The 55,565-nt window shown below is 64.4% G+C and carries 54 protein-coding genes and 2 pseudogenes (2 of these 56 only partly in view); 17 read left to right on the top strand and 39 right to left on the bottom strand.

The window, feature by feature from the left end; genetic code table 11:
* Positions 1–508: the 3' portion of a helix-turn-helix transcriptional regulator gene (locus ACJH6I_RS04545; RefSeq protein WP_212806452.1), read on the top strand. It extends 161 nt beyond the left edge of the window; 508 of the gene's 669 nt are visible here — the last part of the coding sequence; its start codon lies beyond the left edge, outside the window; its stop codon occupies positions 506–508.
* A 12-nt stretch (positions 509–520) separates the two neighbouring features.
* Here ACJH6I_RS04545 and ACJH6I_RS04540 read toward each other — a convergent pair whose 3' ends face one another.
* Positions 521–2,248, bottom strand: a complete 1,728-nt coding sequence (locus ACJH6I_RS04540) for a 3-ketosteroid-delta-1-dehydrogenase (protein WP_212806451.1) — start codon at positions 2,246–2,248, stop codon at positions 521–523.
* Between the two features lie 142 nt (positions 2,249–2,390).
* On the opposite strand from ACJH6I_RS04540, the gene ACJH6I_RS04535 reads away from it, so the two are divergent.
* Entirely contained in the window at positions 2,391–3,539 is a 1,149-nt protein-coding gene (locus ACJH6I_RS04535) for a Rieske 2Fe-2S domain-containing protein (RefSeq protein WP_053855895.1), read from the top strand.
* Entirely contained in the window at positions 3,539–3,823 is a 285-nt protein-coding gene (locus ACJH6I_RS04530; protein ID WP_053855896.1) for a hypothetical protein, read from the top strand. Before ACJH6I_RS04535 ends, ACJH6I_RS04530 begins: the two co-directional genes overlap by 1 nt.
* Positions 3,824–3,866: 43 nt before the next feature.
* On the opposite strand, the gene ACJH6I_RS04525 is transcribed toward ACJH6I_RS04530, so the two are convergent.
* Positions 3,867–4,799, bottom strand: coding sequence for a hypothetical protein (locus ACJH6I_RS04525; protein WP_212806449.1), 933 nt, complete (start codon positions 4,797–4,799; stop codon positions 3,867–3,869).
* A gap of 251 nt (positions 4,800–5,050) precedes the next feature.
* Between ACJH6I_RS04525 and ACJH6I_RS04520 the strand changes: the two genes are divergently transcribed.
* Positions 5,051–5,665, top strand: coding sequence for a TetR/AcrR family transcriptional regulator (locus tag ACJH6I_RS04520; RefSeq protein WP_212806448.1), 615 nt, complete (start codon positions 5,051–5,053; stop codon positions 5,663–5,665).
* A gap of 113 nt (positions 5,666–5,778) precedes the next feature.
* Here ACJH6I_RS04520 and ACJH6I_RS04515 read toward each other — a convergent pair whose 3' ends face one another.
* From ACJH6I_RS04515 to ACJH6I_RS04465, 11 genes are all read right to left on the bottom strand, one after another.
* A complete protein-coding gene (locus ACJH6I_RS04515) occupies positions 5,779–6,561 on the bottom strand; it encodes an SDR family NAD(P)-dependent oxidoreductase (protein ID WP_212806447.1) in 783 nt (260 codons plus the stop codon).
* Between the two features lie 20 nt (positions 6,562–6,581).
* Positions 6,582–7,658 (bottom strand): hypothetical protein, encoded by a 1,077-nt coding sequence (locus ACJH6I_RS04510; RefSeq protein WP_212806446.1) that lies wholly within the window; start codon positions 7,656–7,658, stop codon positions 6,582–6,584.
* Positions 7,645–8,682, bottom strand: coding sequence for an alpha/beta hydrolase (locus ACJH6I_RS04505; protein ID WP_212806445.1), 1,038 nt, complete (start codon positions 8,680–8,682; stop codon positions 7,645–7,647). The genes ACJH6I_RS04510 and ACJH6I_RS04505 overlap by 14 nt, the downstream gene beginning before the upstream one ends.
* 1 nt (position 8,683) lies before the next feature.
* The gene (locus tag ACJH6I_RS04500) at positions 8,684–9,487 is read right to left on the bottom strand and encodes an SDR family NAD(P)-dependent oxidoreductase (protein ID WP_406783811.1); all 804 of its coding nucleotides are present in this window, start codon (positions 9,485–9,487) and stop codon (positions 8,684–8,686) included.
* Positions 9,484–9,975, bottom strand: coding sequence for a polyketide cyclase (locus ACJH6I_RS04495; RefSeq protein ID WP_212806443.1), 492 nt, complete (start codon positions 9,973–9,975; stop codon positions 9,484–9,486). Before ACJH6I_RS04495 ends, ACJH6I_RS04500 begins: the two co-directional genes overlap by 4 nt.
* Before the next feature lie 70 nt (positions 9,976–10,045).
* A complete protein-coding gene (locus ACJH6I_RS04490; protein ID WP_212806442.1) occupies positions 10,046–11,089 on the bottom strand; it encodes an acyl-CoA dehydrogenase family protein in 1,044 nt (347 codons plus the stop codon).
* 14 nt (positions 11,090–11,103) lie between these two features.
* Complete coding sequence (locus ACJH6I_RS04485; RefSeq protein WP_212806441.1) at positions 11,104–12,261, bottom strand: acyl-CoA dehydrogenase family protein; 1,158 nt, start codon at positions 12,259–12,261, stop codon at positions 11,104–11,106.
* The gene (locus tag ACJH6I_RS04480) at positions 12,258–13,034 is read right to left on the bottom strand and encodes a crotonase/enoyl-CoA hydratase family protein (RefSeq protein ID WP_212806440.1); all 777 of its coding nucleotides are present in this window, start codon (positions 13,032–13,034) and stop codon (positions 12,258–12,260) included. The genes ACJH6I_RS04485 and ACJH6I_RS04480 overlap by 4 nt, the downstream gene beginning before the upstream one ends.
* Entirely contained in the window at positions 13,031–14,455 is a 1,425-nt protein-coding gene (locus ACJH6I_RS04475) for an aldehyde dehydrogenase family protein (RefSeq protein ID WP_212806439.1), read from the bottom strand. The genes ACJH6I_RS04480 and ACJH6I_RS04475 overlap by 4 nt, the downstream gene beginning before the upstream one ends.
* Positions 14,456–14,471: 16 nt before the next feature.
* Positions 14,472–15,578 (bottom strand): zinc-binding dehydrogenase, encoded by a 1,107-nt coding sequence (locus ACJH6I_RS04470; RefSeq protein ID WP_212806438.1) that lies wholly within the window; start codon positions 15,576–15,578, stop codon positions 14,472–14,474.
* Between the two features lie 13 nt (positions 15,579–15,591).
* A complete protein-coding gene (locus ACJH6I_RS04465; RefSeq protein WP_212806437.1) occupies positions 15,592–17,178 on the bottom strand; it encodes an acyl-CoA synthetase in 1,587 nt (528 codons plus the stop codon).
* Positions 17,179–17,281: 103 nt separating this feature from the next.
* Between ACJH6I_RS04465 and ACJH6I_RS04460 the strand changes: the two genes are divergently transcribed.
* Both ACJH6I_RS04460 and ACJH6I_RS04455 read left to right on the top strand, forming a co-directional pair.
* Positions 17,282–19,204 (top strand): NAD(P)/FAD-dependent oxidoreductase, encoded by a 1,923-nt coding sequence (locus tag ACJH6I_RS04460; protein WP_212806436.1) that lies wholly within the window; start codon positions 17,282–17,284, stop codon positions 19,202–19,204.
* Positions 19,201–20,088: an SDR family NAD(P)-dependent oxidoreductase gene (locus ACJH6I_RS04455; protein ID WP_212806435.1), complete on the top strand. Its 888-nt coding sequence runs from the start codon at positions 19,201–19,203 to the stop codon at positions 20,086–20,088. The genes ACJH6I_RS04460 and ACJH6I_RS04455 overlap by 4 nt, the downstream gene beginning before the upstream one ends.
* 8 nt (positions 20,089–20,096) lie before the next feature.
* Here the strand turns inward: ACJH6I_RS04455 and ACJH6I_RS04450 are convergent, their stop codons facing one another.
* Positions 20,097–20,702: a Dabb family protein gene (locus ACJH6I_RS04450; RefSeq protein ID WP_346416875.1), complete on the bottom strand. Its 606-nt coding sequence runs from the start codon at positions 20,700–20,702 to the stop codon at positions 20,097–20,099.
* Positions 20,703–21,185: 483 nt separating this feature from the next.
* On the opposite strand from ACJH6I_RS04450, the gene ACJH6I_RS04445 reads away from it, so the two are divergent.
* Positions 21,186–22,397 (top strand): NADH:flavin oxidoreductase, encoded by a 1,212-nt coding sequence (locus ACJH6I_RS04445; protein WP_318984221.1) that lies wholly within the window; start codon positions 21,186–21,188, stop codon positions 22,395–22,397.
* Here the strand turns inward: ACJH6I_RS04445 and ACJH6I_RS04440 are convergent.
* Positions 22,358–23,176, bottom strand: a complete 819-nt coding sequence (locus tag ACJH6I_RS04440) for an IclR family transcriptional regulator (protein WP_318984308.1) — start codon at positions 23,174–23,176, stop codon at positions 22,358–22,360. The two genes, ACJH6I_RS04445 and ACJH6I_RS04440, sit on opposite strands and share 40 nt — an antisense overlap.
* Before the next feature lie 250 nt (positions 23,177–23,426).
* Here ACJH6I_RS04440 and ACJH6I_RS04435 point away from each other — a divergent pair, with 250 nt between their 5' ends.
* Positions 23,427–23,840, top strand: coding sequence for a hypothetical protein (locus ACJH6I_RS04435; RefSeq protein ID WP_318984222.1), 414 nt, complete (start codon positions 23,427–23,429; stop codon positions 23,838–23,840).
* A gap of 11 nt (positions 23,841–23,851) precedes the next feature.
* Here ACJH6I_RS04435 and ACJH6I_RS04430 read toward each other — a convergent pair.
* The 4 genes and pseudogenes from ACJH6I_RS04430 to ACJH6I_RS04415 all read right to left on the bottom strand — a co-directional run bounded on the left by ACJH6I_RS04430 (position 23,852) and on the right by ACJH6I_RS04415 (position 28,605).
* Positions 23,852–25,317, bottom strand: a pseudogene (locus ACJH6I_RS04430) (FAD-dependent oxidoreductase).
* Positions 25,314–26,222 (bottom strand): biphenyl-2,3-diol 1,2-dioxygenase, encoded by a 909-nt coding sequence (gene bphC / locus ACJH6I_RS04425; protein WP_318984223.1) that lies wholly within the window; start codon positions 26,220–26,222, stop codon positions 25,314–25,316. Before bphC ends, ACJH6I_RS04430 begins: the two are co-directional and overlap by 4 nt.
* Positions 26,223–26,235: 13 nt before the next feature.
* Positions 26,236–27,417: an acyl-CoA dehydrogenase family protein gene (locus ACJH6I_RS04420; RefSeq protein ID WP_318984224.1), complete on the bottom strand. Its 1,182-nt coding sequence runs from the start codon at positions 27,415–27,417 to the stop codon at positions 26,236–26,238.
* Positions 27,418–27,525: 108 nt separating this feature from the next.
* On the bottom strand, positions 27,526–28,605 hold the full coding sequence (locus ACJH6I_RS04415) for a ferredoxin--NADP reductase (RefSeq protein WP_318984225.1): 1,080 nt from the start codon (positions 28,603–28,605) through the stop codon (positions 27,526–27,528).
* A 204-nt stretch (positions 28,606–28,809) separates the two neighbouring features.
* On the opposite strand from ACJH6I_RS04415, the gene ACJH6I_RS04410 reads away from it, so the two are divergent.
* The 4 genes from ACJH6I_RS04410 to ACJH6I_RS04395 are packed head-to-tail and all read left to right on the top strand — an operon-like array spanning position 28,810 to position 31,823.
* A complete protein-coding gene (locus ACJH6I_RS04410; protein WP_318984226.1) occupies positions 28,810–29,646 on the top strand; it encodes a mycofactocin-coupled SDR family oxidoreductase in 837 nt (278 codons plus the stop codon).
* Positions 29,647–29,666: 20 nt separating this feature from the next.
* Positions 29,667–30,461 carry an SDR family NAD(P)-dependent oxidoreductase gene (locus ACJH6I_RS04405; protein WP_318984227.1) on the top strand — a complete coding sequence of 265 codons (795 nt, stop codon included), beginning with the start codon at positions 29,667–29,669 and terminating at the stop codon, positions 30,459–30,461.
* 1 nt (position 30,462) lies between these two features.
* Positions 30,463–31,311: an LLM class F420-dependent oxidoreductase gene (locus ACJH6I_RS04400; protein WP_318984228.1), complete on the top strand. Its 849-nt coding sequence runs from the start codon at positions 30,463–30,465 to the stop codon at positions 31,309–31,311.
* A complete protein-coding gene (locus tag ACJH6I_RS04395; RefSeq protein ID WP_318984229.1) occupies positions 31,308–31,823 on the top strand; it encodes a nuclear transport factor 2 family protein in 516 nt (171 codons plus the stop codon). Before ACJH6I_RS04400 ends, ACJH6I_RS04395 begins: the two co-directional genes overlap by 4 nt.
* A gap of 40 nt (positions 31,824–31,863) precedes the next feature.
* Here ACJH6I_RS04395 and ACJH6I_RS04390 read toward each other — a convergent pair whose 3' ends face one another.
* Complete coding sequence (locus ACJH6I_RS04390; RefSeq protein WP_318984230.1) at positions 31,864–32,244, bottom strand: hypothetical protein; 381 nt, start codon at positions 32,242–32,244, stop codon at positions 31,864–31,866.
* A 210-nt stretch (positions 32,245–32,454) separates the two neighbouring features.
* Here ACJH6I_RS04390 and ACJH6I_RS04385 point away from each other — a divergent pair, with 210 nt between their 5' ends.
* Together ACJH6I_RS04385 and ACJH6I_RS04380 are read left to right on the top strand one after the other, a co-directional pair.
* Positions 32,455–33,294 (top strand): IclR family transcriptional regulator, encoded by an 840-nt coding sequence (locus ACJH6I_RS04385; protein ID WP_318984231.1) that lies wholly within the window; start codon positions 32,455–32,457, stop codon positions 33,292–33,294.
* The gene (locus ACJH6I_RS04380) at positions 33,291–34,214 is read left to right on the top strand and encodes an alpha/beta hydrolase (protein ID WP_318984232.1); all 924 of its coding nucleotides are present in this window, start codon (positions 33,291–33,293) and stop codon (positions 34,212–34,214) included. Before ACJH6I_RS04385 ends, ACJH6I_RS04380 begins: the two co-directional genes overlap by 4 nt.
* Positions 34,215–34,304: 90 nt before the next feature.
* Here the strand turns inward: ACJH6I_RS04380 and ACJH6I_RS04375 are convergent, their stop codons facing one another.
* The 3 genes from ACJH6I_RS04375 to ACJH6I_RS04365 all read right to left on the bottom strand — a co-directional run bounded on the left by ACJH6I_RS04375 (position 34,305) and on the right by ACJH6I_RS04365 (position 36,285).
* Entirely contained in the window at positions 34,305–34,952 is a 648-nt protein-coding gene (locus tag ACJH6I_RS04375) for a twin-arginine translocation pathway signal (protein ID WP_318984233.1), read from the bottom strand.
* Entirely contained in the window at positions 34,949–35,698 is a 750-nt protein-coding gene (locus tag ACJH6I_RS04370) for a hypothetical protein (RefSeq protein ID WP_318984234.1), read from the bottom strand. Before ACJH6I_RS04370 ends, ACJH6I_RS04375 begins: the two co-directional genes overlap by 4 nt.
* 152 nt (positions 35,699–35,850) lie before the next feature.
* Positions 35,851–36,285: a hypothetical protein gene (locus ACJH6I_RS04365; RefSeq protein WP_318984235.1), complete on the bottom strand. Its 435-nt coding sequence runs from the start codon at positions 36,283–36,285 to the stop codon at positions 35,851–35,853.
* 271 nt (positions 36,286–36,556) lie between these two features.
* Between ACJH6I_RS04365 and ACJH6I_RS04360 the strand changes: the two genes are divergently transcribed.
* A complete protein-coding gene (locus tag ACJH6I_RS04360; protein ID WP_318984309.1) occupies positions 36,557–37,033 on the top strand; it encodes a hypothetical protein in 477 nt (158 codons plus the stop codon).
* Between the two features lie 61 nt (positions 37,034–37,094).
* Here the strand turns inward: ACJH6I_RS04360 and ACJH6I_RS04355 are convergent, their stop codons facing one another.
* From ACJH6I_RS04355 to ACJH6I_RS04305, 11 genes and pseudogenes are all read right to left on the bottom strand, one after another.
* Entirely contained in the window at positions 37,095–38,651 is a 1,557-nt protein-coding gene (locus ACJH6I_RS04355; protein WP_318984236.1) for an MlaD family protein, read from the bottom strand.
* Positions 38,651–39,835, bottom strand: coding sequence for an MCE family protein (locus tag ACJH6I_RS04350; RefSeq protein WP_318984237.1), 1,185 nt, complete (start codon positions 39,833–39,835; stop codon positions 38,651–38,653). Before ACJH6I_RS04350 ends, ACJH6I_RS04355 begins: the two co-directional genes overlap by 1 nt.
* Entirely contained in the window at positions 39,832–41,286 is a 1,455-nt protein-coding gene (locus ACJH6I_RS04345; protein ID WP_318984238.1) for an MCE family protein, read from the bottom strand. The genes ACJH6I_RS04350 and ACJH6I_RS04345 overlap by 4 nt, the downstream gene beginning before the upstream one ends.
* Positions 41,286–42,365, bottom strand: a complete 1,080-nt coding sequence (locus ACJH6I_RS04340; RefSeq protein ID WP_318984239.1) for an MCE family protein — start codon at positions 42,363–42,365, stop codon at positions 41,286–41,288. Before ACJH6I_RS04340 ends, ACJH6I_RS04345 begins: the two co-directional genes overlap by 1 nt.
* The gene (locus ACJH6I_RS04335) at positions 42,365–43,396 is read right to left on the bottom strand and encodes an MCE family protein (protein ID WP_318984240.1); all 1,032 of its coding nucleotides are present in this window, start codon (positions 43,394–43,396) and stop codon (positions 42,365–42,367) included. The genes ACJH6I_RS04340 and ACJH6I_RS04335 overlap by 1 nt, the downstream gene beginning before the upstream one ends.
* Positions 43,393–44,580: an MCE family protein gene (locus tag ACJH6I_RS04330; RefSeq protein WP_406783810.1), complete on the bottom strand. Its 1,188-nt coding sequence runs from the start codon at positions 44,578–44,580 to the stop codon at positions 43,393–43,395. The genes ACJH6I_RS04335 and ACJH6I_RS04330 overlap by 4 nt, the downstream gene beginning before the upstream one ends.
* Before the next feature lie 11 nt (positions 44,581–44,591).
* Entirely contained in the window at positions 44,592–45,452 is an 861-nt protein-coding gene (locus ACJH6I_RS04325; RefSeq protein ID WP_318984242.1) for an ABC transporter permease, read from the bottom strand.
* Positions 45,449–46,219 (bottom strand): ABC transporter permease, encoded by a 771-nt coding sequence (locus ACJH6I_RS04320; RefSeq protein ID WP_212806417.1) that lies wholly within the window; start codon positions 46,217–46,219, stop codon positions 45,449–45,451. Before ACJH6I_RS04320 ends, ACJH6I_RS04325 begins: the two co-directional genes overlap by 4 nt.
* 303 nt (positions 46,220–46,522) lie before the next feature.
* Entirely contained in the window at positions 46,523–46,903 is a 381-nt protein-coding gene (locus tag ACJH6I_RS04315; RefSeq protein ID WP_212806416.1) for a hypothetical protein, read from the bottom strand.
* 66 nt (positions 46,904–46,969) lie between these two features.
* Entirely contained in the window at positions 46,970–48,022 is a 1,053-nt protein-coding gene (locus tag ACJH6I_RS04310; RefSeq protein WP_244872833.1) for a PLP-dependent aminotransferase family protein, read from the bottom strand.
* Between the two features lie 141 nt (positions 48,023–48,163).
* Positions 48,164–48,259, bottom strand: a pseudogene (locus ACJH6I_RS04305) (hypothetical protein); the annotation flags it as partial.
* Between the two features lie 234 nt (positions 48,260–48,493).
* Between ACJH6I_RS04305 and ACJH6I_RS04300 the strand changes: the two are divergent.
* Positions 48,494–49,030, top strand: a complete 537-nt coding sequence (locus ACJH6I_RS04300) for a carboxymuconolactone decarboxylase family protein (RefSeq protein ID WP_244872834.1) — start codon at positions 48,494–48,496, stop codon at positions 49,028–49,030.
* Between the two features lie 34 nt (positions 49,031–49,064).
* Here the strand turns inward: ACJH6I_RS04300 and ACJH6I_RS04295 are convergent, their stop codons facing one another.
* From ACJH6I_RS04295 to ACJH6I_RS04280, 4 genes are all read right to left on the bottom strand, one after another.
* On the bottom strand, positions 49,065–49,586 hold the full coding sequence (locus tag ACJH6I_RS04295; RefSeq protein ID WP_318984243.1) for a nitroreductase family protein: 522 nt from the start codon (positions 49,584–49,586) through the stop codon (positions 49,065–49,067).
* Between the two features lie 107 nt (positions 49,587–49,693).
* A complete protein-coding gene (locus ACJH6I_RS04290; protein ID WP_318984244.1) occupies positions 49,694–51,322 on the bottom strand; it encodes a cytochrome bc complex cytochrome b subunit in 1,629 nt (542 codons plus the stop codon).
* 134 nt (positions 51,323–51,456) lie between these two features.
* A complete protein-coding gene (locus tag ACJH6I_RS04285) occupies positions 51,457–51,951 on the bottom strand; it encodes a polyketide cyclase (protein ID WP_318984245.1) in 495 nt (164 codons plus the stop codon).
* The gene (locus ACJH6I_RS04280; protein WP_318984246.1) at positions 51,948–52,430 is read right to left on the bottom strand and encodes a hypothetical protein; all 483 of its coding nucleotides are present in this window, start codon (positions 52,428–52,430) and stop codon (positions 51,948–51,950) included. The genes ACJH6I_RS04285 and ACJH6I_RS04280 overlap by 4 nt, the downstream gene beginning before the upstream one ends.
* A gap of 507 nt (positions 52,431–52,937) precedes the next feature.
* On the opposite strand from ACJH6I_RS04280, the gene ACJH6I_RS04275 reads away from it, so the two are divergent.
* Complete coding sequence (locus ACJH6I_RS04275; RefSeq protein WP_318984247.1) at positions 52,938–54,176, top strand: DUF222 domain-containing protein; 1,239 nt, start codon at positions 52,938–52,940, stop codon at positions 54,174–54,176.
* A 94-nt stretch (positions 54,177–54,270) separates the two neighbouring features.
* On the opposite strand, the gene nuoN is transcribed toward ACJH6I_RS04275, so the two are convergent.
* Positions 54,271–55,565 carry the 3' portion of an NADH-quinone oxidoreductase subunit NuoN gene (nuoN, locus tag ACJH6I_RS04270; RefSeq protein ID WP_318984310.1) on the bottom strand. The gene runs 238 nt beyond the window's last position, so 1,295 of the gene's 1,533 nt are visible here — the last part of the coding sequence; its start codon lies off the right edge, out of view; the stop codon is at positions 54,271–54,273.

Genomic DNA, 55,565 nt, shown 5'->3' with positions numbered 1-55,565 from the left:
TTACGCAGAGCTGAAGAAGCTGGAAAAGCTCGGGCTGCTGAGTTCGCGCGTGGAGGGAAAGGGCGCTCGTTACCGGCGACTCTACAAAATTACCGACAAGGGATTGGATGCGGTTTCTCGGTGGGCCAAGGAAGCACCGATAGAGCTGCCTACGCTGAAGCATCCAGCGATTCTGCGGGTGATGTTGGGCCATTTGAGCGCTCCGGCCGCGCTCAAGAAACTCTTGCACGAACACGTTGCTCAAATCGACCAGTTGCAGCGTGAAGCCGCCAGGGAAGCCAAGTGGTCCGGCGCTGATCCCACGTGGGGTTACGCCAAACTGGCCTTGACCTGGGCCGACCGGTATTATACGTCTGAACGGGAGCTTGCCCTGAACCTCATCAAGGATTTGGACGAGGCGGAGGCAACCCTGCCGAACACGAGCAAGGGCGGCGCCATCGCCTGGCCCGATCTCTCCTTCTGGTACGAGGTCGAACGTAGGGCGGCTGCCGAAGACGCCGCCGACTGACGTCGGGGCGTCTCACCGAGCCTGTGCGGCCAGTCTGTTCTGCGCAGCGTGCTGAGCGGCAATGTGGCCGAAAACCAGACCTTGTGCGATGGTGGCGCCGGCACCCGGATACGTGCGGCCGAAGGCGTTGGCGGCGGTGTTCCCGATCGCGTACAGACCGTCGATGACCGTGCCGTCCTCCCGCAGTACGCGCGCATGACCGTCGGCGAGCAGACCACCACAGGTACCGAGATCGCTGAGCACCATTTTCACGGCATAGAACGGACCACTCAGCAGCGGACGCAGATTGGGGTTCGGCGTGATCGTCGGATCGCCGTAGTAGCGGTCGTAGGCGCTCCGGCCGCGCCCGAAATCCGGGTCCTCACCCGCGAACGCGTTCTCGTTGAACCGGTCCACTGTCGCACGGAAGGTACCCGCCGGAACGTTGATCTGTGTGGCGAGATCGGTGAGATTGTCTGCCCGAAAAGCGATTCCGGCGTCATACCAGCGCCGGGGTATCGGCATCCGGGGAAACAGCTCCGCCGCGAATACGTAGCTGTTGCGGTACTGCTGATCGAAAACGATCCACATCGACTCAACCGGGGTGGCGGCAGCTTCAAGTTCCAGTATCCGCTGACCGAAGCTCATGTAGTCCGCCGATTCATTGGCGAAACGGCGGCCCGTCTGATCGACGATGAATGATCCGGGCAGCGAGCGTTCGGCCAGCATGACCGCAGGGGCCGCGCCGGGCAGCGGTGCCACTGCGGGGAACCACCACGATTGATCCATTGAGGCGATACCGGCGCCGACCTCCTGGCCTATCCGGATGGCGTCGCCTGTGTTGGATCGTGCTCCCAAGCTGAGATTGCGTCCGAGGGATTCGGACTGGAACTTCCACCGCATGTCCATGTCGTGGTCGAATCCGCCCGCGGCGAGCACCACGCCGTGCCGGGCGGTGATCGTGAATACGGAATCCGCATGGATGACGGTCGCGGCGGTCACCCGACCATCGTCATCGGTGACGAGGCCGGTCAGCGAGGTGTCCAGCCAGATGGGAATGCCGGCGCGAATCGCGCCGGCGAACAGGCCGGCGGCCAAGGCCTGCCCGCCGGCGGCGTAGCGGCGACCCAGTGCGAGTCCGCCGAGTCCCTGCGCGAGGCGCTTGACGACCGTGGGTAACCCCTTGCGCGGCATCCGGCTCATCAGGTTCAACCAGCGGTAGTCGGCGCCCGTCGTCGGCATTGGAATGCTGACCTCCATTACTCCGGGACGCAGGTCAGCCAGGTACTCACCGAGAATCGAGGTGTTCAACGGGCGGCATTCGCAGGTGCGGCCGGCGGCTGAACCGCCGGGTGCCTCGGGGTGGTAGTCGGAGTAGTCCTTCGCCCAGAACAGCTTCATCGGAGTGGTCCGGCGCAGCATGTCGACCGTCGCCGGCAGGTTGCGCAGATAAGCGGTCGAACGGTCCTGCGGAGCTGAATCACCAACGACCGCATCGAGATAGGTGCTCGCCCGCTGTGCGGTATCGACGCCGCCGCACTCTTCGATGACGGGGCTCGCGGGCAGCCACAGGGCGCCGCCGGAACGGGCCGTTGAACCACCTACGTAGGAGGACTTTTCGATCACGAGTACCGACAAGCCCTGTTCACGTGCGGCCAGTGCGGCGCCCAGGCCGGTGCCGGACCCGACGACGAGAAGGTCGACTTCGGTATCAGCGATGGTCAGACCAGCGGGGATCGTGGTGTGCGTCGAGGCGGTCACGGTCAATGACATTAAAACCGCAGAGACACATTTCTCGCCGGGAAATTCCTGTCAGCGGGAACGCCGATCTCCCGGCAAGCGGCGCGCACAGTTCAATGATGTTGTCAGGATGGCGATTTCAGATTGAAGGACGGACCGAACAATGACAGCCGAATCCGAAACCGACGACATCCGGTTGATCGAAGCTGGCTCGGTGCCGACCAGGTTTGCCAGAGGCTGGCACTGCCTGGGTCTCATCCGTGATTTCGCTGACGGAAAACCGCACCAGATCAACGCTTTCGGGCAGAAGCTGGTGGTGTTCAGCGGCGAGGACGGCGCCATCAGTGTCCTGGACGGATACTGCCGGCACATGGGTGGCGACCTGTCCCAGGGCACGGTCAAGGGAAACGAGATCGCGTGCCCCTTCCACGATTGGCGCTGGGGTGGGGACGGCCGATGCAAGCTGGTTCCGTATGCCAAGCGCACACCGCGGCTGGCCCGCACCGCGGCTTGGCCCACATTGCAGCAAGACGGCATGCTGTTCGTGTGGAATGACCCCGAGCACAATGAGCCACCACAGGATGTGACCATCCCTCGCATCGAAGGCGCCACCAGCGATGGTTGGACCGACTGGCACTGGTACACCACGGTGGTGCACACCAACTGCCGCGAGATCATCGACAACGTGGTCGACATGGCGCACTTCTTCTACATCCATGGCTCGCTGCCCACCCACTTCAAGAACATCTTCGAAGGTCACGTCGCGACCCAATACATGAAAAGCGCGGGACGGCCTGATCTTGGCGATCCCGAGGAGGGCGTGACGATTCTGGGGACGACATCCCTGGCCGCCTACCACGGACCGTCATTCATGATCGATGAGCTGACCTACCACTACGAGGGTTTCGATCAGCACACTGTGTTGATCAACTGCCACTATCCGATCGACGAGAACTCCTTCGCGCTGCAATACGGCATCGTCGTGGAGAAGAACCCGTCCATGCCCGACGAGCTCGCCGTCGAAACAGCCATCGCACTGGGTGATTTCGTCAAGATGGGTTTCGAGCAGGACGTGGAGATCTGGCGTAACAAGACTCGCATCGACAATCCGCTTCTCGTCGAAGAAGACGGGCCGGTGTACCAGTTGCGCCGTTGGTACGAGCAGTTCTATGTCGACGTCGCCGATGTCACGCGGGACATGGTTGACCGGTTCGAATTCGAGCTGGACACGACGCGGCCCCGGGAAGCGTGGATGAAAGAGGTCGAGGCGAATCTTGCTGCCCGGGCCGCGGCGTCCAGTCCTATCGGGTGATGGCGGCACCGCACGACAACCGGCTCGACGACATGTCGATGGTGCCGGTGGATTGCCTGCGGTGCGGAGCTGCCGTACTGGTCCGCAAGAGCAGCTGGAGTCAGACCAGCGTGCAGTGGACCGGTACCGCTCTCGGTCGTTGTGAAGAGCGCTGCACCGTACAACAATTGGCGGCGTATGGAGATCGCAGCCTGTTCCTGGCGTGCTCGGCGCTCAGCGGAGCGATCGATGATGCCGTACGCGCGGGGACGCTTCCGGTCGTCGACGGCAGCTTCTCAGACTGATGAAATGGGCTGCGCCGTCAGTCACGGCGCAGCCCCACGGTTTCTAGCTGGACACCGTCACGTCCATGAGAGGGAGCCGCTCCATCGCGGTGGCCCGTGGATCCGGCGCAGCCGCCGCGGCCGCGTGGTTCTCTTCACCACGGGTGTAGGTCCACACGCAGAACGGCTCACCTTGGGCGAATTTGAAGTCCTTGGGTGGCAGGTTGATGGCCAGTTTGCAGCCAGGAAAGAACGGTGCCGAAATGCGTTGCTCGAAAGTGCAATTCATCCAGGCGCGCGCTGGCGGGTACAGGCCCTCGTCGGTGTACTTCTGCAGCACCTCGCAACGGCGCATGTTCAACACGACGTGGTCCGGGTTGTAGACGATGTATTCGCCCCCGTAGCCCAGGGTGCCGTCGATGCTCAACACCGCCAGTTTCAGGAAGTCCACCACATGCACCGGCTCGATCTTGAGGACCTTCGCCAGTTTCGGGTACTGGTAGTCGATGATGAGCTGGTACATGTCGGGCAGCCCCAGCCATACCTCCTCTTCGGGAATGATCTTCGTCCATTGGTCGATGAGGTAGTTGTGCCCCTTGAGGTACTGGTCCCAGTAGGTCTTGATCAGGCGGATCAGAGCCGGCTTCGTGAGATCCTCGGTCTGTACGTCGAACGGAATCGCTTGGTATTGCGCGTCTTTCCAGTCCCAACCGGGCGGAGCGATGAAGCGTCCCATGGGCATGACCTGACGCATGCCGGCCCGGGAGACCTGGGCGGTCACATCCATCGCGGCATTGATGCCGACCTTCTCCGAATAGATCTTCACGTGCGCATACGGCATGAAGTTCAGAACATCCTCGAACACGCGTGCCAGGCCGACCAGGAAGTCGCGGGAGAAGTCCTGGATGTTGCCGACCTTGCCCATGAAGTCGTGGGTGTAGTCGTCGTAATTCAATTCCATGGTCTCCGTGGTGATTTCTACAGATTCGGGGGTCATGTTTCCTCCTCGGTGGGCTGTGCTGCGTGAGCATCAATAGGCGCGGGACGGTTAGCGACCACTGTTACGCGGCGGGCATCCCGCTGTCAGATTCAGCATGCATGTCAGAATCTGACAGGTTCAACGGTAGTGTTCGGGAGACGTACGTCACTACCGGATTCCCTGTCATCGGGATACGGATTGCCGTGCCGGCGCCGCATTGCAAGGGAGACGAAATACTATGAGCCGCAACGCCGAAACCAGGAGGATGCATGCGGGCTGAGGGTAGGACGGCGACGCTGACGGAGCGCCGTGCCGAGGAGCTCCGACTGGATATCGCCATTGCCGCGCGTGACATCTTCCTCGCGGAGGGATCGACGTCGGCGACGGTCGAGCGCATCTGCCAGGCCGTCGGTATCGCGCCGCGGACTTTTCATCGGCATTTTCCGGTCAAAGAAGACGTCGTCATGCCGCTGTTCCGTCAGTTCGGCAGGCTCAGCGTCGAGGTATTGTCGGCCGCTCCGCCAGACGGTGATGTCGTGGACATCCTCGTGGACGCATTCAGTACCGAGGTGCCCAAACGTGGACAGGTGGAGTTCGACCGCACGTTCATGGCACTGGTGGTCGGTGCACCCCAGTATCGGCTGCGTTGGTTGGACTGGGGTCAAGAACTTGTCGGGCCGATCACCGAGTTTCTCGACACCCGGATCGGCCTGGACGATGATCCGATGACGCGGGAGTTACCGGCGCAGTTGATCATTCAGGCGTGCCGGCATGCCTATGTGCAGTGGGTCGAGCACGGTGACTTCGACCGCCTGCGATCGGTGCTGCGGACCGGGATGGGGATGGTTGTCGGGGCCTTGCCGGGCGCCGAACCGGGAAACTGATGGGTGCCTCGTCCGGTAGGGCCCCGCGGCACGCCGGTCCTGCGCAGCTTCCCGTGCGGAACCGGCGTGCTTTCTTGACATCGAGGCATCGTGCCCGAGGGAAAGTCGGGGGACTACGCGTGCGCGCCGCCGTCGACCCGGATTTCGGTGCCGGTGATGAATGCGCCGTCGTCGGAGGCCACCATGGCGATCACCGCGGCGACAGCACTCGGATCGCCGAGGATCGGGTTGTCCCGGCCGTGCAGTAGCGGCGTCTGCTTGGCCCACAATCCCAAGTCGTAGCCTTCGGGCATCTTCTCGAGTGTGGTGTTGGCCAACGCGGTAGAGACACCGCCTGGCTGGACGTTCACCGCACGCAGGCCCTGTTTCGAGTACTCCAGTGCCAGTGAGTGGGTGAAGCTCAGGACCGCGCCCTTGCTGGCGGCGTAGGCCGCCATGTAGGGGTGGGCGAAAGTCGCCGCGGTGGAGGTGAAGTTCACCACCACGCCACGGCCCGACTCCAGCAGGGCCGGGAGTGCCTGACGTGTCATGAGGAAGGTACCGGTGAGATTGACTGCGAGCGTCCGGTTCCAGTCCGCCAACGTGGTCTCGTGGGTATGCGAACAGGTCTGTATCGCCGCGACGTTGACGAGTACGTCGAGGCCACCCAACTCAGCCACCGCACCGTCGACGGCGGCGATGACTGCATTCTCGTCCGAGATGTCGAGTGTCGCGGTGGTCAGGCGCTTGGCGGTGCCGGCGTTTTCCGCAGCGTCGGCAGTGGTCGCCAGTCCGTCGGCGGCGATGTCGTAGGCCACCACGGTGGCGCCCTCATCGAGCAGCCGTGCGGTGGTGGCCGCGCCGATGCCGGACCCGGCCCCCGTCACGATGACGCGACGGTCGGTGAAACGATCCATTTTCCAGTGCCTTTCGCGGTCTATGCGAGTTGGAACGCGCTGACAGGCGCGTCTTCCGGGTACGTCGTCGGGGCACCCAAGTCGTAGGCCGCGTTGAGTGCGCCGATGAACGCGGCGTCGTGGAGGGGCTCGCTGGGGACGTCGAGTTTGATGCCCTTGCCTTTGAGGTCATCGACCATCATGCCGATGGCGCGTTCGATCGTGATGTCGTCGGAGCCATCCATGTTCTTCTTCAGTTCGTCGTAGTCCGAGAACACTTCGGCGGACCAGTGCACCAGGAACCTCAGCTCGTCGGTGTGGTGACTCCCGATGACATCGTCACCGTTCTTCAGCAACCATTGATCCCGGTCGGCCGGGTCGCCGGTGAACACGGTGTCGAAGGACAGGCCGGCGGGAACCTGCTGTGCCAGAGGCCCGTTGGCCTCGCCGCGATGCATCATCATCTCGTTCTGCACGACCACACCCCGGTTGTTGATCGGCGGCAGTACCCGTCCGGGCGCCTTGAGCGGTCCGTCGGGCCAGTACGTGAATCCTGATTGTTCATCGAGGGAGAACCAGGTGATGACCTGGGCCATCTTGATCAGGTAATCGGTGAACAGCCCTGATTTGCCCATCACGCTGCACAGCCAGGTGGGTGCGTTCTCGTAGCGCACACCACGGAAGCTCGGGGAGTCCAGATGACCGGGATCGCGGTTGGCGCATGGGCCATTGATGTTGAACAGCATTATCTGTGGCTTCGCGTACTGCGCGTTCCAGTAGCTCTTGGCGTGCTCGAGGAAGGCGCTGTGGTAGAAGCAGTCGTGCAGCTCGGGGTACAGGACGGCACCGTAATTGGCGAGATAGCCGCGGAACGTCGGAGTGAGAAACAGATCCAGGGACGGGGTGAACCCCTCTGGGAACGAACCGCTCATGGTCGCCATCAGCTCGTCCGCGGAGGCGAAGTGCTGCGCGATGATCAGCTTCCACGGGCCCTGGTCGTGCACAATGTCGAGCAGTCGCCGCCGCTGGTCGGGGGTGTAGACATCGGTGATCTCGCGCGGTGGCGCGGCGGGACGGAGGACGTCGGACAGCTCGCGTCGCCGCTCATCGGTCAGCATGGTGTTCTCCTTCGGTGGTGAGTGTGTCGACTGTCGACGTTGGGGCAGAAGCGCTTTGCATGAGGGATCCGTTGGTGGATCGGCCGGTGGCACCGGGATGGGCGAACTTTGCGCGCACCAGCGCACCGACTTCGGCCATGGCCAGCCGGCCGCGGGCGGTCGCGTCTGATCGCATCAAGAACCCGTGGTACATCCCGGGATAACGCGTGAGAGTGGTCTGTACTCCCGCCTCCCGTAACCGATTGGCGTAGCGCTCACCCCAGTCCCGGATGGGGTCGCACTCGCCGGTGACCACGATCGCCTGGGGCAGGCCGCTCAGATCGGTTGCGTAGGCCGGCACCTGATAGTGCGAATGCGGCCAATCGCCACTACGGTCGACCAGTTCGTGCATGTAGACGATGTCGTCGTGGCGCAGCATCGGTGCGTCGGGCATCGCGGTGATCGATGGTGCGCCCATGTCGCGATCCAGGCCGGGGTAGAGCAGGACCTGCAGGGTTATCTGCGGCCCGGCGTGGTCACGCGCCGCCAAAGCCACTGCGGCAGCCAGTGATCCACCGGCACTGTCGCCGACCACCCCCAGCCGTCCGGCGTCGATGTCGAGTTCGGACGCATTGGCGGCGATCCATTCCGTCGCTGCGTAGGCGTCGTCGAACTGCGCGGGTGGTGGTGACTCCGGTGCCAGGCGGTACTCGACGGCTGCGACGGCGACTCCGGTGGCGTGGGCCAGTTCTCTCGCCAACGGTTCGAACGAGTGGTTGGAGCCCATGACGAGCCCGCCGCCGTGGAAGTAGACCAGGACTGGGAGGCGTTCATCCGTGCTGGGCCGGTACAGGCGGACCGCCAGCGGGCCGGCAGGCCCCGGGGCCGTGAGGTTCTGTGTGCTGGCCATGGTCGGCATGTCAGGGAGCGGCGCGGATTCGATACCGGCGCGGACGGCCGGCAGGCCGCGGGTCCGCATCGGTGCGATGTCTCCGAAAGATGCGACCCGGACGGCGGCATCGTGATCGAGTTGTGGTGTAGGCATCTCAGTTGTGGGTGGGGTCGAACCGGCGATGCTCGCGCAGTTGTGGCGCCTGCTGGCTGGTCAGTACGCGGGCACGTTCGGACATCGCCGCACCGACATAGTCCGGTTGGGTGATGAGATAGAAGCGTCCTTCGGCGGCTTGATCGAAGACCACCTGTGCGGCGGCGAGGGGGTCCATTGCGGCTGCTTTGATATCGAGCATGGCCGCGCGCTGCCCCTCGGCGGCATCGGTGTTCCCGGTGTCGACTCCGCCCGCGGATTCGAAGATGTTGGAGACGACGGCTCCCGGCAGGACGGCCTGGACGTGAATGTGACGAGCATGGCCTGCGGACTGCACCTCGAGATTCAGGCATTCGGTCAGCGCCAGCACGGCATGCTTGCTCATGATGTAGGGCGCCTGCAGGGGAACCACGGCGACCCCGCCGATCGAAGACAGATTCCACACCCACGCGGGCGCATCGGTGGACATCATTCGTGGCAGAAACGCGCGAATGCCATGGAATACGCCGTTGATGTTGACGTCGACGATCCGCTGCCAGTTGGCCAATGGGGTATCCCACAGGTAGCCGAACTGTTCGACTCCCGCGTTGTTGACCAGCAGTCGCACGGCACCGAATTCGTCGAATACCCTGTCCGCCAGCCGCTGTACCGCCGCGGCATCACGAACGTCGCAGACGGCGTCGACTGCGTTTCCTCCGGCCACGCGGATTTCGTCACGCAGAGCCGCAATGGCGCCGGCGCCGATGCCGGCGCCGGCGCCGGTGATGACGGCCACGCCACCACCGAAGATCGCGTCAGCGGTCACGCGGGTTGCCCGTTGGCGGCCGCGGCCTTCGCGGCGTGCTCGGCGAGCGGGATCGAGTTCTCGGCGTCCAGCACCACCGTCATCGAGGTGAACACCAACGCATCACCCGCGCGCCGAATGCCGACGTCGACCACGCCGCTCGACACCCCGAACGGGACGTTGTTGGTGATCTGGTTGACGTACAGATAGAACCGCACCGTCGTGACCTCACCCTCGGTTCCGGTCCGGAAGACGTTGGTCGCGTGGTGGCGGCACGGGTACGGGTTCTCGTTGCGGTGCTCGGTGAGCCAGGCGAGAGTCTCTGCGCCGCCGTGCAATTCGGCCGCCAGCAGATGCTCGAATGGGCAGTTTCCGGAATCCGAACGGCTCAGATACTCCATCTCGTCGCCGATCCGAGCCGCCACTTCGGCGAAGTTTCCCTGGTCGTAGTGAAACCAGAACTCGGCGATGAATTCTTGGGCCTCAGGCAAGCTGATCGAGTTGCTCATACCGGTCAGTCAACTCGCCGGAGTTGCTCGTCACAGCGCCCGTGACCGGTCACCGGAATAATCCCGAAAGCTACCCGGTGCCAGTGATCAACGCCCACACGCCGGTGCGGCCTGCTTCAGCCGCCGCGGCGGCGACCTTCCGGTCCCAGAAGTGCACAGAACCGTTCTCCGAGCGCCACGCCAGGGCTGCGCGGGTCCATTCGTGCAGGCGGTGTTCGCGTGTCGTCCCGATCGCACCGTGCACCTGGTGGGCATGACGTGTCACGGCCGACGCCGCATGCCCAGCGCAGGACCGTGCGACTGCGATCTGGAAGTCGAGATGGTCTGTCAGCCATCCTGTTTCGAGTGCGGTGTGCAGTGCCGCTTCGGTAGCCGAGCGCGCAACCGCCGCCTCGGCGGCGGCATCTGCGATCAGGTTCTGGATCGCCTGGAACTTGGCGAGGGGACGGCCGAACTGGATGCGCGACATCACGTGCTCAACCGAGGCCGCGATCGCGCAATCCAGTGCGGCACAAACCTGAATGGCTCTCACCAACGCGGCCTTGCGCTCGAGTTCGGTGACCAACTCGGGCGCTACCGCCTGTCCGGGCCACCCGGCCGCATCGACTCTCACGGTGTCGCGCGGTTCGCCGATCAGGTTGCGTCCCGGGGCGATCGTGATTTCCGTGGTGTCGACATCGGCGACACGATAGCCGTCGCCGGTCCGCCACACGGTGACGATCCGGTCGGCGGAGCCGGCCCAGGGCGTCGGCGCCCGAGGTGCATCGGGTTGCGGCACCACGTGGATCGTGCGGAGCGCGTCGTCGACTTCGTGGCCGACGGCCTCCAGCAGCCAGCACGCCAAGAGATCATGCTCGGCCAACGGCAGCCGTACCCCGTGCCGCACTGCGGCGGTGAGTAATTCAGCCGATTCGCGCCAGCTCGCGCCGCTACCGCCGGATTGTTCCGAACCGGTCAGCCGCACCAGCCCGAGCTCATCGAGCCGTTGCCACAATGTGCGGTCAAAGTCGACTCGTGCCTCGGCCGGCCCAGGATCGTGGGACAGCCGGTGGTCGGCGAAGACGGCGTCCATCATGTCGACCAGATCGCGATCGACTGTCGGCGCGCTTGTCATCGATCCGATTGCGTTCATCGCAACCCCAATCCCCGCGCGATGACGCCGCGCAGTACCTCGTTGGTTCCGCCGCGCAGGGTGAATCCGGGGCGCTGGTCGACCGCGTGGAACACCAGATCGGCCCACGACGAGTCGACCCTGCTCTCATCACCGGTGCGCAGATCGGCGTAGTCGGCGATATCGCCCTCGACGGTGGTGCCGAGGACCTTGACCACGGCTGCGGAGACATCGGCGGCCTCGCCGCGTTGCAGGGCATCTGCCACAGCCATCGATGTGTGATGCAGCCCGGCGATACGTGCCACCAATCGGCCCATCTCGACGTCGCACGAAACATCTTGTGGAGCAGCCTGTTCGAGTGCAAAGCCCAGGAGTGGAAACGTCGAGAGGAACCGTTCCGGGCCACTTCTCTCGAAGCTCAACTCGGAGGTCACCTGGCTCCAACCCTGCCCGATTTCTCCGAAGACCCGGGAGTCGGGCACGAACACCTCATCGAGAATCACCTCATTGAAGTGGTGCCCACCGTTCATGGAGATGATGGGCCGAACGTCTACGCCCTCGGTGGCGAAGTCGACGATGAACTGGCTGAGCCCCGCGTGCCGATGTGCCGAGTCCGCCGGTGCGGTGCGGGCCAAGACGATGAACGCGTGGGCCCGGTGCGCCCCCGAGGTCCATACCTTGGTCCCGGTGATCGCCCAGCCCCCGTCGGCACGGACTGCTCGCGTGCGCACGCTCGCGAGATCCGATCCTGAGTCGGGCTCGCTCATTCCGATGCCGAAGAAGCACTCACCGCGGACGATGCGGGGCAGGTACTCGTGCTTCTGTTCTTCGGTGCCGTACTTGAGAAGCGACGGCACGATCTGGCGGTCGGCGATCCAATGGGCGGCCACCGGCGCCCCGGCGGCCAGTAGTTCCTCGGTGACGACGAAGCGGTCGTGAAACGAACGGCCGTGCCCGCCATAGTGTTCGGGGACCGTCATACCCAACCAGCCTTGTCGTGCCAGCGAACGGGTGAAGGTCTCGTCCCAGCCGCACAACCAGGCGTCGACCGACGGCGTGAAGGCGCCCACAGCCAGTTGTTCGGCGAGGAACGTCCGGACCTGGCCGCGCAACGCGTCAGCAGCTGGGTTCGAGCTGCTCGCCGGCGGCACCAGACGTCTCAGGGTCGGCGTCATGAGGTCTTCCACTTCGCGATGCGCTCGTGGTGCGCTGTGTCATGGTGGGCCAGCGGTTGCATGGCTGCGGCCATGCTGAGGGTCGATTCCAGTGTGCCGGTGATGGATTCCTGAAGCAGTCGTTTGGCCATCCGCAGCGCGTGCGGGGGATTGGCGGCGATGCGCTCGGCCAGGGTGTGCGCTTCCGCAAGCAGATCCTCATGGGCCACAACGCGGCTCACCAAACCCCAGTCGAGCGCCGTTGCGGCATCGATGCGGTCACCGGTGAAGGTGAGCTCGGCGGCGCGGGAGTATCCGATGGCCCGCGGCAGAAACCAGGATCCGCCGTCGCCGGGAATCAAGCCGAGCTGCACGAAGCTCTCCGCGAATGACGCGCGCTCCGAGGCGATGCGGATGTCACACATCATCGCCAGATCGCAGCCGGCGCCGATCGCGGCGCCGTTGACCGCGGCGATGATGGGGACTTCGAGCCGGCTCATCGCACGTGGGATGCGTTGGATGCCATCGATGTACGCACGACGCTGGTCGATGGGGGCGAGGCCGAACATGCCGCGGCGGTCGGCCATCTCCTTGACATTGCCGCCGGCCGAAAAGATCTTCCCGCGACCCGTGAGGATGATCGCCCGAACTGCGTTGTCGCGGTTGGCTGCATCGATGTTGGCCTCGATCGCCGCGATCACATCCGGGGAAGATATGGCGTTGCCTGCCTCTGGGAGATCGATCGTCCAGAGCTGGATCGAGCCGCTGGTGCTGACATCGACGGGTGCCTTCACGGCCGTGCCCTGAGTTGAAGGGACTTCGTCTGCAGATACTCCTCGAAGCCGAATCGCCCGAGCTCCCGGCCGATTCCCGATTTCTTGTAGCCGCCGAACGGCGCGGTGGGGTTGTAAGGACCGCCGTTGATGTCCAGCTGTCCGGTCTGAATCTGACGTGCGAACGCGATCGCGGTGTCGTCGTCGGCGGCCCACACCGCCCCCGACAGGCCGTAGGGTGTGCCGTTGGCGATGCGCAGGGCATCGTCGTCGTCGGTATAGGGGATGACGGCAAGTACGGGTCCGAACACTTCTTCCTGTCCGAGTTCAGATTCCGGGTCGACATCGGCGAATACCGTTGGTGCCAGGAAGAACCCGATGTCACGGATCCGCTCGGAGCCCCCGGTGAGCAGACGCGCGCCATCACGCTGCGCGCGGTCGATGAATCCGCGCACCGTGTCGAACTGGGATTGTGAGGCGGACGGGCCGATCCGGGTGGCCGGGTCCCAGGGATCGCCGACGGTGTAGCGGCCCACCGCCGATTCGATCAGTTCTAGTGCCTCACGGTAGCGCCTCTGCGGCACAAGCATTCTCGTCCACGCCATGCAGGTCTGGCCGCCGTTGAGGAACGCGTTGCCGACGCCGACTTTGACCGCGGTGGCCAGGTCGGCGCCATCGAGGATGACGTTTGCCGATTTTCCGCCGAGCTCGAGGGCCACCTTCTTGACTGACTGGCCCGCCAGCTCGCCGACACGGGATCCCACCCCGGTGGACCCGGTGAAGGACACGAAGTCGACGTCTGGGTGACTGGCGAGGCGCTCACCGATCACCCGTCCAGGGCCGGAAACGATGTTGACCACCCCGGGCGGCAGTCCCGCTTCCTCGCAGGCTTCGATGAACGCGAACACCGACAGCGGTGCCTCGTTGCTCGGTTTGAGCACGACGGTGCAGCCCGCGGCGATGGCCGGAAGCACCTTGGCGACCACCTGGTACAGCGGATAGTTCCACGGGGTGATGGCGCCGACAACCCCGTAGGGCTCGCGCAGCACCAGCGAATTGCCCACGCGCTCTTCGAAATCGAACGTGTCCAAGACGTCGGCAAAGCCGTTGGCGACGGCGAGCGGTACCTGCGTTTGCACCGTCTGCGCGATTCGTACCGGGGCGCCCATCTCGGCGGTGATGAGGTTGGCGATGTCCGGCAGGCGCTTCTCCATCGCATCGATCACCCGGCGCAGCCGCTGCCGCCGCTCTGGGACGGTGATCGCCGGATCGAAGGCGCGGCGTGCTGCGGCGACCGCCGCGTCGACATCGGCTTCGTCGCCGGCCGGGACATGGCCGATCACCACTTCGGTGGCCGGGTCGACGACGTCGATGACACCGCTGCCCGACGGGGCCACCCAGCGGCCGTCGATGAAAAGCTCGGAACGTTGGTGAGTGTGCATATTCGTCCTTTGCGAACTACGGGGTGATGCTGGCACGGATGTCGCGCTTGCCGTCCGCCGCGGCGAAGGCGTCATTGATGTCGTCGAGCGAGTACGTCGTTGCGGCGAGCCGGTCGAAGGGCAGTTCATGTTGGTGACGGTCCAGGAAGGTCAGGGCGCGAGACAGCACTGCCGGGTCGTACAGCGAAACGCCGACCATGGTCTTGTTGCTGAAGACGAATCGCGAGGGGTCGAAGGCGAACGTCTGGCCGGCGTTGATGTTGCCGATCTCGACGTAGCGGCCGAACTGTCCCAGCATCTGCAGGCCCTCTTCGATCGCCGAGGGGTGCCCGACGACTTCGACGACGACGTCGGCACCGTGTCCGTCGGTCAGCGCACGAACGGCTTTGGCTCGGTCCCTGGGCGTCGCGACCTGGTTCAGATCCAGCACGGTGTCGGCACCGAAGGCGGCCGCCAACTCCAGCCGTTCGGCGATGCCGTCGATCGCGATCACGTTCGCGGCGCCGCGCGCTTTGGCGACCGCGATCGCATAGAGGCCCAGAGCTCCGGCCCCTTGCACGACAACGTGTTCACCGAGTTGCAGGTCGACGCGTTCGAACCCGTACATCACCTGGGACAGAGCACAATTGGCGCCTGCCGCGATGTCGTCAGCGACGCTGTCCGGAACCGTGTAGACGACGGCGCCGGCCGGCAGCAGGTAGTAATCGCCGTAGCCGCCGACGAAATATGGTGGCTCGTCGGCCCGGCCCAGCATGGCCATCTTCAGCTTCAGGCAGCCGTTTCGTCGCCCGGCAAGGCAATTGCGGCAGCTGTGGCAGCTGTAGAAGTAGGGGAACACCACTCGGGTGCCGGTCTGCAACGGCTTGCCGTTCGAGTCGGTCGAAACACCGTCACCCAGCGCCTCGACAGCCCCAACCATTTCGTGCCCGAGCACCGTTGGCAGTTGCCCACCGAGACCTCGGGTTGCGAACGTGCCGTGCCAGGCGTGTACGTCCGACCCGCAGATGTTGGCGCGGGTCACGCGGACCAGGATTTCACCCGGTCCGACCTCTGGCAGCGTGACGGTCTCGATCTGAAATGGCTTGCCGGGCTCATCGAATCGCGCGATGCGGCCTTTGTACATATGTTGTGTTCCTTCAGTTTTGCGCGAATTCGGGGCTGAATTCTTCACGCAGTCGGCGTTTGAGCAATTTGCCGCTGGGGTTCTTCGGGAGGGAATCGACGAAGAAAACCCGTTTGGGAGTTTTGAAGCCTGCGAGATGACCACGGCAGTGGGTGAGGACTTCGTCTTCGGTCAGCGTCATCCCGGCGCGGGGGACCACGGTGGCGACGACAGCTTCGACCCACAGCGGGTGCGTCAACCCGAAGACGGCGGCTTCCTCGATACCGTTGTGCAGGTACAGGATTTCTTCCACTTCGCGGCTGGCGACATTCTCCCCGCCGGTCTTGATCATGTCCTTCTTGCGGTCCACCACGTGCAAGAGGCCGTGCTCGTCGTAGAAGCCGAGATCACCGGAATGGAACCAACCACCGGCGAACGCCTCCGCGGTCTTGTCCGCGTCGTCGAGGTAGCCCAGCATCAAATGTGCACTGCGGTGGGCGATCTCGCCGACGGTTCCCGGTGGTACGGGAGTGTTCGTCTCGTCGAGGATGGTGGTTTCGACATTGACCACCGGTCGGCCTGCCGATCCGGCGTGAGCGTCCTGTTCCTCCGGTCCGAGCGCCGAGGCCAGGGGCGCCATCTCGGTCTGGCCGTAGAAGTTCCACAAGCGCAGACCCGGCAACCGGCGACGCAACTCGTGCAGGATTTCGGTGGGCATCGGTGAGGCGCCGTAGTACCCCTTGCACAGGCTGGACAGGTCGACCTGGTCGAAGACGGAGCTGCGCAGCAGGCTGATCCACACAGTGGGCGGCGCGAAGTAACTGGTGGCGTGGTGGCGCTCGATGGTGCGCAGGACCAGTTCGGGTTCGGGGCGGGGCAGGATGATGCTTGTCGCGCCGAGATAGATTGCGGTGGCCAGGAAGTTGTCGAGCTGTGCGCAGTGGTACAGCGGCAGGGAATGGATGACGACGTCGTCGCCAGACATCGAGCCGGCGACGATGGTGCTGATGTACTGCCACATCAAGCTGCGGCTGCTGTGCATCACCCCCTTCGGCCGCGACTCGGTGCCACTCGTGTACATCACCCGGACGAGCTGTTCGTCGCCGAGAAGATGGTCCGGGGCAGTGCTCGTGGCGGCGAGCCAATCGGCGAAATCTGGCCATCCAGAGGGACACTGCTGCCCGGCCGGAGCCAGCGCTGCGGTGACGTGCACTGCGGTGCCGCGGCGCAGCGCGTCCGCCGCCACCGGCGCCAGGTCCGCTTCGACGATGAGCCCGGCAGCATTGCTGTGCGCCAGGATGTAGGTGATCTCTTCGGCGGTGAGCATGAAATTGATCGGGACCAGAACCACGCCGGCACGGGCCGAGGCGAATGTCAGTACCGCGTACTGCCAGCAGTTCCGTGACAACAACGCAAGCCGGTCTCCGACCCGAAGACCGTTGTCGCGCAACGCCGCAGCGGCACGGTCGACCAGGTGGTCGAACTCGGCGAAACTCAGCGACACCTCGCCGTCGACGATCGCTGTCTTGTTCGGCTGTCTGCGCGCCGCCCGGCGTGGAATGTCGGCGAGGCTGTGGCTGCGGGCCCGGGCGATAACGGTGTCCAGGTCATCAGAATCCATGCGGTGAAACGTATGTAGCGCACCGAGTTGCTCGCAGGATCGTATCCCGCTCAGAGGTCAAAGCAGCGGCGGCGAAAGGGCGGTCCCTTCGATACTCGATTGCATGACCGCCGCGACCGAATCGTCCTCACCTGTAGCCAGCGCTGCTGACCCTGACGCCCTGCGTGCACACCTGATGCAGGCAGATCCCGGTGTCCTCGTCGCTGTGCTCGCACAGATGACCGGCGATGCATCGGTCGTCGATCGGTACGCCCCCAAGATCGATCACGTGCAGGACCCGCCTGAGCGGGCGGGGACCACCGATCCCGAAACCATGCACGCGCTGGTCGGCGAGATCAGCACTGCGCTCGTCGACTTCCGGCCCGAGGACGCGGCCGGCGCAGACCGCGACCTGTTCACCCGGGTGCTGCCGCTGGCGGTGGGCGGTCCGGTAGATGACGAATTCGTCGACCTGCTGATCGAGCAGGGTGGTTTCCGCCCGTCGCAACCTACGCTGCCGCGCACGGTGCCGATTCCCCAGACCACTTCCATGGCCATCATCGGGGCCGGGTTGGCCGGCATCGCGGTAGCACTGGCGGCTGCCGAGGAGGGCGTCCAGTTTCAGATTTTCGACCGCAACAGCGAAGTCGGGGGTACGTGGCTGACCACCACGTACCCGGGCATCGGCGTTGACACCCCGTCGGCCTACTACTCGCTGTCGCGTGAAGTGAACCCGGAATGGTCCAGCTATTACCCGCAGGGCGCCGAGTACCAGGCTTATCTCGTCGCGCTCGCGGACAAGCACGAGCTGCGCAAGCACATCCGGTTCGGCACCGAGGTGGAGGCGTTGCGGTGGGATGAAAGTCGTCAGCAGTGGCAGATTCATTCGCGCGGCGCCGACGGAAGCACGACGGTTGACCATGCCAGTTTCGTCGTAACCGCGGCCGGCTACCTGAATCGTCCCCGCTTTCCCGATCTCGAGGGCCGGGAGAGCTTCGGCGGCATCAGCATTCACTCGGCGCAGTGGGATCCCGCGCTGGACCTGACGGGCAAGAAGGTGGCGATCATCGGTGCCGGCTGCACCGCGGTGCAGATTGTCGATGCCTGCGTCGACCAGGTCGAACACCTCACCGTGTTCCAGCGGCAGCCTCATTGGGTCGCTCCCCGCAAGCGGTTGTCCGACGACGTCCCGGAACATCGCCGCTACCTGGGGCGGGTGCTGCCGTTCTACGCCATGTGGAACCGGGTCAAGTCGTACTGGGCCACCGCCGACAACAACTACCCGGTCATCCTGCAGGACCCGGAGTGGTCCAAGAACCATTTGTCGATCTCGCCCGCCAACGACGTGCTGTTGCAGATGTGCACGGACTACATCAACCAGATGTTCGGCGCCGGAACAGAATTGGCCCGCAAAGTCACGCCCGATTTCGCCCCGTACGGCAAGCGGATCATCCGCGACCCCGGCGGCTACTATGCCGCGTTGACCCGTGATCACGTCGACGTCGAAGCCAGCGAGCCGGCCGCGGTGAACGCCGATGGGATTGTCACGCACGACGGCCGACAGATCGACCTCGACGTCATCATCTACGCCACCGGCTACCACCTGGACTTCCTGTCGACGATCGACATCCGCGGTCGCGACGGCCGGGCGTTGTCCGCTGAGTGGGGCGACAGTCCGCGTGCCTACCGAGGTGGCACGGTCCCGGGCTTCCCCAACCTGTTCATCACGTCAGCACCGAATTACAGCCCAGGCCACGGCGCGGGCGCCAACTTCTCGATGGAGGTGCTGGCGCACTACATCATCGAGTGTCTGCAGCTGATGGCGCTGCGCGGCGTGCCGACCATGGAGGTCACGCGCAATGCGTACGACGAGTACGTCGAGGGCATCGACGAGACGATGCGCGGCACCGTGTGGTGCCATACGCCCAACGCCCACACCTACTACCGGTCCGGTTCAGGGCGCGTCGTGGTGGCCACACCATATCGACTGGTCGACTTGTGGCGTCAGCACCGGGCACCCATCGAGGAAGACTTCATCCTGCAATGACAAGGCTCTTGGCCGGTAAGACCGCACTCGTGACGGGCAGTAGCCGGGGGATCGGACGGGCAATCGCACAGCGGCTGGCGGCCGAAGGGGCCACGGTCGCGGTCACCGCGCGCGGGCATGGTCCGTCAGCGTCGGTGCGCGCCGGCGTGAGTGAGATGATCCCGGGCAGCATCCAGGAAACCGTGCGGCTCGTCGAAGACGCCGGCGGTTCGGCCTTCGGCGTGCCGGCGGATCTCGAAGACCCCGACGCGCGTGGCGGCCTTGTCGAGGCGGTCCTGGAACGGACCGGGCGCATCGACATCTTGGTCAACAACGCCGGTTTCGCCGACTATGCCGTGGTCGAGGACATGCCGATGGCAACCTTCGACCGGACAATCGACCACTACCTGCGCATCCCGTTCGCCCTGACGAAAGCCGTTGTGCCGCACATGAGAAGCCAGGGTGCGGGCTGGATCGTCAACATCGGCTCGGTTACCGGGGTGGCCCCGGCGCGGCCGTATCGGGACTACAACAAGACCGCCGGCGATGTCATCTACGCATCGTGCAAGGCGGCTCTGCACCGGTTCACCCAAGGGGTGGCAGCCGAGTTGGTCGATGCGAACATCGCCGTCAACTGTGTGGGTCCGTCCACTGCGGTGCGTACCCCTGGCGCCGCCGCGCTCATTCCCGAATCGTTTCCCACCGAGCCGGTCGAATATCTGGCAGAGACGGTGCTGGCCATGTGCCACGCGCCCGCCGCGGAGCGGACGGGTCTGGTGGCGTTCAGCTTGCACTACCCATGGTCCCAACAATTGCCGGTGCACTCGCTGGACGGCGGCGCGGTTCTGCCGCCGCTGCAACCGCCGGCATCGGCCAATCCGAACATCCTGCCCGCCGGGGTTTAGCGGCCCCGTCAGCGCAGCACCGGCGTGGTCAGCTCACAGAAGCTGTGGCACAGACGATCTCGGATGATCACGTCGGTGGTTTCCGGGTCGAACCAGCGGTCGACGACCGCCCAATGGATAGGGTGCATCAGGTACGGCCCCATCAGCCCGTCGACGTCGGTGAATTCCTGCTCGAACACGTGCGTCCACGGGCTGGTACCGATAGCGGTGTCGACACGACTGAGCTGCCACGCCGCGATGGTCGAAACATATCTTGGCATCGAAGCCAATTCGCGTTCGAAGTCGGCAATGGTGTCGGCGTCGACGCCGGGGTCGACACGCAGCAGTAGTGCGCGGTACACGGTGCCGCTACCGCTGCGTGTCGGGGTTCCGCGATAAGTCGCGCCGTTGACGTGCATGATCGCCGGATCGGCCAGAATGTTGTCGAAAGTGCTTTGCCGCCAGGAAGCCTGGTCTGCGAAGCGTAGATGGACCAGGATGTCGCCACCATTGCGTGAGCCCGACAGCGTCGGTTCCACCACATACGCGAGTGCGCCGCTGTCGTGGGCTGCCGCGCGCAAGTTCTCCAGGATTCGTACCCGATCGGATTCGTCGACGTCGATCAGGCGCGTCACGCCGACGGTGGCACCCTCTGCTGCCGGTTGTGGTTGCCGCGCAACGACATCACCTGCGGGGGCCACGTTTTCGGGAGACGCGGCCACGCTGCGGTTGCGTTCGACAATGAGGCCGGCCACGCTGTCCCACCACTGTGCCAGTGTCGGATCGCCGCGACCCTGCCATGTCATCTGCCACCACGCCTGCGGGCTGGGCAGGGACCAGGTGATGGTGACGACGTTGGTTCGGTCGTCGAACCAGATCGGTGGACTGACCAGAATGTCCCACATGGTCATACCGCGCTCGATGGCGCCGGGGGCGTATCCGGCGAGATAGGCGTCGATGAATTTCTGGGCACACCCGGGTGCGGTGACCACGCGGTCGATGACGAACACTTCGTCCATGGGTAGAGGCTAGGCGCAGAGGGCGTTGCGCGGTCCGCCTCTTCCCGGTTACCGGGAACGGATCTTTGCTCCTCGGTGATGGGCGGCAATGGTGATCCCATGGGCGACAACCCCTTTGAACCTGCGCAGCTCGGACCGGTGGTGCTGCGGAATCGAATCATCAAAGCGGCGACCTCGGAGGGGCGCTCGCCCGACGGTGCGGTCACCGATGATTTGATCGCCTTTCATCGTGCCTTCGCCGAGGGCGGCGTCGGGATGACGACCGTCGCGTACTGTTGCGTCTCTCCCGAAGCCGCGAGCGCGCCGGGACAGATCGTCATGAGTGCAGCTACATTGCGAGGTCTGCGCCGGTTGACCGATGTCGTACATGCTGGTGGAGCGGCAATTTCGGCCCAACTGGGGCACGCCGGGGTGGTGGCGCCCAAGAAGCTCACCGGTGTTACCGCGGTGGCGCCGAGCAGGTTCATCAACCCCACATCTTTCGCGTACTGCCGCGCGATCAGCGTCGCGGAAATTCAGACCGTCATCCGGCAGTTCGGGGCAGCCGCCCGTATCGCGGTGGATGCCGGTTTCGACGCGGTCGAGCTTCATTTCGGCCACCTGTACCTGCCCAGCTCATTCCTGAGTCCGCTCATCAACCGCCGCACAGATCGGTACGGTGGGTCGATCGACAACCGGTCTCGACTGGTTCGTGAGATCGCTCAACACGTCCGGACAGTTGTCGGCGGCCAGATCGCGGTGATCGCCAAGCTGGACATGGATGACGGTTTACCCGGCAGCATCTGGATCGACGAAGCACTGCGCACGGCACAACTCCTCGATGCCGACGCCACGCTTGACGCCATCGAGCTGACCCAAGGTTCCTCGGTCTACAAACCGATGTATCTGTTCCGTGGCGATGTGCCGGCCAGAGAGTTTTCGAAAGTGATGCCCGCCGCGCTGCGCCCCGCCATCCGACTGTTCGGCAAGCAAGCGATGGGCATGTACCCCTACCGGGACTTGTACATGCTCGACGCCGCTCGGCAATTCGTCCCGCTGATGAAGAACACCAAACTCGTTCTGTTGGGCGGCATTACCAACCGTGAACACATCGAGACCGGCATGCGGGAAGGGTTCGATTTCTTCGCCATGGGGCGGGCGCTGCTTCGTGAACCCGACCGGGTGAACACCATGATGACGGAGCCGGATTCACGCAGCCGTTGCACCCACAACAACAAGTGCATGGTGACCGTGTTCGGGCGCACCCATTGCGTCCTCGACCCCGACCAACGCTACGGAGTCGCCCAGCGGCTCACTGACGACCGGCGGTGAACTGCCTGCAGCGACCGGGAACCACCTTGGTGCGGGCCGAATTCCATGTTGCGCCAGATGCGGGACGCGGTGATCCGCACCGGCGCGGCCAGCCGCTGATCCAGCGTGATTCGGTCGATCGGCCCGCACACGGATACCGCCGCGAGCGGCTGACCGGGCAGTCCGATGGCTGCCGCCACGCAGCCGATCCCCAGTAGTGATTCCTCGCGGTCGAACGCCACGCCACGTTCGCGAGTCTTCGCCAGTTCGACCGCCAATTGCTGGGCGCCGGTAATGGAGAAACGAGTTTGGCGCCTGCTGAAATCGACTTCTGTGCAGTCGCTTTCGGCAAGCATGGCCTTTCCCAGCGCAGTACAGTGCGCCGGTACGCGATTGCCGACCGAGGTGTGGACGAGATCAGTCAGGTGATCGCCGATTCGCTCGAGACAGATGACATCGGAGCCGTCGAGGACAGCCAGATGTACTGCCAAGCCCGTGGCCCGCTGCAGACTGCGCAGGAGGGGCAGCGCGGCCTGGTGAATGCGGCCCTGATGCAGGGCCAACGACCCCAGCTCGACCAAGCGGGTCCCGAGTTCGTAGTCGAAACCTTCCCGCCGGAGCCAGCGCAGGTGCACGAGTCGCTCGAGCATGCGGTGCACAGATGAACGCGGAAGACCGGTGCGGTGCACGATCTGCACCATCGTCAGCGGTGTCTTGCCGTCGAAGGCATCCAGCACCAGGGACATCCGGTCAATGGCGGCGATCGGCGTTTCACCGCGGTTCACGACGGTCGTTGTCATGAGGCGCTCCCAGAGGTCGATAGTCAAAAAAGGACTATGACTATTTTTACCATACGGTGTGCGCGCTGTCACACACTGTGGTTTGAGTTCGAAGGATGCCCGCTCAGCGGATATTCGTCCCATCCCGGGACCGGTGCCCCGTAACTTCTTGCTGGTAAAGGGATCACAACCACGTCCGCCGGCACTGCCGGTGGCGTCTGGTCCGGCAGCCGCGTTGGCAAGGGCAGGTATGAAATCAACGATGTCGGCCATGGCGTTGGTCGCCGCCGCATGGACGGTGATGCCGCTGGCGCACGCGGATATCCCCCACGGGAACTTCGAAGTCAGGATCTCCGGCCGGCATGACTTTCACACCTGGCTATGGGCGCTGTCGAGTTGTCAGAGCGACTGCGTTCACGTCCAGGCGATCCCACAACCGGTGGCGAGGGCCTTTCCCTACCAGGGCGACGCGCATCTTCACGACGGACGGCTGACGCTCACCGTTGATGTGCCGGATGGATTGCGTTGCGGCGATGTCTATTACGGCCCGGTGATACCGACCCGGGATACCTATTCGTGGGATGTGACCACCATGTCCGGCACACTGTCATCATCGTTCGCCACCGGCTGCGACGGAGCGCCCGCGGGCACATTGACCTATCCGTTCGACCTCGTGCAGATGTAGTTCGGAAGCTGCTACCCGCGGGCTGCGGACCTCCCGGCGCGGCGACCGTAGAAGCTGCCGTCGCCGAGAGACACCCCGCTGGCATAGCCCCATGCGGCGAGGCCCGCGGTGCAGCGTCCGGCCGCGAACAGGCCCGGAATGGGTTCGCCGCTGACATGGAGCACCTCGGCGTCGAGCGTGGTGTGCAGGCCCCCGAGCGTGAATCCGCCGGTGCTGTCGCGAAGGTCGATGGCGCCCACCGGGGACTTGATCGGCTTGAGCCACTGCGCCTTCTTGTGCAAGAGCGGATCTTCGCCGCGGGCCGCCCCCTCGTTATAGGCATCGACGGTGGCCTGCAAGGAGTTCGGCGGTAGCCCGATCTCGGCCTCCAGATCGGCGACGGTGTCGGCGACCCATGTGGGCGGCCGCATCATCAGCTGTGGCGTCACCGAAGCCATCGCCTCCTCTTGGGCGTCGCCGTCGATGATCAGATAAGCGGTGTTGTTCTGGTGGTACAGCGTCAGCTGGCCGGCCCGGCCGGGATAGGTGTCCTCGGCGACATAACGCTGACCCCGTTCGTTCACCAGAATGCCCGCACCAACTGCTGGGGGTCGATGAACAGGGCGACCTCGGTGGCGTCCATGTGGGCCAGGTCAGCGCCGACAGCCTGCGCCATCCGGATGGCCTGTCCGTCGTGCTGCTCGATCGAGGCAGCCGGCCGTCCGGCGATGCGGGGCGCGTACTGGGCGACCATGGCGTCGTTGTAGGCGAAACTGCCGGTGGCCAGGACCACTCCACGGCGCGCCCGGATGTCCATCGTCGTGCCGTAACGCCGGGTCCGGATGCCGACCACGCGGCCGTCGGACTCGGTGATCAGCGACTGCACCCGGACGTCGTACAGCGAACGGGCACCGGCCCCGGTCGCGGTGTCGACGAGGCCTTTCATCAGCATGAAGCCCGCGCTGGATTCGCCCTGCTTCTTGTTCTGCATCCGCGGCACATGCCCGCGCGGCGCCGGTGTGGCGATGGTGTTGAACGGATAGGAGTTCTCGCCGCCGCTGTACATGAGCCCCTGATCGCCCATCGGCTCCCAGCCGGGCTCGCCGAAGAACTCGGCCTTGAACGGCACCCCGCAGCCCACGAGCCAATCGAAGTGCGCGACGCTGCCCGTGCAGTAATCGGCGATGCGCGTGGCGTCTGCGCCTGGACCCATGGCCGCATTCAGAAACGCAGCCATGTTGTCGACCGAATCCTCGAAGCCACAGGCCTTTTGGATGTCGGTGCCGCCGCCCAGGTAGATGAAACCGCCCGCCATCGAGGCGGCACCGCCCCAGGACCCGGTGCGTTCCAGCACCAGTACGTCAGCCCCGGCGCGGGCCGCCTCGACCGCGGCTGCCGCGCCGGCTACGCCATACCCGGCGATCACGACATCGGCCTCGTCGGCCCACCCGGTGATCTCACCGGCCGGGATCGGGCGGGTGCTTTCAGTTGGTGTCATGGTTGCATCGCCTTCGGTAGATCGGTGACCCACTGGTGACCCCAGTAGCTGTCCGCAGTGATTTCCTCTGCTGTGTAACAGGTTTCGTCGACTCTCATGCCCTCGGTGCCGAACTCGATATCCCAGTCGCCGGGGGCGCGCACGTAGAAGGACACCATCTTGTCGTTGGTGTGGCGGCCTAGCGTGGACGACAGCTGGAAGCCTTCGGCATTGACCCGGTCGAGGGCCTGGCCGACGGCGTCGAGGGTTTCGACTTCGACCATGAGGTGAATGAGGCCGGGATCGCGCAGGTTCTGCGCGGGGCAGATCGCCAGGCTGTGATGACGCTGGTTCACGCCCATGAACCGCACCCGGACTGGTCCGAATTCCGGTGGCACCGGGACACGGAATGCGCCGCGGGACTTGAATCCCAGAACTTCGGTGTAGAACTCGAACAAGCTGTCGACGTCGAGCGCGGGGAGCACGACGTGTCCCAGGCCCTGGTTGCCGGTGACGAACTTCGCTCCGTGCGGCGTGATGACGGGGGAGTGGTCGAGGACGGGGCCGTGAAACACCTCGAGTGCGGTACCGGCGGGATCCTCGAAAGCGATGACCTCTTCGACGCGTCGGGCATCGGCTTCCGCGAACCCTAGCTGATTGAACGGCACTCCGGCGGCCTCGAGCGCACCCTTGACCTGCTGGAGGTCGGCGTGGTCGCGCACCTCCCAACCGATGGTCATGATCTTGTCGGATTCGCCGGGCACGACGACGATGCGCGCGGCACGTTCGTCCATCCGCAGATACAGCGCGGACTCGTCGGGTCCGCTACCGGTCGCGAAGCCGAGGACGTTGAAGGCGAAGTGGCGCCAGCGTTCGATGTCTGAGGCGGCGACGGTGACGTAGCCGAGGCTCTTGATCAATCCCACGGGTGTTCTCCTGTCAGATCATCGCCCGCAGCGGCCCCTGCGGGTCCACGCCGAGGGAACTCAGGGCCGAGGCGTGGTAGACCGTGCCCGGTACGTGGATGGCGTGCGCCTGGCCGACGTGCACATCCCGCCAATACCGTTGCAGCGGCTTGTCCATCCGCGCGGCGTTGCCCCCGCATCGCGCGAATACATCATCGACCGCCGAGACGGCGCGCCATACGGCTCGCACCTGGGTGCGCCGGCCGGCCGCGCGGTCCTCGAACGACACTTCCGTGCCGGCGGCGACCATGTCGTAGATCCGGTCGACGTTGGCCAGCAGCTCTTGCCGGGCGGCGTTGATGTCGGCGGCGGCCTCACCAAAGGCATACATGACGTAGGGGTCATCTTTGATCGAGACTCCGCTGGAGTTCACGCGCTCGCGTTGGTAATCGAGTGCGGCGGCCAGGGCACCTTCGGCGATGCCGATGACGGCCGACGAGATGCCGAGCGGGAACATGGTCGACCACGGCATCAGGTACAGCGTCTCGGTCATCCCGGCCTCGCGTTGGGCGGTGCCGTCCATGACCTTCATCGCGTCCATGGTGCGGTAAGTGTGGACGAAGGCGTCCTTGACGATGACGTCCTTGGAGCCGGTGCCGCGCAGGCCCACCACGTTCCAGGAGTCCTGGACGATCTCGTAGTCGCTGCGGGGCAGGATCATGTGCAGCATCTGCGGCGGCATCAGTGGCTTGCCCTCGGCGTCACCCACCATCGCGCCCAGGAAGATCCACTCGCAATGGTCGGTGCCCGAGCTGAACTGCCAGCGGCCGTTGAAGATGTAGCCACCGTCGACGGGTCGGGCGACGCCCTGTGGCGCGTAAGGGGAGGCGACCCAGGTGTCGACATCGTCGGCCCAGATTTCGGACGCGACTCGTGGGTCTGCGTAAGCGAGCTGATACGGATGGACGCCGACGACGCCGTTGATCCAGCCCGCGGACGGATCCAGTGCGGCGGTGGCCATCACGGTCTCGGCGAATTCACGCGGGTGGACTTGCAGTCCGCCGTGGGCCTTCGGCTGCAGCAGTCGAATGTTGCCGGCCAACTTCATCAATTTGACCGTCTCGTCGGTGAGCTGCCCGGCCCGTTCTGCCTCGGGGCCCTGGGCGCGCAGTTGGTCGGCGATCTCGCGCACCCGGTCGATTACCCGGTCGGTCATCTTGTCGTCCTATCGTTTCAAAGGCTGCCACTGATGGTCCGTCGGTGGACTTTCGGTTGGTGAGAACCGTTCCCGGTGAGCGGAAAATGTTGTGGAGCAGCGGTTTTTCTAAAACTTGATGTGCAGTTCGTCTGATACTGGTGTGGCCTGGCAGGCCAAGATCAGACCGTCGGCGAGGTCCTCTGCTTGCAGTACTTCGGAGGCTGCCATGTCGACTTGGCCACCGAGCACGGTCGCCGCGCACGATCCGCACTGGCCTTCCCGGCACGAGTAGGGCACGTCGAGGTCTGCCGCGATCATCGTGTCGACCAGTGTTGCGCGCCGCGGCCATCGCAATTGGTGGCTCGCGCCGTCAAGGTCGATCCGTACCGTTGCAGCGTCCCCGCCATCGGAATGATCTGCTGCGGAACTCATCTCATTGGCAAACGGGTCGCTCGAGAGGGACTGGAACACCTCGAGATGGATGCGCTCACGTGGCACCCCGGCTTCGCTCAGGGCCTCCTTGACGACCGACATGAACGCGGCAGGACCGCAGATGAACGATTCGAAGGTCGCGGACCCGGAAAAGACGGTGCGCGCAAATCCGGTCAGCTGCGCGCGAGTCGGCAACCCCTGCACCGATTCCAACCAGTGCAATACCGTCAAGCGACCGGCGTAACGCGCAGCCAGTTCGCGGAGCTCAGCCGCGAAGATCACCGAACGCTCGTCACGGTTGGCGTAGCACAGCACCACTCGTCCGGAACCGGATGCCATCGCTGATTTGAGGATCGACATGACAGGGGTGATACCGCTTCCGGCGGCCCACAACAGAAAGTCGGTGTCGAGCGAGGACGGTGTGAAGACTCCGGCCGGCGGTAGCACTTCGATGGTTCCGCCAGCAGAAACGTTGTCGCACAACCAGTTCGACCCGTATCCGCCCACAGTCCGCTTGATCGTGACCTTCAGTTCGGAATCGGTGTGCGGGGAACTCGCCAACGAGTAGCACCGGGCCACCGAGCCGGTCTGATCGCTCGGGATGCGCAGCGTCAGAAACTGCCCTGGACGGTAGGTGAAGCGGTCGCGCAGCTGTTCAGGGACCGTGAACACCAATGACCGAGCGTCGGGACTCTCTTCAACGACATCGGTCACCGCTAGCAATACACCTCGGCCTGCGCTGACGATTTCGGTGCCGGCTTCGACATCGTTCATGTGCTGAAAGTCTGGGACGACAAAGGCACGCACCCAACCGGTCTCTCCGATGAGCGGGATCCCTGCATTGGTTTCCGATCACCGGGAATCGCCGAAGAATCGGCTTGGAAGCGGTACCTACCGTTGCAGGTGTGAGCAGGAGATCGAAGCCTGATTCAAACGACGCCGAGACCGGTGGGCACGCAGTGTGACGGGGAGAAGCGCATGAGTGCGCTGCGGCTCGCAGGCAAAGTCGCAGTCATCACGGGTGCTGCGCGCGGAATCGGCCGCGCACAAGCGGTGCGGTTCGCCCAGGAGGGAGCCGACATCATCGGGCTCGACCTGTGCGGGCCTGTCGAGACCGTCTCGGTTCCCTACAGCACTCCGGCCGACCTCGAGGAGACGGCCAGGCTGGTCGCACAGGCCGGCGGCCGGATCCACACCGAGATCGTCGACGTCCGCGACCTCAAGGGGATGCAGGCCGCGACCGACCGGGGCGCCGATGTGTTCGGTGGACTCGACATTGTCTGCGCGACGGCCGGAATCACGTCCCGTGCGATGACCGTCGATCTCGGTGAAGACGCCTGGCGCACCATGCTCGACGTCAATCTGACCGGAGTGTGGCACACCTGCAGGGCCAGCGCCGAACACCTCATCGCACGCGGTGGCGGCGCCATGGTGCTGACGAGCTCAATCGCCGGCGTGCGCGGCCTTGTCGGGGTAGGCCACTACACCGCCGCCAAGCACGGGGTGATCGGACTGATGCGCAGCTTCGCGCACGACCTGGCGCCGCACGCCGTCCGCGTGAATTGCATTCTGCCCACCAACGTCGATACCCCGCTCATCCAGAACGACGTCGTCCGGACTGCTTTCCGTCCGGACCTGGACCGACCTCCCACGCGGGACGAGTTCGCCGAAGCCGCGCGACGGATGAACCTCCTGTCCATCCCGTGGGTTGAAGCGATCGACGTCGCAAATGCGGCGCTGTTCCTGGCCTCCGACGAGGCTCGCTACGTCACCGCGATCACGTTGCCCGTTGACGCGGGCGCCACGCAAAGATAACTCCGACAAAAGGATTCACGATGATCGATGTTGCCAAGTACGGGCCGTGGGCAGTTATTGCCGGTGGATCAGAGGGCGTGGGAGCCGAATTCGCCGTGCAGCTCGCGCGGGCGGGTTTGAACCTGGTACTGATCGCGCGCAAACCGGGGCCGCTCGAGGAGACCGCGGCACGCTGCCGCGAAATCGGCGTCGAGGTTCGCGTGGAGTCCGCTGACCTCCTCGATCCACAATCGGTTGCCCGGATTTGCGAGGGCACCGCTGACCTCGAAGTGGGATTGTTGATCTATAACGCAGGCGCGAGCACGTGCAACGAGCTGTTCTTGGAGACCGACCTCCGCGAGTTTCAAAAGGTCACCGACCTCAATGTCACGCGGATGCTCGAATTGGTCCAGTACTACGGCCGTCCGATGGCGGCTCGTGGCCGCGGAGGCATCATGCTCGTCGGATCGCTTGCAGGCTACATGGGCGCGTGGAGGCACACGATTTATGCTGGCGCCAAGGCTTTTTCCCGGATGTTCGCCGAGAGCCTCTGGCTGGAACTGCGCGAACACAATGTGGATGTATTGGAATTGGTGCTCGGTGTCACGCGGACGCCGGCGATGGAGCGAATCGGCCTCAATTTCGATGCGCCCGGCATCCTGGTCAACGAGCCCGCTGACGTCGCCGCAGAAGGTCTCGCACACCTTGCCGATGGGCCGGTCTGGGTGGCGGGCGGTAACGTGGGCCGCGCAGAAGCCAACAGTGCCCCGGACAGATCGCGGGTGGTGCTGGAATCGCATGAGGCGATCAGAGCCCTGATTGCCGGGGCACATTGACGTGCGGTTGGGTTTGTCCACGCCGGTAGTGGTGCAGCAGCCCGGAATCGCCAGCGACTGGGAATCCACCGCCGGCATCGAGGATCTGGTTCAGATTGCTTCCGCTGCTGACGAATTGGGTTTCGAGTATCTGACGTGCTCGGAACACATTGCCGTTCCGTCGGCGGATGTCGCCAACCGTGGTGCGGTGTATTGGGATCCGCTGGCCACCTTGGGTTATCTTGCCGCGCACACCAGCCGAATCAGGATGGCCACTGCGGTGCTGGTCCTCGGATACCACCATCCGTTGGAGATCGTGAAACGCTACGGCACCCTCGATCGGGTGAGCGCGGGGCGACTGATACTCGGAGTCGGAATCGGCTCTCTGGAAGAGGAATTCGCGCTGTTGGATGCGTCGTGGGCGCAGCGGGCCGCACGCGCGGATGACGCGATTTGCGCTCTTCGAGCATCGCTGTCCAGTGCGATACCGCAATACCATGGACGGTTTTATGACTTCCAGGGCATGACTGTGCTGCCGCACGCTGAACAGCGGCAGGTCCCACTGTGGGTCGGCGGACGCGGTGCGGCGTCACTGCGACGGGCAGTACGTCATGCGGACGGATGGATGCCTTTCGGGCTTGATCCGCATGACGTATCTGACATGTTGGCCATCGTCGAACGTCAGCCGGGTTTTGAGGTGGTGCTGTCCACTGTGGTTGACCCAGAGGGTGATCCGGCCGGCACGCGCGCCCAATTGGAAGTCCTGCGCGACGCCGGGGCCACGGCCATCAGCTGCGTGGTCCGGGCAAACAGTGCGTCGCACTACTGCGATCAGTTGGTCCGTTTGCATGAATTGGAGAAGGAAGTATGACCGAAGCCGAGGTCTTGTCACGTCTGCGGCAACTCGAAGATCAGCTGGAGATCGCGAAAGTCATTGCCACGTACGGTCCTTCAGTCGATTCGGGCGACGCCGACCGAGCCGCGCGGCTGTGGGCTGTCGGCGGAACCTACGACGTAGAGGGCTGGCAGATGACGGGCCGTCAGGGGGTACATGACATGGTCAGCTCCCCATCACACCAGGACCTCGTCGCTCAGGGGTGTTGTCACTTCCTGGGACCTGCTGTGATCGCCTTGGACGGCGACGCCGCAGTGGCCGTCTGCGAATCGCTGGTACTGCTGCGCCAGAGCGGTTCAGACTCCAGCGGCGACGACCATTACCGAGTCTGGCGTGCCACCGCAAATCATTTCGTACTCAACAGAATTGCGGGCAAGTGGCAGATCACCGCACGGACGAGCAGGCTCCTCGATGGTGACCTATTTGTTCGCACACTGCTCGGAGCCGGTCTGGACGGCGTGTCGCCACCGACGCACGAACGGGGGTAGACCGGCTCCGGTGCCGGGAGGTTGCGTCGCCCTGCGCGGGTCAAAGATCGCCTTGCACCCAGCGGGTGGCCCCGTCGACAGCAACGCAGCTCAAGAACAACCCGTCCGGTGCCTGGGCGACGTCGTTGACGAATTGAGGGCAGGGTGAGCCCTCGACCTTGATACCCCGCATCGGTGGCGAGCGAAAATAGCGCGGTTCATATCGCCGCGGAGAGCCGCAGAACACGAGTCGGCCCCATGACGTGGTGCCGAAAACGAAATGCGACGTGTCGCCACAGGGGGCTCCCAACACCACCCCGGGGGAGATGCCGGGCGTGCAGTAGGCGTCCTCGCACGAGGCAGGGGTGTCAGCGGTCGCCACGGGCGGCGGGCCAAGGGTGAGCGCGCCGGCGGCGATGGCCAGCAGCAGTTGCTTGCGCATGGGGCTCCCGAGGTCGTTGATGTGTTCTTCCGATTCAGCTCTACCGAGTTCAGGGAACCCGGCGATACGTGGCCGACCGGTGAGCGGAACCAGCCGCGGCGGCGAGGTCGCCGGCGGCCACAGATCGGCATGTGACAGCGACCACAGCATATGGTAAAAAACTCAGTATTCCTATTTTGACTATTCGAGCGATGAGCCTGGAGGGTTTCGATGACGCTGACCGTCGATATGGCTGCCGAGATGCCTAGCAACGTGATTGATCGGGTTTCCCTGGTGTTGGACGCGTTCGATGGGTCGGGAAGTCTCACCTTGGCACAGATAGTTCGTCGCACCGGGCTGCCCCGCTCGTCCGCGCACCGCATGCTCGAGCGCCTGGTGAACCTGCGCTGGCTGAGTCGTGACGGGTTCGATTACGAGCTCGGCGTGCGTCTCGTGGAGCTGGGAAACCTTGCGCTGCAACAGGACCGAATCCACCGGGCTGCCATTCCGCTCCTGCGTGATCTGCACCGGGCCACCGGGTTGGTGGTGCATCTCGCCATATTGGACGGCTCTGACGTCGTATACCTGGAGAAGATCGGCGACGAGGTGCGAGCTGCAATCCCGACACGGGTCGGCGGCCGCCAACCCGCCCAATGTACCGCCGTCGGTAAGGCGATCCTGGCCTATCGCGACTCTGCTGACGTTGACCTCGCGAAACGACGAACCCGGTACTCGGTCGCCACGAGTGCCCAGCTCGCTGCCGAACTGGACAGGGTCCGCGCCCACGGTGTGGCCACTGAGAGGGAAGAGTCTCTTCGCGGGTTCGGCTGCGTCGCAGCACCGATCGGACCCGTGGGCGAAGCCGTGGCCGCGGTGTCCGTGTGTGGCCCCATGTCAAAGATGACGTTCGACCGGCGGTTGGTGACGCCCGTGCGGATGACCGCCACGGCGGTATGGCGCAACGCCGAAAGCGTCCGCGAGCATGCCACGCCCACGCTCGTGCGCCCCCTGTGGGGCGGAATCACCGCGCACAACGCGGAGCTGCGCGCGTCTGCGATGCGGCCCGCATGAGCCTCGATCCACAAGTGGCGGACCTGATCGAGGCTCTCGATGGGGGATTTCCCAAGGTATCCACGATGACCGGCGCGGAGGCCAGGGCCGCGATTCGCGCGCGGTTCGTGCCGAACCCGCAGCCCGAATCGGTCGCCGTCGTCCGGGATGACCGGGTGTCGGTCGACGGTGGTCATGTGGATGTCCGGATCTACCGGCCGGAAGCGTCCGGACCGCTGCCGGTTCTGGTGTACGCGCACGGTGGCGGCTTCGTCTTCTGCGATCTGGATAGCCACGACGGACTGTGCCGGAATCTGGCGAATCTCATTCCGGCGGTGATCGTTTCGGTTGCATACCGATTGGCTCCAGAGCACCGGTGGCCTACGGCTGCCGAGGATGTATATGCGGTGACCCGCTGGGTGTCCGAACACGCGGGTGACCTCGGTTCAGATGTCCAACGAGTTGCGATAGGGGGCGACAGCGCGGGCGGAAATCTCGCTGCCGTGGTCGCACTGATGGCGCGTGATCGCGGCGAGCTGTCCATCGCCGCGCAGATGCTGCTGTACCCGGTGATCGCCGCGCAGTTCGACACCGACTCCTACCGTCGGTTCGGAGCGGGCTACTACAACCCACGTGAAGCGCTGCAATGGTATTGGGATCAATACGTTCCCGAGCAAAGTGATCGCAGCCACCCGTACGCATCCCCGCTGTGCGGTCGTCTCGAAGGATTGCCTCCGGCCGTCGTGGTGGTCGCCGGTTGCGATCCGCTCAAAGATGATTGCCTGGCGTACGCAGATGCACTGCGGGATGCCGGCGGTGCCGTTCAGCAGTTGTTCTTCGCCGGCGGCATACATGGCTTCATGACGATGCCCATGTTCGACATCGCGCATGCCGCCCGTCGACAGGCAAGCCGCGCGCTGGGCGAGTTGCTTCGTCGCTAGTGGCGTTTGGATACCGAACCGGGCGCACTCTCGATCAGTGCGCCCGGTTCTGTGCGCATTCTGAACGGCTATCCCTCATGCCGATGACGACTAGATCGGATCAAATGACGAAATACGCCAGACCCCATTGTTTTTCGTGAGTCCGACCTTCACGCTGCTGGCCGACTGCGTCGGTTCGGGATTTTCACGACTGGTGGTGGTTTGGTTCAGGAAGATCAGGACGTGTGCGCTGTCTGCGTGGGCGTCGATCGTGGCGGCACGGACGACCGACGCGACAGCGTGAATGTCCTTCTGTTTGGCGGCCGGCGCGACGAACTGGTCGGCGAACTGGCTGTAGTACGTCAGGAAGCCGCCGGTGAGGTGCGAGCGCGCGGCTGCCAGGTCGTGATCCAAACTTGCCGGCGCATAGGACAGTAACGCCACGGCGCCTTCGGATGCGGCCTTGGCGACCTGGGTGGTGGCCTCGGCGCTGGCGCGGTCATTGCGATAAGTGGTGAGGTACGTCGCTCCCGCGGTGCCGGCGCACGCCAGCATGAGGCTCGTGACGGCGATGGACCGCCACCGGCCCGCAAGCCGGCGGGTCAGTGGCTTCGAACGGCGCGGGTTTGACGTGGTTTGGTCCCCCGATACGTCGACGTGTTGCTCGTCAGCGACCGAGGATGCTTCGTCGGGCTGATCACTGTCGACGTCCTCGGGAGTGATGTCGTCGGCGGTGAGTGCTGCCGCTTCTGTGGTCATGGCACGAACTCGACTTTCGACATCTTGAGCTGCGCTCCGTCTCTGATCATGGTGACACTGAGGCGCCAGTTGCGTGGTTGTTGGTTGGTCCCCGCCGTATTGCTCACCGTTGTCGCGGCGGTCACGAGGACCACAGCAGAATCCGGCGTCATCGATTCCACGGCCGCGCTGCGCACCGTGGCCTTTGTCGCCGCCTTTGACTCGCGGGCTACCTGGACGAAATCCTTTGCATCGGCCTGGAAATCGTCACGGAACTGTCCGGTGGAATTGGCGAGGATCTGCTGGACGTTGTCTTCGGCCTTGGTGCCGTCGATCGACATCAGCGTGACGACTGCCTGCGACGCGGCGGCGGCGAATTCTGCCTTCCGCTGCACCTCGCCGGCGAACTGGCGGTCGTAGTGGAACATGTAGGCGGTCGCCGCCAGTGCTGCGACACTTGCCAGGACGGCGACAGTGGCCAATACCGTCTTCAACTTTGGGCGGTGCAACCGCCGCCATCGCCCCGTCGACGACTCCTGCGGTGTACCGGTTTCGGCATCAGCAGGATCCGATGCAGAGTCGGCTACCCGCGCGCGAAGTCCATCGGCGCGTGCGCGCGCTGCTGCGGCCAGTTCTTCTGCGGCGAGTGCTTCGGCCTCCGCCTGGTTGATCAGCCCCGGGTCGACAGGCTGCGCCCAGTCGTCGTCCTCGATGGTGCCTGGGGTGTTCGCCTGTGTCGCGGTATCAACACGGCTGAGTAACCGCATGATCCACCTCCGGTTCCCTGCTGGTCGTGGGTGCTGATGCCCGTTGGTGCCATTCCCGTTCTGGCCATGATGTTTTCGACGCTAATCCGGTCGAGTTCCGAATGGTGAAGGGTTCCCGCCCAGCGGTTGACGGCCGCCCGGTGCTCGATGAGTCACCAATTTCGTAGTGAGCACAGAGCACCGCTGGCGCCGCTCGATCGGTTGACGACCTTCCCATCAACGGTGAGTGTGCAGCGCAGCGTCTGGCCGGGTTGTGATGGCTGACCGGCTGTGGTGGCGGTGACCATTGCCCACCGGTCGGGGTCGACCAGGGTGGCTTCGTGAACCCAGGGCTTTCCGGGTTCGAGGTGCACGTCGTCTCTCGGACTGAATTCATAAGGGTTGTGGCTGTATTCGGCCCAGGTGGGCGGTTGGACATCGCGGTAGTAGATGCCCGCGTTGGTAGTCAGATCGGCCGTGACGGTGTACGTCACGCGGTGCGGCGTCGAGTCGCTGTCTGCGGAAGCGGACTGTGCTGTCGCGGTACCGAAGGCGATCACCAATACTGCGCCTGCCGCTGCCCGGCGTGGTGCTCGATCGATTCGCATCGAAGACTTCCTCCATTGGCGGTAGATCCGTAGTCAACGGTGACACACCGTCGACCCACGCAGGGTGCGATGACCGCCTGGCGGGATTTTGGCTGTCGTCCAATGCGGAAAGTTGGACAGTAGTAGCTGTACCGATTGTGCGGCAGCATCTTTCGATGAGCCGAAGTGGTCGGACTCGCGCCGTCTGGTGTCTACCGACGGGCGGCAAACGGGGTTCGCCGCAAAGGAGCAGGCCTTGCAGATATCAACGACATCGATCGCTGCGACGGCGGTGACCGTCGGGCTGTTGACGGGGTGGGATTGTGGCATCGCCGACGCCTCGAACGACTGGGGTCTCAATGGCACCTATGTCGCAACGTCCAATGGTGAGTGGGCCAAGACCAACGACATCTATCACGACGAGGCGAGTATCCGCAGCACCTGGACGATCAAGACCGAGTGCAGTTATCCGACCGAATGCGCAGGCACGGTCACGAGCGACTGGGGATGGAACGCGCCGATCTACATGAAAAGCGGCGTCTGGTACGTCAAGAAGACGGTCGACAACTGGCAGCCATGCGCAGATGGCACTGCAGGGCCGGGACTTCAGGTTTTCAGGTTCTACCCGGCTACCTCAGATGGGGCCGGCGCGGACCCGACATCGTCGACACTGATGGGCGAGGACTCCACCACCGGAGTCAGCGGCTCGTGCGGAAGTAGCAGGGTCCTCTTCATCACGATGCCCTTCAAGCTGGTCAAGACCGCCTGACCCAGGTACCCACAGCGGGGGCCGGCACGTCCTGAGAACGTGCCGGCCCAACGTTGTTCAATCAGGCGGTGAACAGGTCCCGCCACGTCCGTTCTCCGCTCCGCGGAGCCAGATCCTTCTGGCGGTAGACCTTTCCATCCGGACCCGCGTAGCGTCCGGTGGCTGGGTCATACGTGGCGATGGCGACCGACGGGCCCTTCGAAGTCTCGGGAATGAAGGCGCTCGGAGCCACCGGCGTGGGCGCGGCACCATCCGGCGGCGGGGGCGTGTCCGGTGCGGCCTCGCCGGCCGGCGGTTGACCCGTTGCCGGCCTCGGTGTTCCGTCGAGTGGTCCGTAGATCGTGCTGTCATGATCGACCCGAGAATCCGGCGGGATCCCCTGAGCGAGCAGGTTGGGGTCGATCGGATACGGGCCGAGAGCATGCTGGCGCATCGCCAGGGGCTCGTAAGGCTTGTCGCTATCGCAGATTTCGACTGTGGGAGCGCGCTTTCCGGGGTTGCCCATACATGGGTAGTTCCGCGCCCCGCGTACACCGATCGGCGAATCCTGCGGCAGCTTGCAGTAGAGCCCGTCGGGGGTGTCGACATCACTGGTGTCTTCCGGTGAGCGCCAGGACGACGGCGGGAGGAAGCCGACGGTGCAGGCCGGCGGATCGCCGATGTTCAGGGTGAAATCGCCCAATGCCATGCCCGTCGGATTGTTCTTGGGTGCACCGTAGGACTGGGTGGACGACACTGTCGGTGGCAGCAGCACCAACAGTTGTTCGAGCGACGGGTGGTAGGTCACAGCCACCTGCCCGAGGGTTGTCAGGTTGGCCAAAAGCAGCGGCAGAGTAGGCTTTACCTGGTTGAACAGGCGGGAGCCCTCGTCCGCGGCGCCCGGCCCGTCTTTGAGAAGCGTCCTGACTTGGGGGTCGTTCTGGACGAGTTGCCGGCTGAGTCCGGCGACGCTGTGGGCCCAGGTCCGGATGGCATCGACCGATTGAGCTTGGCCGTCGAGCAAGGGCCTGCTGTCATCGATGAGCGCTCGAGACTGATCGCTGACGCTGTTGGCGTCGGCGATCAATTTCGACGAGGAATCCAAGAGGGATCCGGCGTCGTAACCAGAGCCGTTGAACGCCTTGAATGTTTCGTCGAGCAGCGGGCTGATCTTGTCTTTCGGGATGCTGTCGATGAGCGCACTGGCTTGATCGAGCATCGGTCCGACAGCTTGGGGAATCGATGTTTTCGACGCCGGAATGACCGATCCGTCGTGCAGGTAGGGGCCGGCGTCGTTATGGGGTTGCAGGTCGACATATTGCTCGCCGACGGCGGACACGCTCAGTACCGCAGCGTGCAGGTCCGCGGGAATCTTCGACGCATTGTCGAGCGACAGGGTGGCGACGGCACCGTCACGGGTGGGCCGGACATCGGTCACCTTGCCGACCTGCACGCCGCGGTAGGTGACATTCGAGAACCGGTACAGGCCACCGGTGGCCGGCAGTTGCAGGCTGACCGTCATGCGCCCGAGCCCCAACAGGGTGGGTGCCTGCAGGTAGACGACCAGCATCACTGCCATACCGATGATCGAGGCGGCCGCGAAGAGGCCGAGCTGAATGCGTACGAAGCGGGTGAGCATCAGTTGCTGCCGCCGTTCGGATTTGTCGGGGCGGCGAGTGCCGGCGCCGGCAGCGTCGCAACAGCTTTCGGCGGCGCGGTCAGCAACGTGCCCAGCGGGTCCTTGGTGTAGTTGGCGTACCAGGGGTCGCCGGGAGCGGGAACCAAAGGGGCTCCTTCCTGTCCCCAGCGGGTGCCCAGCAGCAATCCTCGCTTGAGCCGGGGGATCGTGAAATCGAAGGTGATGAATTCGTTGAGGTAGTCACCGCGAATGCCGCGGTCGATGAAGTTCTGCGGGTAGGGAAACGTTGGCGCAAACGCCAGCACAGTGCCCAGATTCGGTCCGACGTCGGCCAGGGCGCGGAGGGTCGGTTCCAGGTTGCGCAGGTTGGTCACCAAGTCGTCTTGGGTGGCTTTGATCAGTTTGGTGGCTGTATTGCTGAACACGCCGAACTTCTCCAGAGCTGTTGTGATACGGGGCTGCTCTTTGATCAGCACATCCAGCGCGGGCGGGATTCGTTGCAGGGCTTGGGTGATCACATCGCTCTGGCCGGCCATGGTTCCTGCCAGGCGAGTGAGCGCGGTGATGGAGGCATTGATGTCGTCTCGCTGATCGGCGAAGATGCCGACCACATTGTTGAGGCGCGTGAGCAGGTCGCGGACCTGGTCCTGCCTGCCGTTCAATGCGTTGTTGGTCTCGGTGACCAGCTCACCGACCCGGCCGAGTCCGCCGCCGTTGACGAGGACCGATAGCGACGACAACGTCTGTTCCGTCGACGGGTATGTCGACGTCCGGTTCAGCGGCAGGGTGGTGCCTGGGGACAGTTGTCCGGAGGGCGCCTTCCCCGGCGGCGGATCCAGCGCCAGGTGCATGGACCCGAGCAGACTGGTCTGCCCAACGGTCGCTACCGCATTCGCGGGGACCACGGTGCCAGGTTTGACCGACACCTCGACGTCGGCGCGCATGTTGCGCACCGACATTTTCGATACGCTGCCCACGATGACGTCGCCGATCATGACCGGCGAATTCGCCTCCAGGGTACCGACATTGGCGAGTTCGACGTGATAGATCGCGGCGTTGGCCCCGCGTCCCACCGTGCCCGGCAACGGCAACGAGTTCAATCCGTGGAATGCACAACCGGTTACCGACAGCAGGGAGCAGGCCGATAGCGCCGTGAGGCGGGCCAGGGACCGTCGCTTCATCACGGGGTGCCTCCTGGGTTCGGCGCCGCGGGAGCGGCTTCTGCGGGAAGGAGCAGGTCCCGGACTGTGGGTGCTTGTGGCGATGACGCGGCGGCTGGTTGGGGGACCGGCGCGCCGGGGAACAATGCGGGCGCGGGATCGGCCGGTAATCCGTTGGGCGCGTATGCCCCTGGGGGGCCCGGCGGCGCGCCCCACCCGGCGGGAGGGGTGACGTCGTTGGTACCGGTGTAGGCCGACACCGCCGGGGGCTCGGTTGGGGACTCGGCGCGGGAACCGCTTCCGCCGGGGGCGAGTTTGGGGTCGGTGTAAACCAGATTCTCCGGACTCGGTGCCTTGCGGAGATAGACATTCGTCGGCAGTGGTAGGTAATTGAAGTTGATCAGCGACAGGGCTGGGCCGAGATACTGCGCGCACAACTTCGACGATTCGGCTGCCGTGGCATTCTTGACTGCCGCAATCGCTGAGCAGACCACCGACACGGGATCGGCGAAGTTCGACATCGCGAAAGCGCCGACGGCCGTACCACTGTCGGGGTTGTAGATGTTGTAGCCGTTGGCGATGGCGTTGGGCGCCACGTGCAGCACATTTTCCAGCTTGAGTTTGTTGTCGACGAGGTTCTGGGTGACGTTCGTCAACCGCTGCAACTGTTCGACGGTCTGATCGCGGGTACCCGCGACGAAGCGCCGCACCTCGCCGACGGCGGAAGCCAGGTTCGTCAGGGCGGCATCGAGATCGGAACGCGCGCCGTCGACGACGCTCGTGACACTCGCGAGGCGGTTCTGGAACTCGACGATCTGGGTGTTGCTGTCGCGCAGCGCGGTGACGAAAGTCTGCAGATTCTTGATGATCTCGACAATGTTGCCGCTGCCGTGCGCCAATATGCGTCCGATCCCCGAGAGTTGGCTGATCGCTTGGTGCAGTTTCTCGCCGTTGCCATCCATCGCGGTCGCGGCACTGTCGATGAAACGGCTCAGCGAGGTGGCAGCGGATCCGCTGACCGGACCCAAATCGGTGGCCAGCCGCATGAGCTGGTCTTTGACCTGGTCCCATTCCACCGGCACCGCGGTCCGCTCAACGCCGATCCGCGCACCATCGGCCATTGTCGGGCCGGCATCTTCGTACGCGGGCGCCAACTGCACGTAGCGGGCGGCCACCAGGTTCTGCGCCATGATGATGGCTTTCGCGTCTGCCCGGATCGGTACGCCATGATCGATCGAGAGCGTCAGCCGGGCTTGGCTGCCGGCAGGTTCGATGCTGGTGATCGTTCCCACTTTGACGCCGGCGACGCGGACTTCGTCGCCTGGGTAAATCGCGGTGGCGGAGGTGAAGTACGCGGTGATGGTGGTGGGACGGAAAACGGTCTGCCGCACCAGCAGCACGCCGCCGGCGAGCGCCAGCACCACCAGTAGGGCCGCGGCGACACGTGTCAAGGGTTTGCGATGACGGGTGATCATCAGTGGCCTCCCGGAATTCCGTTGTGGGGCCAGGGGAACTCGGCGCGTGGGCCGGCGTTGTCAGGCGGCTGGCCGGCGTTGGTGCCGCGACGGAACCCGAAGGCGTAGTCGAGGAACGGTTGAATGGTCTGTGAGGGGATGAGGTTGCCGACGAAGGCGTTGTAGTACCAGCCGTTGTTCACTGATTCACCCTGCGTGACTTGATATTTGGCCAGTCCGGCGAGGGCCTTGGCGATGTTGTCGCGGTTCTTTTCAAGAATCGCGCTGACGGAGTTGACTTTCTGCAGCGTGGGCGCGAGGACCTTTTCGTTGTCGTGCACAAGTCCGGACAACTGCTGAGAAAGCGCCGACGTGTTGGCCAGCAGATCGACGATCGCGTGCCGTCGCTGGTTGAGCACTCCGGTGAGCGCGTTGGCATCGAGCAGCAGGGTGTTCACCTGCGCGCTGCGCTGCGACAGAATGCCGGTTACGTCGGCCGCGTTTTTGAGCAGCGCGGCCAGGGATTCGTTGCGGCTGTTGAGCGTTCGTGACAGGCGGGTGAGCCCGTCGAACGTCGGTCCCAGTTGTGGGGCCATCCGGTCGATGGTTTCCGACAGCGTGTCCAGCGAGTGGGTGAGTGTTGCGGTGTCGGTGTCGGCGGTGTTGGAGGTGAAGTCGCTGACGGCGTCGGTCAGTGAGTACGGAGACCCGGTACGGGCAAGGGGGATGGTGTCGGCGGCGTGCAGGCTGCCGGTTCCGGCGGGTTCCAGAGTCATCATCCGGGCGCCGAGGACGGTTCCTGTTCTGATGTGGGCGGTGGTCTGTGCGCCCAGCGTGACCGTGCCATCGAGAGTGAACGTCACCAGGGCCTTTCCGCGACTGAGGGTGACGGCGCTTACGGTGCCCTTGGTGACGCCAGAGACCTTGACGTCGTTTCCCGGCGACAGCCCACCGGCGTCGGCGAACACCGCGTGGTACCTGATCGACGTGGCCCACGACCACAGTTTCTGCGGTTGAAGGCCGACAGCGATGACGAGAATGACCAGCACCAAACCGATGAGTCCGGTGCGCATCAGTTGCGATCCGCGGTATTTCAGCATCAGGGCTCCCCGCAGCGTCCGGTGTTCTGCATGATCCAGGGGAAGTACGCGGTGCGGCCTTGCAGATCCGTCACGCGAACGTTCATGCCGCACAGGTACTGGTTGATGAAGCTGCCGTAGGCGCCGAGGCGAACCAATTTTCGGTAGTTGGCGGGCGCCTTCTGCAGCGCTAGATCCATGCGGGCCTTGTCTTTGCCGTTGTCCAGCAATGTGGCCATTCGATTGAGCTCGTTGACCGTTCCTGTGAGAGGCGGCCGAGCCTGCGTCATCAGTTCGGCCAGGGAACCTGTTCCGTTGTCCAGAGCGGTGATGGCATCGCCGATCGGGTCACGTTGCTGGGACAGGCCGGTGATCAGCTGTTGCAGGCGGGTTACGGCGCCGGAGAACTTGTCGCCGTCCTTCGCGACTGTCGCAACGACAGTGTTCAGATTGTCGATTAATTGTTGAACCGTCTGGCCGTTGTCGGCCAGTGCGGTCGTGAATGAAGTCGTTTGAGCCATCAGCGATTCCATGGTCCCGCCCTGGCCCTGCAGAATCTGGATCAGCGAATTGGTCAGCGCGTTGACGTTCTGGGCATTGAGCCCTTGGATGACGGGTTTGAGGCCGCCCAGGAGCAGGTCGAGGTCCAACGCGGGCTCCGTGCGGTCGGCCGGAATCTGCGTGCCGGCCTGCTGGATTTTGGTCGACCCCGGGTTGTCCACGAGCTCCAGGTACCGGTTGCCCACCAGATCGAGGTAACGCACAACGACTTTGGTGCCGGTGGTCAGCACGACGTCGCGGTCGGCGTCGAAACCTACGACCACGGTGTTGTCAGGTCGCAACGCGATGCTGTCGACCGTGCCGACCCGGATGCCCGCGACTCGCACGGAGTCACCGGCTTTCAGGCTGGAGGCGTCGGTGAACACTGCCGAGTAGGTGTTTGTCGAGCCGGTTCGGTATTGCCCGAGGATTGCGAAAAGCGCTGCGGTCACCAGGAGCATCGTGATGCCGAAGGCGCCGAACTTCAGAGCGGTCGAGTTGTGACGCGTCATCCGGGTTGCCCTGTCTGAGCAGTGTTGCGCGGTGGTCCGTCGAGCGGGCCGAACAGAGCTTGCTTGAGGGCATCAGAGTTCAACAGGATCCCTTGATTTCCGTACTGTGCGGGGTTGGCGTCGATGTCGGTGACCACGAACGGTGGCCGCTCCCCGAAGCCCACGTTGGGCAGGCCCATGCATTGCGGACCGCCCGACGCGGCGACCTTCGGCAGGTTGCCCGGATAGCGGTAGCGTTCGGTGCCCAGCAGGAACGAGTCCAGCAGCATGATCCCGGGCAACGGTTGCGGCGGTCCCATCGCGAGCGGCTCCATGCCCTTGAGCGCGCAGGTGAGTGCTTGGTTGTACTGATTGGTCAGGTTGGTCGTGGGTACCAATAGGTGCATGGCGTCGACGATCGCGTTGCTGTTGGTACCGACTACGTCATTGCCGATGTCTGCCAATCCGATGGCGCTCAGCAGTACCGAGTCGAGGTCCTGCTGGCGCTCGACGATGGTGTCGCTGAGCTGAGATGCGTTGCGTGCGGCGTCCATCAGATCGGGGCCGGCGTCGGCATAGGCACTGAGTACCTTTGGAGCAGTGGCGATTTCCTGGCTCATTGCCGGAAGGCTCGGATCGATCTTGGCGAGCATGGCGTCGAAATCGACCAGGGTCTGACCGAGTTTGTCGCCGCGGCCGCCCAGCGCTTGGGCCATGGCGCCGAGTGCTTCGTTGAGTTTCTCGGGTTGGACCTGGGACAGCACATCCACCAAGTGCTCGAAGACCGTGTTGATCTCGACGGTGACGTGGCCGGCGTCGAGAACCTGTCCCGCGTGCAGCGACTGGGCAGATGGTTCGGCCGGCGGCACGAGATCGACGTACTTGGCGCCGAACACCGTGCTGGACACGATCTGCACCCGGGTATTCGCCGGAATCAGTTGGAGGTAGTCCGGATTCATCGCCAGACGAATCGCGGCGCTGCCGTCCGGCCGATTCTCGATGGCGGCCACCTTGCCTACCTGCGCGCCATGGAGTTTCACCTTGGCATCGGGATTCATGATCAGACCCACGCGTGGTGAGAGCACTGTGACGGATGCCGTGGACGTTGCACCGCCGCGGAACAACACAACGGCACCGACGACGAGGGCAGCGGCCAGCCCCATTGCAGCACAGCCGGTGAGCAAACGTACTGAGTCACGTGACATTCGATGCCTACTTAGCCAGAGAGATTGAAGTTGCCGTTGGACCCGTAGATGGCCAGTGAGATGAGCAGCGTGATGGAGACGACGACGATCAGCGAAGTGCGGACGGCATTGCCGACTGCCACACCCACCCCGGCCGGGCCGCCGCTGGCGAAGAAGCCGTAGTAGGTGTGCAACAGCAGGATTGCGAGCGCCATCAAGACCGCTTCCAGGAACGACCAGAGCAGGTCGATCGGGTTGAGGAACGTGTCGAAGTAGTGGTTGTACAGGCCGCCGGACTGTCCGAGTAGCACCACGGTGGTGAATTGGCTTGCGACGAAGGACAGGATCACCGCGATGGCGTACAGCGGTGTGATCGCGAGCATTCCCGCAGCGATACGGGTGCTGACAAGGTACTCGACAGATCGGATGCCCATGGACTCGAGTGCGTCGATCTCTTCGTTGATCCGCATCGCGCCCAACTGGGCGGTGACGCCGGCGCCGAAGGTGGCCGCCAGGCCGATCCCCGCGACGATGGGTGCCGAGATTCGGACGTTGATGAACGCCGCCAGGAATCCGGTCAGCGCTTCGATGCCGATGTTGCCCAGCGAGCTGTACCCCTGGATCGCCAGGACGCCGCCCGTGGCGAGAGTGAGAAATCCGACAATGACGACGGTGCCGCCGATCATCGCCAACGTGCCTGCGCCCATGCTGATTTCAGCCATGAGCCGGATCACTTCGCGTCGGTAGTGCGCGGCGGCGTAGGGCACCGCGGCAATCGCACGACCGTAGAACAAGATGTGATCGCCGATGCCGGAGGTGATCTTCACGGGCGTCTGAACGGCGCGTGTCAGCCGCGGGTACGTGGACCGAAGCGGCGCTGTGCTGCGGGTCATCGTGTGGTCATCTGGATGCCGATGGCGGTGACCACCACATTGACCACGAACAGCGACATGAACGCGTACACGACGGTCTCGTTGACGGCGTTGCCCACCGCTTTGGCGCCACCACCGGAGATGGTGAGTCCGCGGTAACAGGCCACTACGCCGGCGATGAGGCCGAACAGCGTCGCCTTGATGCAGGAGATGACGACTTCGGGAACACCGGTGAGCAGAGTGATGCCGGCGGCGAAGGCACCGGGGTTGACGTCCTGCACGAATACCGAGAACAGGTATCCGCCGAGGATGCCGATGATGACCACAAGACTGTTGAGGAGCAGTGCGACGAGTCCCGAGGCCAGCATGCGCGGGGTCACCAGCCGCTGCACGGGATTGATCCCGAGCACTTCCATGGCGTCGATCTCTTCCCGGATGGTGCGCGATCCGAGATCGGCGCACATGGCGGTCGCGCCGGCGCCGGCCACGATCAGGACCGTCACCATGGGACCGACCTGTGTGACAGCGCCGAACGCGGCACCGGCTCCGGAGAGATCGGCGGCACCCAGTTCGCGGAGCAAGATGTTCAGAGTGAACGACACCAATACGGTGAACGGGATTGCGACGAGAAGTGTGGGTGCCAGCGACACGCGCGCGACAAACCATGACTGGTCGAGGAATTCGCGCCACTGGACCGGCCTCTGGAACGCGAATTTGGCGGCGTCGGCCGTCATGGCGAACAACCCGCCGACCGCTTGCAACGGACCGGCGAACGATCGCTGCGGCATGACGTACTCCGTTTCTCTACCGGGACCTGCGGGTCAATGTGACCCGGGACACGTCCCACCGAGGAAGATTGGCAGCCGCGCTTCGGGCCCCGCCATCGCGATTCCCTCCTACCGGGATTTCGGGAATGGGCTGCTGCGTTCGGAGTGGATCAACTCTCGGCCCAGAGGTCGGCGGTGTGAGCTGCCGAATTCCCGCTCAGCGGATGCGGCCGTCGGTACGCCACAAGGGGCCAGGCACATTGGGAGTGGCGACTCCCTCGGTGGAGTCGGCGGCAAATCGATTGCGAGACAGCGAGTGCCGCGCTAGTTACGTCGACCGATGACCAACGCGGCGACGCCGGCAAGCGTGAGGATCGTGAGAGCCGTGATGTCGAATGCCGGCCGGCCACCGAGATCCCGGTCGATCACGTGCGAGACGACGTGGAGCGCTTCGAACGCGATGAAGCCGCCGAGCGCCACCTCCACGGGTGACCGCTGCGCCGCGGCCAGCAGCATCGCGACTCCGACACCGATCTGCAGGACGCCGGCGTCATGCAGAAGGTGGCGGTTGTAGGGCTCGAACGGTGCGAGCACCTCGAAGAACGACATCGGTGCGACGAACGCCCAGATGCCGAGGATCAGCGTTATCAGGCCGAGGATCGCGCAGGTCACCAGCACGATCCGCAACGGTGTTCGCGTCGTCATTGCTCGAGATTAGGCGCGCAATGGCCCAGTGTCAGGCGCCACTTTGGCGGTGGTACCGGGTACCACTTACGTCGCGCGAGCAACTGCGGCCGCAATGCTCCGCACGCCGGTGTCGATCTGCGACTCCGTCAGGTTGGCGTAGCCGAGAATCAATCCCGGTGGCGCACAGTCGGGTTCGGTATAGCACCAGGACAGCGGATCGATACGTACCCGCCGGCTCGCGGCCTCGCGGACGATGTCGTCGACGTCGCAGTCGGTGGGCAGGCGCACTGTGAGATGGACGCCGGCGGCGGCGCCGAGCACCTTCGCCTCGGGGAGGTACCGACCGAGCGCTGCCAGTAGTGCGTTGCGTCGGGCAAGATAGCGCCGGCGCATGAGCCGCAGGTGCCGGTCGTAGTCGCCGGAACGGAGCAGTGTTGCGAACGCGAGTTGATCCATGACCGAACTACCGGTGTCGGCAAGACTTTTCGCCGACACCACAGGACCGACAAGGTCCGGCGGTAGGACCATCCAACCGAGCCGCAAGCCGGGGGCCAGTGTTTTGCTCACCGAGCCGAGGTAGACGACGCGGTCGGGGGCCAGGGCATGCAGCGCACCGACGGGTGCGCGGTCGTAACGGTATTCGGCGTCGTAGTCGTCCTCGATGACAATATTGCCCGCGCGGGCCCATTCGAGCAGCGCTGTGCGACGGGCGGGTGACAGGACGACACCGGTCGGAGACTGGTGGGCCGGGGTTGTCAGCACCGCCGATGCCGCGGTGTTGGCGAGCGCGGCGACGTCGAGTCCGTCGTCGTCGACCGGAACGGGCAACGGCTCGATGCCGTGGTGACGGAAAACCATGCGGTGCAACCAGAATCCGGGATTCTCCATCGCAACCGCGCGATCTCCCACCACATGCGCGAGTAATGCGACGGCCTGCGTCGCTCCCGAACACAACACGACACGCTGCGGATCGGCCCGTACCCCGCGGGTGCGTCGTAGGTAGTCCGACACCGCGGTGCGGGCGTCGGGTAGGCCCTTCGATGAAACGTATCCGAGCGACTGAGATTCGATGGACGACAGCCCCTGACGCAGCGCGCGCAACCAACTGTGCCGGGGGAAGCTCGACAGGTCGGGCACTCCGGGTGCGAAGTCTATGTCGAATGTTCGACGGTCCGGGCGTGACGGTTGCGATTCCCCAGTGGCCGTGTCGACTGCGGCAACCGTTGTGCCAGAACCTTGTTGACTCTGCAGGAACCCCTCTGCGACGAGTTGGCTGTACGCGTCGACGACGAGGCGTCGCGACACCTGGAGGTCTGCGGCGAGCACGCGACTGGAAGGCAGACGGGTTTTCGGCGTGAGCCGTCCCGTCCGGATCGCGTCCCGCAGGCCATCGGCCAGCTGGCGATGCAGCGCGCCGGCACCACTGGTCCGGTCCAGCTCGATGAGCAGCTCCGGACCTGAAGTGGTACCCGATTCAATCGAAATATTGGTTCCTAACCTGCGTCCAATAGCGACCTAGCATGAGGCTATACCGCAGGCGCCGTCCGGTGGCGAGGGAATCGAGGAGAAAGCATCGTGAGAATCCTGAAGCGCATCTGGGTACACCTCGTGGTCCTGGCCAAGTCCCGCCAAAACCGTTGGGACCTCCCGGGTTGGCTGATCCGGCGCCCGCTCATCGCAGCAGCGAACGGGCTCTACGAAATGGCGCTGTTGTTCAGCGGCCGGGCGCCGACCGAACTGAAGCTGCTCGCGGGAATCAAAGCCGCGATGTTGACGCACTGTGAATTCTGCATCGACATCTCCGATACCCTCGGCCGGAGTGAGGGGTTCTCGGAGCAGAAACTGATCGCCTTGGTGAACTACCGGGACAGTGATGAGTTCACTCACCTCGAAAAGCTGTGCATTCAATTCGCCGAAGAGATGTCCCGTACGCCCGCGATCATCTCCGAAGGCTTGCGTGAGGAGCTGCTCACGCACCTCAGTAAGGCTCAGTTGATGGAAATCGCTGCCGAAATCGCCTGGGAGAACCAGCGTGGTCGGCTCAACCAGGGTCTGGGCATTCGGCCGATGGACACGGCGGGTGGAACGGTGTGCCTGATCCCGCAGCCCGAGGCGCGAACTGGCACAAACGATTCCGTCGCGTGATGCGCTGGCTGCCAAACGGGCGGGGCTGAGCCCATCACACTCTGGCCCAGGTGATTTCGCGTCGTGACAGTCGAGCGCGACTCGGGGAAGGGCCGGTCTTTTCGTCCGACGGCCGCCCAGCCCGCCCTAGGGCAGTCATCGACGTCACCTCCCATGCGGCCGGGACGCCGAACTCGCGCGCGACACCGTCACGATCGAACGCGCGGAACTGATGTGCACCGAGTCCCATGACCAGCCCTTGAATCGTCATGTGGGCCACCGCCTGTCCGAGGTCGTATCGCGCGAATTCGGAGAACTCCCAGTCCGTGTCTTCGACGAGGACGTGAGCCAGGTTCACGATCAGCAGTGCGGCATCGGGCGCCCAGCGCGCTGAGCTGGGTGCCAGGTGATTCACGATCCGAGAGTGGACGGGGTCGTCACGGCGCCCCACGATGAACATCCACGGCTGGGAGTTGCCCGCCGATGGTGTGAGACGGGCGGCGTCGAGCAGAACGTCGACCTCTGCGTCACTCAGGGTCGCGTCCCGGTCGAACGACACCGGGCTGAACCGCTCCACCAATAGAGGATGAACTCCGTCGGCCGCGCCATTCTCACACTCGGTCACACCAGCATCATGAGCGGAAACACCTTGTTTCACAACCAATGTGGGCGTGTCTCAAACTATTAGTGCCCGCGCGAGCCGTTGGGCGAGATTTCGTCCTGGTATTCCTTGAGGGCGGTGAGTGCCTTGTGCTCGGCGGCGTGTTTGGCGTCGGCGAGGGCGGCTTGTTCGACGGCGGAGTCGGCGAACAGGAAGCTGCCGGTGCCGGGCGAGCCGGCGGAGCCGAGCTTGTTCATGCGCTTGGGCAGTGCGGCACCCTGGTATTCCAGCGGGATGGGGTGGCCGTGGTCGTCGACCGGTCCCAGGGGCTGGTGCAGCTCCACGTAGGCGCCGTGCGGCAGTCGCTTGATGATGCCGGTCTCGATGCCGTGCTCGAGGACGGCGCGGTCGCTGCGTTGCAGGCCGACGCACCAGCGGTAGGTCAGGTAGTAGACCACTGCGGGCAGGACGACCATGCCGATGCGGCCGATCCAGGTGGTGGCGTTCAGGGAGATGTCGAACTTGAGCGCGATGATGTCGTTCATCGCGGCCAGGGTGAGCACCATGTAGAACGCGATGGCCATGGCACCGATGGCGGTGCGGACCGGCACGTCACGCGGACGCTGCAGCAGGTTGTGGTGCGCATGATCACCCGTAACCCTGGCCTCGATAAAGGGATAAGCGATGAGCAACGTGAAGACCAGACCCATGATCAACGCCACCGCGACCACAGCGGGGATGGTGTGGCCGAAGGGGTAGAACTCCCAGGCCGGCCAGATACGGGCAAGGCCTTCGGTCCACATCATGTAGAAGTCGGGCTGGCTACCGGCGGACACCTGCGAGGGCTTGTAGGGGCCCAGTTCCCAGATCGGGTTGATCTGCAGCAGACCACCCATGATGCCGAGAACTCCGGTGACCATGGCGAAGAACGCGCCGGATTTGAAGGCGAAGACCGGCATGACGCGGACGCCGACGACGTTCTTCTCGGTGCGGCCGGGGCCGGGGAACTGGGTGTGCTTGCCGAACCACAACAAGATCAGGTGCGTGGCCACAAGGCCCAAAATGATTGCGGGAATGATCAATACGTGGAGCGCGTACATCCGTGGGATGATGGTCTGGCCGGGGAAGTCCCCGCCGAAGAGGGCCCAGTGCATCCAGGTGCCGATGACCGGAATGCCCAGGGTGATCGAGGACAGCGCGGCGCGCAGACCGATACCCGAGAGCAGGTCGTCGGGCAGCGAGTAGCCGAAGTAGCCCTCGAACATGGCCAGGATCAGCAGCAGCGCACCCGTCACCCAGCTGGCTTCCCGTGGCCGACGGAACGCACCGGTGAAGAACACCCGCGCCATGTGCACCATGATCGACGCGGCGAACATCAGCGCGGCCCAGTGGTGAATCTGACGCACCAGAAGGCCGCCGCGGACCTCGAAGCTGATGTCGAGTGCGGACTCGTAAGCGCGCGACATCTGCACACCGCGCAGCGGCTGGTAGACGCCGTTGTACGTGACTTCAGCCATCGACGGGTCGAAGAACAGCGTCAGGTAAACGCCGGTGAGCAGCAGGACCACAAAGCTGTACATGGCGATCTCACCGAGCAGGAAGGACCAGTGCGTCGGGAAGACCTTGTTCAGTTGCCGACGCACCGCCGCGGACGGGTGGTACCGCGAGTCGATCGCAGTCCCCTGGGCGGCGGCGCGATTCGACGCTGGCATGTGTCGTGGAGTTCGCGTGACCGTACCGGCCTTCATGTCCTGCCTCCTTTGATGAACGCCTTACCTCTGAGATGCATCTGGAGCCCGTTTTGTGACAGGTCCACAATGTGACGTGCATCACAAAGTTGGAGGCGCTACTTCTCGGCGAGCTGCTTGAAGTTGAGTAGCTGCCGTCGGGCCATCACGAGATCCCCCACACTGAGTAGGGGAGCGGCGAGCCGCCACGACTGTGGCGCAGTCACTTTCAGTACCAATCGAGTTCTGTGGTCGTCTAGCGGGGTGAGCCGATAGGACATGTGAGCGCCCATGATCTGCGCCGTCAACTGCGCTTGGTGGTCCACCGAGAGCACCTTGCCCAATGGCCGGCCGGCACTGGCGGTGAACGGATCACCGGGCCGGGGATCGTTCAGGTTGTGCAGCTTGCGCGGTGACTCCCGGCCCAGATTGTCGATCCAGTCGTAGGAGTACGGTGCCAGGCGCACTTGAACAACCCACGGCCACAACCGATCTGGTAGGGTGTTGACGGTGACTCCGCGCCACGCCTCGAGCGATGGGCTGGCGACGTAGCTGTCGCAGTCGTATCGCGCCATGGTTTCGGCGTCGGTGACGCCCCAGCGGTCACCGATCATCGGATGACCACCTTGTTCATCAGGTATGGAGCGGCCGTGCGATGGATGGGGCCGATGGCCCGCCAGATCACCGCCGCAGGCCGCTGCTGTTTGTAGTGCAGTGCGGTGATGAGTTGGCTTGTCGAGGCATCGACTCGCCGGAGGATCAGAGTTCCGTCCATCAGCGGCGATTCGGCCTCCAGGTGAACCGCATCGGGAGTCGACACCGCGATGCGCCAGCCGAGGATATGCTGCGGTGAGTCCGCCGGCCCGAGCCGGAATCGCAGTAACGCCTTGTGGGCGAACCGGATTCCCTCGCGGAGGGCTGGACTGGATTGTTCGAGCGCCTGCCGTGCCAGCGTTTCGGGCGTACGCGCGTCAGATTCAGCGACGGTGACTTCGAAGACGTCGAGGTAGTCAGCCTGCCGGAGGCTTGGGGGCAGAGCGGCGCTTGCCAGGCTCACCTGGCGCGCATGCCCAACTGCCAACTCCGTCGCCATGACTACGAGGCTAGGTACTCATTGGCCGCTTGTCAGGGGCCAGTTTCGTGGCGGAACCGGGTACCACTCGGGTGGGCACCGCGCTCTCATGGCAAGTTCAACGAGCGTCGGGACGGCGAGACGGCGGCGACCGCCGCGTGTGGTCCGGTGTGTAGACGCTTTGAGTCGGCAACGTCTTGCGGCATTGCAAAATTCGGAACGCGATGTACCAGGATCTTGGTGGCAGTTCTGTGGTTTTGGGACGGTGATGATCGCGTTGCCGGCTGTTGACGATCAAAACCGCGTCGTCCATCGCTCCTTTACGCAAGGTGTAGAACGACTTTCGGCATTGTCGTACTCGTCGCAGAATGCCGAGCTCTCCATCAGGTCACCCGATGGGTTGGGTGGTTGTAAGGCTTGAGCTTGAGGACCCAACTGTCTTCACCACGATCAGCCGCACTGTCACCGGTGTCCTGATGTAGGCCGAAAACTCCTTGCCGTTCGAACGTATGTGCGATACAATTGGGCATGGGAATCGCACCGGATTTCAACGCTCTTCTCGATCACCTGCGTGGCGTGGCCGTCGCCGACGACATGCCCGCGGGCGACGCGGTGGCGGCGATGACGTGCGTGATGAAAATGCGCAATGCGGCCGATCATCTGGCGGCGAGGCTGACCGGGGTGCTGGACCGCTGCGGGGTGGCGGCCGCGCAGGGCCGGACGCCGCGGGAGTTGTTGATGGCGTTGGGGTGTGCGCCATCGGTGGCCGAGCGCTTTATCCGGGTATCGGGCGCGTTGCCGGCGTTGCCCACGCTCGCGGCGCATGCCGCTGATGGGGCGATCTCCGGGGAGCATGTCGATGCGATCGTCAAAGGCATCAACCACATCCGCGCCCGCGCACCCGGTGAGGTGGACGAGGAAGCCCGGTTCGCGCAGGTGACCGATCTGTTGGGGCAGTTCTTCTCCGGCGCCACCCCCGCAGACATCGGGGCCCGCGCCCGCCGGTTGGGCAACTGGCATGCGGCCGCCGAAGGTGGGTTGCCGGCCGCGGAGGATCGGTCGGTCAACACTGTCGAGCACCGCGTCACCTCCGATGGTCGGGTGCAGGTGCGCGCGGACTTGGACGTGGAGGTGGGCGCCAAGCTGGTCGCAGCGATCGAGGAACACTCGGCACCGCGGCCAGAACCCGACGGCACCCCCGACACCCGCACAGCGGGCAGGAGGCGGGCCGATGCCCTGGAAGCGGTGCTGGACATCGCCGCCCGCGGCGGCGACACCGCGTCCGCGCCGCGCACGCAGCTACTGGTGACGGTGCCCGCCGACGCCCCAGACCTGGCCACGCTGGAATTCATCGGGTCGATCAGCACCATGACCCTGGACCGAATCTGCTGCGACACCACCGTCACCACGATCATCGTCGACGGCGAACGCGTACCCCTCGATATGGGGCGCGAGAAACGTTTGTTCCCGCCGCACCTGCGCAAAGCGCTGTATCTGCGGGATCAGTGCTGCATCAAATGCGGCGCCCCACCCGGACGCACCCACGCCCACCACATCATCCACTGGACCCACCACGGTGAGACATCACTAGCCAACGGGTGCCTGCTGTGCCCGGCCTGCCACGCCAACGTCCACCACGACGGCTGGGATGTGGTCATGGGCCTGGACAAACACCCCTGGCTCATCCCACCAGAGACCGTGGACCCGCACCGGAAACCCATCCCCGCATACAACCGCCGCACCATGCGCCTCGACAACGCCGCATAACACCTAAAGCGTTGCGCACCTTGACAACTCAACAGTGTTCGGGGCCGGGTGTCGGCCCGTGGCCGGTCGCACAGACCGGCGGTTGGTCAGCCACTCACCGCATGAACTGACCCGCGTGGTTGGCCAGGTCGAGCACCGGCTGCGGGACGGCACCCAGCGCCAGCGTCACAAAGGCGGTGAGCCCGATCATCGCGGTGCTCAGACTGCCCGACTGAACTTGCGGGCCGTCCTCGACCGCATCGGTGAAGAACATCAGGACGATTACGCGGACGTAGAAGTACGCGGCGACGGCGCTGACGATCACACCGATGACGACCAGCGATGCGGCACCACCTTCGGCTGCGGCTTTGAAGACGGCGAACTTGCTGACGAATCCACTGGTCAGGGGAATGCCGGCAAAAGCAAGCAAGAACAACGCGAACACGACACCGAAGAATGGATGCCGGCGTCCGAGTCCGGCCCACCGGCGCAGGTCATCTTCCTCGTCCCCGTCGGCGCGGCGCACCACACTCACGACCGCGAATGCGCCGAGCGTGCTGAAACCGTAGGCGAATAGGTAGAACAACGACGCCGACAGTCCGTTGTCGTTGAGCGCGATCACACCGGTGAGGATGAAGCCGGTGTGTGCCACCGAGGAGTACGCCAGCATGCGCTTGACGTCGTTCTGCGCGATGGCGATCACCGTGCCCACCGCCATGGACAGCACCGCGATGATCGACAGCACCGGCCGCCAATCATTGGCCAGCGCCGGCAGCGCCACGTAGCAGACCCGCAGCAGCGCGCCGAAAGCGGCGATCTTGGTGGCCGACGCCATGAAGGCCGTGACCGGTGTGGGTGCCCCTTGATAGACGTCGGGCACCCACGAATGGAACGGCACCGCACCGACTTTGAACAACAGACCCACGCACAGCAGCGCGATGCCGATGAGTCCGAGGGAGGCCGGTCCGCGGCCGGCAGCGACGCCCGAGAGGCTCAGGCTGCCGGAGTAGCCGTAGAGCATCGCGACACCGAAGAGGAAGAACGCCGACGAGAATGCCCCCAGCAGAAAGTACTTCAGTGACGCTTCCTGCGACAGCAGCCGATTCCGGCGGGCCAGACCGCACATCAGGTACAGCGGCAGGGACAGCACCTCGAGCGCGACGAACATCGTCAGCAGATCATCGGACGCGCCGAACAGCATCATGCCGCCGAGCGCGAACATCGCCAGCGGGAACACCTCGGTCTGGGCGACGCCGGTTTTGAGGGCGATCTGCTCGGCGGCGCTACCGGGCACGGTCGCGGCCTGCGGGGTGAACGCGGCCAGTCCACTGCCGTCCGAAACCCGTTGTGCCATCAGCAAGGTGGCCAACAGGCTGACCCCCAGCAGAGTGCCCTGCAGGAAGAGCGCCG

It is taken from the genome of Mycobacterium sp. SMC-13 (assembly GCF_045311035.1).
Classification (GTDB): domain Bacteria; phylum Actinomycetota; class Actinomycetes; order Mycobacteriales; family Mycobacteriaceae; genus Mycobacterium.
The sequence above is the reverse complement of the archived record's forward strand: the minus strand, read 5'-3'. Positions and strand labels throughout refer to the sequence as shown.

Excerpts from the sequence above, each read along its gene's own strand:
- ACJH6I_RS04535 (WP_053855895.1), top strand. The coding sequence starts at position 2,391 with ATGACAGCCGAATCCGAAACCGACGACATCCGGTTGATCGAAGCTGGC.
- ACJH6I_RS04530 (WP_053855896.1), top strand. The coding sequence starts at position 3,539 with ATGGCGGCACCGCACGACAACCGGCTCGACGACATGTCGATGGTGCCG.
- ACJH6I_RS04525 (WP_212806449.1), bottom strand. The coding sequence starts at position 4,799 with ATGACCCCCGAATCTGTAGAAATCACCACGGAGACCATGGAATTGAAT.
- ACJH6I_RS04520 (WP_212806448.1), top strand. The coding sequence starts at position 5,051 with ATGCGGGCTGAGGGTAGGACGGCGACGCTGACGGAGCGCCGTGCCGAG.
- ACJH6I_RS04515 (WP_212806447.1), bottom strand. The coding sequence starts at position 6,561 with ATGGATCGTTTCACCGACCGTCGCGTCATCGTGACGGGGGCCGGGTCC.
- ACJH6I_RS04510 (WP_212806446.1), bottom strand. The coding sequence starts at position 7,658 with ATGCTGACCGATGAGCGGCGACGCGAGCTGTCCGACGTCCTCCGTCCC.
- ACJH6I_RS04505 (WP_212806445.1), bottom strand. The coding sequence starts at position 8,682 with ATGCCTACACCACAACTCGATCACGATGCCGCCGTCCGGGTCGCATCT.
- ACJH6I_RS04495 (WP_212806443.1), bottom strand. The coding sequence starts at position 9,975 with ATGAGCAACTCGATCAGCTTGCCTGAGGCCCAAGAATTCATCGCCGAG.
- ACJH6I_RS04490 (WP_212806442.1), bottom strand. The coding sequence starts at position 11,089 with ATGACAAGCGCGCCGACAGTCGATCGCGATCTGGTCGACATGATGGAC.
- ACJH6I_RS04485 (WP_212806441.1), bottom strand. The coding sequence starts at position 12,261 with ATGACGCCGACCCTGAGACGTCTGGTGCCGCCGGCGAGCAGCTCGAAC.
- ACJH6I_RS04475 (WP_212806439.1), bottom strand. The coding sequence starts at position 14,455 with ATGCACACTCACCAACGTTCCGAGCTTTTCATCGACGGCCGCTGGGTG.
- ACJH6I_RS04470 (WP_212806438.1), bottom strand. The coding sequence starts at position 15,578 with ATGTACAAAGGCCGCATCGCGCGATTCGATGAGCCCGGCAAGCCATTT.
- ACJH6I_RS04465 (WP_212806437.1), bottom strand. The coding sequence starts at position 17,178 with ATGGATTCTGATGACCTGGACACCGTTATCGCCCGGGCCCGCAGCCAC.
- ACJH6I_RS04460 (WP_212806436.1), top strand. The coding sequence starts at position 17,282 with ATGACCGCCGCGACCGAATCGTCCTCACCTGTAGCCAGCGCTGCTGAC.
- ACJH6I_RS04455 (WP_212806435.1), top strand. The coding sequence starts at position 19,201 with ATGACAAGGCTCTTGGCCGGTAAGACCGCACTCGTGACGGGCAGTAGC.
- ACJH6I_RS04445 (WP_318984221.1), top strand. The coding sequence starts at position 21,186 with ATGGGCGACAACCCCTTTGAACCTGCGCAGCTCGGACCGGTGGTGCTG.
- ACJH6I_RS04440 (WP_318984308.1), bottom strand. The coding sequence starts at position 23,176 with ATGACAACGACCGTCGTGAACCGCGGTGAAACGCCGATCGCCGCCATT.
- ACJH6I_RS04435 (WP_318984222.1), top strand. The coding sequence starts at position 23,427 with ATGGCGTTGGTCGCCGCCGCATGGACGGTGATGCCGCTGGCGCACGCG.
- ACJH6I_RS04420 (WP_318984224.1), bottom strand. The coding sequence starts at position 27,417 with ATGACCGACCGGGTAATCGACCGGGTGCGCGAGATCGCCGACCAACTG.
- ACJH6I_RS04415 (WP_318984225.1), bottom strand. The coding sequence starts at position 28,605 with ATGAACGATGTCGAAGCCGGCACCGAAATCGTCAGCGCAGGCCGAGGT.
- ACJH6I_RS04410 (WP_318984226.1), top strand. The coding sequence starts at position 28,810 with ATGAGTGCGCTGCGGCTCGCAGGCAAAGTCGCAGTCATCACGGGTGCT.
- ACJH6I_RS04405 (WP_318984227.1), top strand. The coding sequence starts at position 29,667 with ATGATCGATGTTGCCAAGTACGGGCCGTGGGCAGTTATTGCCGGTGGA.
- ACJH6I_RS04395 (WP_318984229.1), top strand. The coding sequence starts at position 31,308 with ATGACCGAAGCCGAGGTCTTGTCACGTCTGCGGCAACTCGAAGATCAG.
- ACJH6I_RS04390 (WP_318984230.1), bottom strand. The coding sequence starts at position 32,244 with ATGCGCAAGCAACTGCTGCTGGCCATCGCCGCCGGCGCGCTCACCCTT.
- ACJH6I_RS04385 (WP_318984231.1), top strand. The coding sequence starts at position 32,455 with ATGACGCTGACCGTCGATATGGCTGCCGAGATGCCTAGCAACGTGATT.
- ACJH6I_RS04380 (WP_318984232.1), top strand. The coding sequence starts at position 33,291 with ATGAGCCTCGATCCACAAGTGGCGGACCTGATCGAGGCTCTCGATGGG.
- ACJH6I_RS04375 (WP_318984233.1), bottom strand. The coding sequence starts at position 34,952 with ATGACCACAGAAGCGGCAGCACTCACCGCCGACGACATCACTCCCGAG.
- ACJH6I_RS04370 (WP_318984234.1), bottom strand. The coding sequence starts at position 35,698 with ATGCGGTTACTCAGCCGTGTTGATACCGCGACACAGGCGAACACCCCA.
- ACJH6I_RS04365 (WP_318984235.1), bottom strand. The coding sequence starts at position 36,285 with ATGCGAATCGATCGAGCACCACGCCGGGCAGCGGCAGGCGCAGTATTG.
- ACJH6I_RS04355 (WP_318984236.1), bottom strand. The coding sequence starts at position 38,651 with ATGCTCACCCGCTTCGTACGCATTCAGCTCGGCCTCTTCGCGGCCGCC.
- ACJH6I_RS04345 (WP_318984238.1), bottom strand. The coding sequence starts at position 41,286 with ATGATCACCCGTCATCGCAAACCCTTGACACGTGTCGCCGCGGCCCTA.
- ACJH6I_RS04340 (WP_318984239.1), bottom strand. The coding sequence starts at position 42,365 with ATGCTGAAATACCGCGGATCGCAACTGATGCGCACCGGACTCATCGGT.
- ACJH6I_RS04335 (WP_318984240.1), bottom strand. The coding sequence starts at position 43,396 with ATGACGCGTCACAACTCGACCGCTCTGAAGTTCGGCGCCTTCGGCATC.
- ACJH6I_RS04330 (WP_406783810.1), bottom strand. The coding sequence starts at position 44,580 with ATGTCACGTGACTCAGTACGTTTGCTCACCGGCTGTGCTGCAATGGGG.
- ACJH6I_RS04325 (WP_318984242.1), bottom strand. The coding sequence starts at position 45,452 with ATGACCCGCAGCACAGCGCCGCTTCGGTCCACGTACCCGCGGCTGACA.
- ACJH6I_RS04320 (WP_212806417.1), bottom strand. The coding sequence starts at position 46,219 with ATGCCGCAGCGATCGTTCGCCGGTCCGTTGCAAGCGGTCGGCGGGTTG.
- ACJH6I_RS04315 (WP_212806416.1), bottom strand. The coding sequence starts at position 46,903 with ATGACGACGCGAACACCGTTGCGGATCGTGCTGGTGACCTGCGCGATC.
- ACJH6I_RS04290 (WP_318984244.1), bottom strand. The coding sequence starts at position 51,322 with ATGCCAGCGTCGAATCGCGCCGCCGCCCAGGGGACTGCGATCGACTCG.
- ACJH6I_RS04285 (WP_318984245.1), bottom strand. The coding sequence starts at position 51,951 with ATGATCGGTGACCGCTGGGGCGTCACCGACGCCGAAACCATGGCGCGA.
- ACJH6I_RS04280 (WP_318984246.1), bottom strand. The coding sequence starts at position 52,430 with ATGGCGACGGAGTTGGCAGTTGGGCATGCGCGCCAGGTGAGCCTGGCA.
- ACJH6I_RS04275 (WP_318984247.1), top strand. The coding sequence starts at position 52,938 with ATGGGAATCGCACCGGATTTCAACGCTCTTCTCGATCACCTGCGTGGC.